The organism is Pseudomonas alkylphenolica (genome assembly GCF_004025535.1).
Lineage (GTDB): Bacteria > Pseudomonadota > Gammaproteobacteria > Pseudomonadales > Pseudomonadaceae > Aquipseudomonas > Aquipseudomonas alkylphenolica_A.
The window spans coordinates 168,239-225,909 of record NZ_QJRG01000039.1; the positions used below are offsets into that span (position 1 = coordinate 168,239).

The 57,671-nt window shown below is 61.6% G+C and carries 45 protein-coding genes and 1 pseudogene (2 of these 46 running past the window's edge); 26 read left to right on the forward strand and 20 right to left on the reverse strand.

Annotated elements, in window-relative coordinates; genetic code table 11:
• The 3 genes and pseudogenes from DM813_RS10540 to DM813_RS29000 form a co-directional block, all read left to right on the forward strand.
• A protein-coding gene (locus DM813_RS10540) for a cell division protein ZapA (RefSeq protein ID WP_128323336.1) crosses the window boundary here: on the forward strand, window positions 1–255 show its 3' portion. Its footprint begins 48 nt before the window's first position; only the last 255 of its 303 coding nucleotides appear in the window; its start codon lies beyond the left edge, outside the window; the stop codon is at window positions 253–255.
• Window positions 256–455: 200 nt separating this feature from the next.
• Window positions 456–1,484 (forward strand): annotated as a pseudogene (locus DM813_RS28995) (HAMP domain-containing protein); the annotation flags it as partial.
• A gap of 135 nt (window positions 1,485–1,619) precedes the next feature.
• Window positions 1,620–2,348, forward strand: coding sequence for a methyl-accepting chemotaxis protein (locus DM813_RS29000; RefSeq protein WP_431311949.1), 729 nt, complete (start codon window positions 1,620–1,622; stop codon window positions 2,346–2,348).
• Between the two features lie 63 nt (window positions 2,349–2,411).
• On the opposite strand, the gene DM813_RS10550 is transcribed toward DM813_RS29000, so the two are convergent.
• Complete coding sequence (locus tag DM813_RS10550; RefSeq protein WP_128323338.1) at window positions 2,412–3,452, reverse strand: low specificity L-threonine aldolase; 1,041 nt, start codon at window positions 3,450–3,452, stop codon at window positions 2,412–2,414.
• 198 nt (window positions 3,453–3,650) lie between these two features.
• Window positions 3,651–4,493, reverse strand: a complete 843-nt coding sequence (locus DM813_RS10555; RefSeq protein WP_128323339.1) for a hypothetical protein — start codon at window positions 4,491–4,493, stop codon at window positions 3,651–3,653.
• Here DM813_RS10555 and DM813_RS10560 point away from each other — a divergent pair.
• From DM813_RS10560 to DM813_RS10600, 9 genes are all read left to right on the forward strand, one after another.
• Complete coding sequence (locus DM813_RS10560; RefSeq protein ID WP_128323340.1) at window positions 4,479–5,732, forward strand: serine hydroxymethyltransferase; 1,254 nt, start codon at window positions 4,479–4,481, stop codon at window positions 5,730–5,732. The two genes, DM813_RS10555 and DM813_RS10560, sit on opposite strands and share 15 nt — an antisense overlap.
• A 20-nt stretch (window positions 5,733–5,752) precedes the next feature.
• Window positions 5,753–7,003, forward strand: a complete 1,251-nt coding sequence (locus DM813_RS10565) for a sarcosine oxidase subunit beta family protein (RefSeq protein WP_128323341.1) — start codon at window positions 5,753–5,755, stop codon at window positions 7,001–7,003.
• Window positions 7,004–7,017: 14 nt separating this feature from the next.
• Window positions 7,018–7,347 carry a sarcosine oxidase subunit delta gene (locus DM813_RS10570; protein ID WP_128323342.1) on the forward strand — a complete coding sequence of 110 codons (330 nt, stop codon included), beginning with the start codon at window positions 7,018–7,020 and terminating at the stop codon, window positions 7,345–7,347.
• Window positions 7,344–10,361, forward strand: coding sequence for a sarcosine oxidase subunit alpha (locus DM813_RS10575; protein WP_128323343.1), 3,018 nt, complete (start codon window positions 7,344–7,346; stop codon window positions 10,359–10,361). The genes DM813_RS10570 and DM813_RS10575 overlap by 4 nt, the downstream gene beginning before the upstream one ends.
• A 57-nt stretch (window positions 10,362–10,418) precedes the next feature.
• Complete coding sequence (locus tag DM813_RS10580) at window positions 10,419–11,051, forward strand: sarcosine oxidase subunit gamma (protein ID WP_128323344.1); 633 nt, start codon at window positions 10,419–10,421, stop codon at window positions 11,049–11,051.
• Window positions 11,052–11,061: 10 nt separating this feature from the next.
• Window positions 11,062–11,919 (forward strand): formyltetrahydrofolate deformylase, encoded by an 858-nt coding sequence (gene purU, locus DM813_RS10585; protein ID WP_128323345.1) that lies wholly within the window; start codon window positions 11,062–11,064, stop codon window positions 11,917–11,919.
• Between the two features lie 91 nt (window positions 11,920–12,010).
• On the forward strand, window positions 12,011–13,210 hold the full coding sequence (gene fdhA, locus DM813_RS10590; RefSeq protein ID WP_128323346.1) for a formaldehyde dehydrogenase, glutathione-independent: 1,200 nt from the start codon (window positions 12,011–12,013) through the stop codon (window positions 13,208–13,210).
• A gap of 384 nt (window positions 13,211–13,594) precedes the next feature.
• Window positions 13,595–13,906: a DUF3077 domain-containing protein gene (locus tag DM813_RS10595; RefSeq protein ID WP_128323347.1), complete on the forward strand. Its 312-nt coding sequence runs from the start codon at window positions 13,595–13,597 to the stop codon at window positions 13,904–13,906.
• 165 nt (window positions 13,907–14,071) lie between these two features.
• Window positions 14,072–14,638, forward strand: coding sequence for a DUF2780 domain-containing protein (locus DM813_RS10600; protein WP_128323348.1), 567 nt, complete (start codon window positions 14,072–14,074; stop codon window positions 14,636–14,638).
• A 41-nt stretch (window positions 14,639–14,679) separates the two neighbouring features.
• Here DM813_RS10600 and DM813_RS10605 read toward each other — a convergent pair whose 3' ends face one another.
• Entirely contained in the window at window positions 14,680–16,044 is a 1,365-nt protein-coding gene (locus DM813_RS10605) for an APC family permease (RefSeq protein WP_128323349.1), read from the reverse strand.
• 225 nt (window positions 16,045–16,269) lie between these two features.
• Window positions 16,270–17,157, reverse strand: a complete 888-nt coding sequence (locus DM813_RS10610; protein WP_128323350.1) for an acyltransferase — start codon at window positions 17,155–17,157, stop codon at window positions 16,270–16,272.
• Window positions 17,158–17,337: 180 nt separating this feature from the next.
• Here DM813_RS10610 and DM813_RS10615 point away from each other — a divergent pair, with 180 nt between their 5' ends.
• From DM813_RS10615 to creD, 4 genes are all read left to right on the forward strand, one after another.
• On the forward strand, window positions 17,338–17,838 hold the full coding sequence (locus DM813_RS10615; protein ID WP_128323351.1) for an ATP-dependent zinc protease family protein: 501 nt from the start codon (window positions 17,338–17,340) through the stop codon (window positions 17,836–17,838).
• 102 nt (window positions 17,839–17,940) lie between these two features.
• Window positions 17,941–18,624, forward strand: a complete 684-nt coding sequence (gene creB / locus DM813_RS10620) for a two-component system response regulator CreB (protein ID WP_128323352.1) — start codon at window positions 17,941–17,943, stop codon at window positions 18,622–18,624.
• Window positions 18,624–20,057, forward strand: coding sequence for a two-component system sensor histidine kinase CreC (gene creC / locus DM813_RS10625; protein ID WP_128323353.1), 1,434 nt, complete (start codon window positions 18,624–18,626; stop codon window positions 20,055–20,057). The genes creB and creC overlap by 1 nt, the downstream gene beginning before the upstream one ends.
• An 84-nt stretch (window positions 20,058–20,141) precedes the next feature.
• Window positions 20,142–21,476 (forward strand): cell envelope integrity protein CreD, encoded by a 1,335-nt coding sequence (gene creD / locus DM813_RS10630; protein WP_128323354.1) that lies wholly within the window; start codon window positions 20,142–20,144, stop codon window positions 21,474–21,476.
• Between the two features lie 161 nt (window positions 21,477–21,637).
• Here the strand turns inward: creD and msrA are convergent, their stop codons facing one another.
• From msrA to aceE, 4 genes are all read right to left on the reverse strand, one after another.
• Window positions 21,638–22,303, reverse strand: a complete 666-nt coding sequence (gene msrA / locus DM813_RS10635; RefSeq protein WP_128323355.1) for a peptide-methionine (S)-S-oxide reductase MsrA — start codon at window positions 22,301–22,303, stop codon at window positions 21,638–21,640.
• A 67-nt stretch (window positions 22,304–22,370) separates the two neighbouring features.
• The gene (locus DM813_RS10640; RefSeq protein ID WP_128323356.1) at window positions 22,371–25,064 is read right to left on the reverse strand and encodes a putative bifunctional diguanylate cyclase/phosphodiesterase; all 2,694 of its coding nucleotides are present in this window, start codon (window positions 25,062–25,064) and stop codon (window positions 22,371–22,373) included.
• Between the two features lie 318 nt (window positions 25,065–25,382).
• Window positions 25,383–26,987: a dihydrolipoyllysine-residue acetyltransferase gene (gene aceF / locus DM813_RS10645; protein WP_128323357.1), complete on the reverse strand. Its 1,605-nt coding sequence runs from the start codon at window positions 26,985–26,987 to the stop codon at window positions 25,383–25,385.
• Between the two features lie 12 nt (window positions 26,988–26,999).
• On the reverse strand, window positions 27,000–29,645 hold the full coding sequence (gene aceE / locus DM813_RS10650; RefSeq protein WP_128323358.1) for a pyruvate dehydrogenase (acetyl-transferring), homodimeric type: 2,646 nt from the start codon (window positions 29,643–29,645) through the stop codon (window positions 27,000–27,002).
• A 383-nt stretch (window positions 29,646–30,028) separates the two neighbouring features.
• On the opposite strand from aceE, the gene glnE reads away from it, so the two are divergent.
• From glnE to DM813_RS10690, 8 genes are all read left to right on the forward strand, one after another.
• The gene (glnE, locus tag DM813_RS10655) at window positions 30,029–32,965 is read left to right on the forward strand and encodes a bifunctional [glutamate--ammonia ligase]-adenylyl-L-tyrosine phosphorylase/[glutamate--ammonia-ligase] adenylyltransferase (RefSeq protein WP_128323359.1); all 2,937 of its coding nucleotides are present in this window, start codon (window positions 30,029–30,031) and stop codon (window positions 32,963–32,965) included.
• Between the two features lie 157 nt (window positions 32,966–33,122).
• A complete protein-coding gene (waaF, locus tag DM813_RS10660; RefSeq protein WP_128323360.1) occupies window positions 33,123–34,172 on the forward strand; it encodes a lipopolysaccharide heptosyltransferase II in 1,050 nt (349 codons plus the stop codon).
• The gene (gene waaC, locus DM813_RS10665) at window positions 34,173–35,231 is read left to right on the forward strand and encodes a lipopolysaccharide heptosyltransferase I (RefSeq protein ID WP_128323361.1); all 1,059 of its coding nucleotides are present in this window, start codon (window positions 34,173–34,175) and stop codon (window positions 35,229–35,231) included.
• The gene (locus DM813_RS10670) at window positions 35,231–36,355 is read left to right on the forward strand and encodes a glycosyltransferase family 4 protein (protein WP_128323362.1); all 1,125 of its coding nucleotides are present in this window, start codon (window positions 35,231–35,233) and stop codon (window positions 36,353–36,355) included. Before waaC ends, DM813_RS10670 begins: the two co-directional genes overlap by 1 nt.
• Window positions 36,352–37,158: a lipopolysaccharide core heptose(I) kinase RfaP gene (rfaP, locus tag DM813_RS10675; protein WP_128323363.1), complete on the forward strand. Its 807-nt coding sequence runs from the start codon at window positions 36,352–36,354 to the stop codon at window positions 37,156–37,158. Before DM813_RS10670 ends, rfaP begins: the two co-directional genes overlap by 4 nt.
• Entirely contained in the window at window positions 37,158–37,892 is a 735-nt protein-coding gene (locus DM813_RS10680; RefSeq protein ID WP_128323364.1) for a lipopolysaccharide kinase InaA family protein, read from the forward strand. The genes rfaP and DM813_RS10680 overlap by 1 nt, the downstream gene beginning before the upstream one ends.
• A complete protein-coding gene (locus DM813_RS10685; protein WP_128323365.1) occupies window positions 37,889–38,641 on the forward strand; it encodes a lipopolysaccharide kinase InaA family protein in 753 nt (250 codons plus the stop codon). Before DM813_RS10680 ends, DM813_RS10685 begins: the two co-directional genes overlap by 4 nt.
• Window positions 38,641–40,083 (forward strand): lipopolysaccharide kinase InaA family protein, encoded by a 1,443-nt coding sequence (locus tag DM813_RS10690; protein WP_128323366.1) that lies wholly within the window; start codon window positions 38,641–38,643, stop codon window positions 40,081–40,083. The genes DM813_RS10685 and DM813_RS10690 overlap by 1 nt, the downstream gene beginning before the upstream one ends.
• Here the strand turns inward: DM813_RS10690 and DM813_RS10695 are convergent.
• From DM813_RS10695 to DM813_RS10730, 8 genes are all read right to left on the reverse strand, one after another.
• Window positions 40,056–42,851 (reverse strand): dermonecrotic toxin domain-containing protein, encoded by a 2,796-nt coding sequence (locus tag DM813_RS10695; RefSeq protein ID WP_128323367.1) that lies wholly within the window; start codon window positions 42,849–42,851, stop codon window positions 40,056–40,058. The genes DM813_RS10690 and DM813_RS10695 overlap by 28 nt on opposite strands.
• Before the next feature lie 65 nt (window positions 42,852–42,916).
• Window positions 42,917–43,108 (reverse strand): hypothetical protein, encoded by a 192-nt coding sequence (locus tag DM813_RS10700; RefSeq protein WP_128323368.1) that lies wholly within the window; start codon window positions 43,106–43,108, stop codon window positions 42,917–42,919.
• Entirely contained in the window at window positions 43,105–44,223 is a 1,119-nt protein-coding gene (locus DM813_RS10705; RefSeq protein ID WP_128323369.1) for a PepSY-associated TM helix domain-containing protein, read from the reverse strand. The genes DM813_RS10700 and DM813_RS10705 overlap by 4 nt, the downstream gene beginning before the upstream one ends.
• Window positions 44,224–44,305: 82 nt before the next feature.
• Window positions 44,306–46,741, reverse strand: coding sequence for a TonB-dependent siderophore receptor (locus tag DM813_RS10710; protein ID WP_128323370.1), 2,436 nt, complete (start codon window positions 46,739–46,741; stop codon window positions 44,306–44,308).
• A gap of 142 nt (window positions 46,742–46,883) precedes the next feature.
• Window positions 46,884–47,849 carry a FecR domain-containing protein gene (locus tag DM813_RS10715; RefSeq protein WP_128323371.1) on the reverse strand — a complete coding sequence of 322 codons (966 nt, stop codon included), beginning with the start codon at window positions 47,847–47,849 and terminating at the stop codon, window positions 46,884–46,886.
• Window positions 47,846–48,364 (reverse strand): RNA polymerase sigma factor, encoded by a 519-nt coding sequence (locus DM813_RS10720; RefSeq protein ID WP_128323372.1) that lies wholly within the window; start codon window positions 48,362–48,364, stop codon window positions 47,846–47,848. The genes DM813_RS10715 and DM813_RS10720 overlap by 4 nt, the downstream gene beginning before the upstream one ends.
• A 94-nt stretch (window positions 48,365–48,458) precedes the next feature.
• Complete coding sequence (locus tag DM813_RS10725; protein ID WP_128323373.1) at window positions 48,459–49,163, reverse strand: 3'-5' exonuclease; 705 nt, start codon at window positions 49,161–49,163, stop codon at window positions 48,459–48,461.
• Complete coding sequence (locus DM813_RS10730) at window positions 49,160–51,097, reverse strand: DUF294 nucleotidyltransferase-like domain-containing protein (RefSeq protein ID WP_128323374.1); 1,938 nt, start codon at window positions 51,095–51,097, stop codon at window positions 49,160–49,162. The genes DM813_RS10725 and DM813_RS10730 overlap by 4 nt, the downstream gene beginning before the upstream one ends.
• Window positions 51,098–51,334: 237 nt before the next feature.
• On the opposite strand from DM813_RS10730, the gene DM813_RS10735 reads away from it, so the two are divergent.
• On the forward strand, window positions 51,335–51,778 hold the full coding sequence (locus tag DM813_RS10735) for a response regulator (RefSeq protein ID WP_128323375.1): 444 nt from the start codon (window positions 51,335–51,337) through the stop codon (window positions 51,776–51,778).
• 45 nt (window positions 51,779–51,823) lie between these two features.
• Here the strand turns inward: DM813_RS10735 and DM813_RS10740 are convergent, their stop codons facing one another.
• Window positions 51,824–54,001, reverse strand: coding sequence for a malate synthase G (locus DM813_RS10740; protein ID WP_128323376.1), 2,178 nt, complete (start codon window positions 53,999–54,001; stop codon window positions 51,824–51,826).
• Window positions 54,002–54,433: 432 nt separating this feature from the next.
• Between DM813_RS10740 and DM813_RS10745 the strand changes: the two genes are divergently transcribed.
• Window positions 54,434–54,952, forward strand: a complete 519-nt coding sequence (locus tag DM813_RS10745) for a glycine cleavage system protein R (protein ID WP_128323377.1) — start codon at window positions 54,434–54,436, stop codon at window positions 54,950–54,952.
• Between the two features lie 236 nt (window positions 54,953–55,188).
• Here DM813_RS10745 and rarD read toward each other — a convergent pair whose 3' ends face one another.
• From rarD to DM813_RS10760, 3 genes are all read right to left on the reverse strand, one after another.
• Window positions 55,189–56,076 (reverse strand): EamA family transporter RarD, encoded by an 888-nt coding sequence (gene rarD / locus DM813_RS10750; RefSeq protein WP_128323378.1) that lies wholly within the window; start codon window positions 56,074–56,076, stop codon window positions 55,189–55,191.
• Between the two features lie 63 nt (window positions 56,077–56,139).
• Window positions 56,140–57,114, reverse strand: coding sequence for a serine/threonine protein kinase (locus DM813_RS10755; protein ID WP_128323379.1), 975 nt, complete (start codon window positions 57,112–57,114; stop codon window positions 56,140–56,142).
• Between the two features lie 65 nt (window positions 57,115–57,179).
• Window positions 57,180–57,671: the end of a PhoX family protein gene (locus DM813_RS10760; RefSeq protein WP_128323380.1), read on the reverse strand. The gene runs 1,410 nt beyond the window's last position; the window shows 492 of its 1,902 coding nt (coding positions 1,411–1,902); its start codon lies off the right edge, out of view — the gene reads right to left on this strand; it ends in the stop codon at window positions 57,180–57,182.

Consider the following 57,671-nt stretch of genomic DNA (forward strand, 5'->3'; position numbering starts at 1 on the left):
GACTATTCGATCAAGGCCCCTGAGGGCCAGGAGCAAGCCCTGGCGCAGGCCGTGCAGATGCTCAACGCGTCGCTGGCCGAAACCAAGCGCAAATATCCGACCCTGATCGGTGACAAATTGCTGGTGCTGGCAGCCCTCAACCTGTGTTCCAAGCAGATCGAACTGCAACAGCAACACCAGCAGGCCCTCGACCGTTACCAAGAGCAAGTCAGCGCCACGGTCGATGCCATTTCCCGGACCATCGGCAACAGCTGACAGGTCGCGCTAAACCGTCCTCTATTGTTTTGCTCGCTCACTGCCCGGTCGGCAGTGGGCGGCATTGTCATGGGTCAAAGAAATAATTGTATCCCTTCGTGTATACAATTGGCCTGGCTATTGCAGCTCAGGCGTTTTTGCTCAGGGGAAGGGTCATGCAGTTCTGGCGGCGTAGCATTCAGTGGCAATTGATCGCAAGCATGGGCGCAGCCTTGCTGGTGAGCATTCTTATCGTGGTCGGAATCTATTCGGTGGCGGTCAATCGCCTGACCGAGCGTTACCTGGTCGACACGGCGTTGCCGGCAAGCATTGAGGCAATTCGTAACGACATCGAACGGATGTTGAGTCGCCCGCTCACGGCGGCGTCCGATATTGCCAGCAACACCTTGCTGCGTGACTGGCTGGCGGCTGGCGAAGACACTGCCCAGGCGCCGCAATTTATCGAATACCTCGAGACCGTGCGGCAGAAGAACCAGGCGTTCACTTCCGTGCTGGCGGCCACTGAAACCAACCACTACTACAACGAAAAAGGTCTGGACCGCACTCTGAGCCGCAGCAATCCGAAAGACAGCTGGTTCTACGGGTTTATCGACAGCGGCAATCCGCGCTTGCTGAACATCGACATTGACGGCAGCACCGGTGAGCTGGCCTTGTTCATTGATTACCGGGTGGAAAAAAACGGCAAGCTGGTGGGCATCGCCGGGCTGGGGCTGCGCATGACCGAGCTGTCGGCGTTGATTCACAACTTCAGCTTTGGTGAGCGTGGCCGGGTATTCCTGGTACGTGGTGATGGCCTGATTCAGGTTCACCCCGAGCAACAGTTGAGCGGCAAACGAAAACTCTCCGAGCAGATTGGCGAGGTTGCTGCGCAAGCGGTACTGAGCCATGCGGACGGCTTGCGCAGCAGCCGTTTCGAACGCGACGGCGAAGGCTTTCTGGCCTTGAGTCTGCCGCTGCGCGACATGAACTGGAGCCTGGTGGTCGAAGTGCCTGAAGCGCAGATCTATGCCCCGGTGCGTGAGACCGTGTGGCTGACCAGCTTGATTGGCGGTGCAGTGGCGCTGGTGTCGCTGTTGCTGGTGGTGCTGTTGTCGCGCGGTATTGTCCGCCCGATTCGCCGCGTTACCGATGCGTTGATGGCGATCGGCAAGGGCGGTGGCGACCTGACCCGGCGCCTGGACGAAAGCCGCGCTGACGAACTGGGCGACCTGGCGCGGGGGTTCAACCGTTTTCTCAATAGCCAACGTGAGCTGATCGGCGCCGTGCTGCATACCAGCGAGCGCTTACACAGTTCGGTCGCCCAGGTGACGCAGGTGGTGCAGAACACTGCTGAGCGCTCAGGCCGTCAGCAAGAAATGACCGAGATGGTCGCTACAGCGGTGCATGAAATGGGCCTGACGGTCCAGGACATTGCCCAGAACGCAGGTAACGCTGCCCAGGCCTCTGAAACCGCGCGCGCCGAAGCGCTTGAAGCCCGCGAGGTGGTGCGTCGTTCGATAGCCCACATCGAAGGCATGTCGGGTGAAATTGGCCAGGCAGCCAATGCCGTGGGCGAACTGGCCAGTGAGGTGGCTTCGATCGATGAAGTGCTGGCGGTAATCCGCAGTATTTCCGAGCAAACCAACCTGCTGGCGCTCAATGCCGCGATCGAGGCGGCGCGGGCCGGAGAGATGGGCCGCGGCTTTGCGGTGGTTGCCGATGAGGTACGGACCCTGGCCCGACGCACCCAGGTGTCTACAGATGAAGTGCAGCAAATGATCCTGCGCCTCAAGCAAGGCGCCGGCAGCGCCGTGGCGTCGATGCAGGCCGGGCAGGCGGCGACGGGTACCGGTGTGCAGTCCAGTCAGCAGACGGGTGCATCGCTGAGCACCATCACCGACCAGGTCGAGCACATCAGTGACATGAACCACCAGGTGGCTACGGCCACCGAGGAACAGTCGGCGGTAACCGAAGAGATCAATCGCAACGTACAGGGTATCTCCGACCTGGCCCGGCAGACGGCGGCGGAAGTGCAGGGGTGTCGTGAAGAGTGCCAGGCACTGCGGGGCTTGGCGGATGATCTGGCGCGGCAGATGGGTGGATTCCGGTTGTAATCGGAGTGAGGTTGATCGCCGGCAAGCCGGCTCCTACAGGTTGCGGTAGGAGCCGGTCTGGCGTCAGGCGCCCATGGCCTCACGAATATCCGCGGCCAGTTCGCGCACCCGCGCTTCATCGGTGTCCCACGAACACATGAACCGCGCGCCGCCGCTGCCAATGAAGGTGTAGAAGCGCCAGCCCTTGTTGCGCAACGCTTCCAGGGCCGGTTCAGACATCTGCAGAAACACTCCGTTGGCCTCGACCGGGAACATCAGCTCGACACCCGGCACATCACTCACCAGCGTGCTGAGCAGCTGTGCGCAGCGGTTGGCATGGTTGCCATACTTCAGCCACGCGTCGCCTTCGAGCAAGCCAACCCAGGGAGCGGCCAGAAAGCGCATTTTCGAGGCCAGTTGGCCGGCCTGCTTGCAGCGGTAGTCGAAGTCTTCGGCCAGTTTGCGGTTGAAGAACAGGATCGCCTCGCCGACCGCCATGCCGTTCTTGGTACCGCCAAAGCACAACACGTCGACACCGGCCTTCCAGGTCAGCTCGGCCGGCGAGCAGCCCAGGTAGGCGCAGGCATTGCTGAAGCGGGCGCCATCCATGTGCAGGTTAAGGCCCAGTTCCTTGCAGGTGGCGCTGATCGCCTTGAGCTCGTCGGGGCGGTACACGGTGCCGACTTCGGTGGCCTGGGTAATGGTCACGACCCGGGGCTTGGGGTAGTGGATGTCCTGGCGCTTCAAGGCGATTTCGCGAATCGATTCGGGGGTCAGCTTGCCGGCCACGGTGCGTGCAGTCAGCAGCTTCGAGCCGTTGGAGAAGAACTCTGGAGCGCCGCATTCGTCGGTCTCGACGTGGGCGGTCTCCGAGCAGATAACGCTGTGGTAGCTCTGGCACAAGGACGACAGCGCCAGGGAGTTGGCCGCCGTGCCGTTGAAGGCGAAGAACACTTCACAGTCGGTTTCGAACAGCTTGCGAAAGTATTCGGCGGCGCGCGCGGTCCACTGGTCATCGCCGTAGGAACGGTCGTGACCCTGGTTGGCTTTTTCCATTGCGGCCCAGGCTTCGGGGCAGATCCCGGAGTAGTTGTCGCTGGCGAATTGTTGATTGTTATCGGTCATGACGCCTTTCCTTGTTACGACTCACAAGGAGGCACTGTAAACCATTGATTTGAAGTTTGCCTATAAAGTTTTGGCACCACGAAGCTGAGACTGGGTAACTTCCCGGTCGCGGTGTTCGTCTTTCACGTTATAACGGTTTGCTTGGTGTGGGATGATGATGGGCTTGCAGTTTCACAAGCCCATCATCAAGTCTACTTGTTAGACGGGGTCAATGGTGCCATGCATACGCAGTGGGTTAAACCTAGGGCAGCCTACTGCTGAAATCCACAGATAATTAAAGCTGATCTTATACTCCTTGCCATCGATTTTTAGTTTATCGCCCTGCGGAACTCCCATAATGCTAAGTGCGGATTCGCCAAAAATATCAATGTAAGTTTGGGTGTCTCGGTTATATAAAGTGCACCTGGGCGGCAAGTCGGAAATGCCGGTGTCGTCGGTGTGATGGTCTTGCGCAGCGGAAGTCCTGGTACCGATAATTTCGATAGTATCGATTTCGCTGTTGTGATTGTTCCCATTGGTTATAAAGTTGTGCGATTCTGTTTTGACTGTGAAGCTATTATTATTCCCGAGTTCTACGCCGATCAAGGCATGGCCGATAAGTTTGGTCATTAGCGAAGCGATTCGATCGTGTACGTAGAAAGTATGTTCTTCAAATTTGAATTTCATGGTGTGTTTTCCAAGTTGTTTTTTGGTTGCGACGTTAATATCGGGCGTGGCGCTAATGTGTACAACTGATAAGGTTGTTGGTTGACATGTCATGGGTTGTTGAGCTTGGTAATCTTGTTTATTGCAATATTTAGTTAAACAGTTGCCTGTATTCATCAATCGACCTCGCTCGCGGATTGGCGCCGCGATCGCGGGTTCAAGGCCCTCCGAGGGCACGCCTCCATCATGTTTGGTGGAGCCATGTCGTAAACGCGCCACTGCAAGGCGCGCGCAGGCATCTGGCTCGCCCGCTGCAGTCATACCATCGCTGCAAAAGGGCAGATGCCCGACAAGACCGATGCCGCTGCCGGGAGAGATGCAATGTTCAGCAAGCAAGACCAGATCCAGGGTTATGACGACGCACTGCTGGCGGCGATGAATGCCGAAGAACAACGCCAGGAAGATCACATCGAACTGATCGCCTCGGAGAACTACACCAGCAAACGCGTCATGCAGGCCCAGGGCAGCGGCCTGACCAACAAGTACGCCGAAGGCTATCCCGGCAAGCGCTACTACGGCGGCTGTGAGCACGTCGACAAAGTCGAGGCGCTGGCCATCGAGCGCGCCAAGCAGCTGTTCGGTGCCGACTACGCCAACGTCCAGCCGCACTCCGGCTCTTCGGCCAACAGCGCCGTGTACCTGGCCCTGCTGCAGGCCGGCGACACCATTCTGGGCATGAGCCTGGCCCACGGCGGTCACCTGACCCACGGTGCCAAGGTGTCGTCCTCGGGCAAGCTCTACAACGCAGTGCAGTACGGCATCGACACCGCCACCGGCCTGATCGACTACGATGAGGTCGAACGCCTGGCCGTGGAGCACAAGCCGAAGATGATCGTTGCCGGCTTCTCGGCCTACTCCAAGACCCTCGACTTCCCGCGTTTTCGTGCCATCGCCGACAAGGTCGGGGCGCTGCTGTTCGTCGACATGGCCCACGTTGCCGGCCTGGTTGCCGCCGGCCTGTACCCGAACCCGCTGCCGTTCGCCGATGTCGTCACCACCACTACCCACAAGACCCTGCGCGGCCCGCGTGGCGGCTTGATCCTGGCCAAGGCCAACGAAGAGATCGAGAAAAAGCTCAACGCCGCGGTATTCCCCGGCGCCCAGGGCGGCCCGCTGATGCATGTAATCGCTGCCAAGGCGGTGTGCTTCAAGGAGGCGCTGGAGCCGGGCTTCAAAACCTACCAGCAGCAGGTCATCGACAACGCCCAGGCCATGGCCAGGGTGTTTATCGAGCGTGGCTTCGATGTGGTTTCCGGCGGCACCGACAACCACCTTTTCCTGGTCAGCCTGATTCGCCAGGGCCTGACCGGCAAAGACGCCGACGCCGCCCTGGGCCGTGCGCATATCACCGTGAACAAGAACGCCGTTCCCAACGACCCGCAGTCGCCGTTCGTTACCTCGGGGCTGCGTATCGGCACTCCGGCCGTCACTACCCGCGGTTTCAAGGTGGCTCAGTGCGTGGAACTGGCCGGCTGGATCTGCGACATCCTCGACAACCTCGGTGATGCCGACGTCGAGGCGGATGTGGCGAAGAACGTGTCGGCACTGTGTGCAGATTTTCCGGTTTACCGCTGAGTGGTTCAGGAGTGAAAACTATGCAACGTTATTCCGGCTTCGGCCTTTTCAAACACTCGCTCAGCCACCACGAAAACTGGCAGCGCATGTGGCGCACGCCGACCCCGAAAAAGGTCTACGACGTGGTCATCGTCGGCGGCGGCGGGCACGGCCTGGCGACCGCCTATTACCTGGCCAAGGAGCACGGTATCACCAACGTTGCCGTGGTCGAAAAGGGCTGGCTGGGCGGTGGCAACACCGCGCGCAACACCACCATCGTGCGCTCCAACTACCTGTGGGACGAGTCGGCGCACCTGTATGAACATGCCATGAAGCTGTGGGAAGGCCTGTCGCAAGACATCAACTACAACGTGATGTTCTCCCAGCGCGGCGTCTACAACCTGTGCCACACCCTGCAGGACATGCGCGACTCCGAGCGCCGCGTCAGCGCCAACCGCCTCAACGGCGTGGACGGCGAACTGCTCAATGCCCAGCAGGTGGCCGACGAGATTCCGTACCTGGATTGCTCGAAAAACACCCGTTACCCGATCATCGGTGCCACCGTGCAACGACGCGGCGGTGTAGCCCGCCACGATGCCGTGGCCTGGGGCTTTGCCCGCGCCGCCGACGCCCTGGGTGTGGACCTGATCCAGCAGACCGAAGTGATCGGTTTTCGCAAGGAAAACGGCGTGGTCATCGGTGTCGAGACCAACAAGGGTTTCATCGGCGCCAAGCGCGTTGGTGTGGTCACTGCCGGTAACTCCGGGCACATGGCCAAGCTCGCCGGCTTTCGCCTGCCGATCGAGTCGCACCCGCTGCAGGCACTGGTGTCCGAGCCGCTCAAGCCGATCATCGACAGCGTGATCATGTCCAACGCCGTACACGGCTACATCAGCCAGTCCGACAAGGGCGACCTGGTAATCGGTGCCGGCATCGACGGCTGGGTCGGTTACGGCCAGCGCGGTTCGTACCCGGTCATCGAGCACACCCTGCAAGCGATTGTCGAAATGTTCCCGATCCTTTCGCGGGTGCGCATGAACCGCCAATGGGGCGGCATCGTCGACACCACGCCAGACGCCTGCCCGATCATCTCCAAGACCCCGGTGAAGAACATGTTCTTCAACTGCGGCTGGGGTACCGGTGGCTTCAAGGCCACGCCGGGCTCGGGCAACGTCTTCGCCGCCAGTCTGGCCAAGGGCGAAATGCACCCGCTGGCCAAACCATTTTCCATCGACCGTTTCTACAACGGCGCCCTGATCGACGAACACGGCGCTGCCGCTGTCGCCCACTAACAGGAGAAATCCCCATGTTGCATATCTTCTGTCCCCACTGCGGCGAGCTGCGCTCCGAGGAAGAATTCCACGCTGCAGGCCAGGCGCACATTCCGCGGCCACTGGACCCCAACGCCTGTTCCGACGAGGAGTGGGGTACCTACATGTTTTTCCGCGACAACCCGCGCGGCCTGCACCACGAACTGTGGATACACGCCGCCGGTTGCCGCCAGTACTTCAACGCCACCCGTGACACGGTGACCTACGAAATTCTGGAAACCTATCCGATCGGCGCCAAGCCGCAAGTGACCGGCAAAAACACCAGCCCGCAGTTGGCAGTCAGTGGTCAGGGAGAAAAGGTATGAGCCAGGTCTATCGCCTGTCCAATGGCGGTCGTATCGATCGCAGCAAAGTCTTGAACTTCACCTTCAACGGCCAGACCTACCAGGGCTTTGCCGGTGACACCCTGGCCGCCGCCTTGCTGGCCAACGGCGTCGACATTGTCGGGCGCAGCTTCAAGTACTCGCGCCCGCGCGGCATCATCGCCGCAGGCTCCGAAGAGCCGAACGCCATTTTGCAGGTCGGCGCCACCGAAGCCACCCAGGTACCCAACGTGCGCGCAACCCAGCAGGCCCTGTATGCAGGCCTGGTGGCGACCAGCACCAACGGCTGGCCCAGCGTGAACACCGACGTCATGGGCATTCTCGGCAAGGTCGGCGGCAAGCTGATGCCGCCGGGCTTCTACTACAAGACGTTCATGTACCCGCAGTCGTTCTGGATGACCTACGAGAAGTACATCCGCAAGGCCGCAGGGCTGGGTCGTGCGCCGCTGGAACTCGACCCGGACACCTACGACTACATGAATCAGCACTGCGACGTGCTGGTGGTTGGCGCTGGCCCCGCCGGACTGGCGGCAGCACTGGCCGCTGGCCGTAGCGGTGCGCGGGTGATTCTCGCCGACGAGCAGGAAGAGTTCGGCGGCAGCCTGCTCGACAGCCGTGAAAGTCTTGACGGCAAACCAGCTGCCGACTGGGTCGCCGCCGTGGTGGCCGAGCTGCGGGGCATGCGTGAAGTCACGCTGTTGCCGCGTGCGACCGTCAACGGTTACCACGACCACAACTTCCTCACCATCCACGAGCGCCTCACCGACCACCTGGGCGACCGTGCACCGATCGGCACCGTGCGCCAGCGCATGCACCGGGTGCGCGCCAAGCGCGTGGTGCTGGCCACCGGTGCGCACGAGCGTCCGCTGGTGTACGGCAACAACGATGTGCCGGGCAACATGCTCGCCGGGGCGGTGTCTACCTACGTGCGCCGTTATGGCGTAGCGCCGGGCCGCAACCTGGTGCTGTCGACCAACAACGACCATGCCTACCGCGTGGCGCTGGACTGGCATGATGCCGGCCTGAAAGTGGTCGCCATCGCCGATGCCCGCCACAACCCTCGCGGGTCGCTGGTGGAAGAAGCGCGGGCCAAGGGCATGCGCATCCTCACCTCCAGTGCCGTGATCGAATCGCGTGGCAGCAAGCATGTCACCGCTGCCCGTGTCGCCGCCATCGACGTCAAGGCGCACAAGGTCGCAAGCCCTGGCGAATGGCTGGACTGCGACCTGGTGGCTACCTCCGGCGGCTACAGCCCGGTGGTGCACCTGGCATCGCACCTGGGCGGCAAGCCGGTCTGGCGCGAAGACATCCTCGGTTTCGTACCGGGTGATGCCCCGCAAAAACGAGTGTGTGTCGGCGGCATCAATGGCGTGTTCGCCTTGGGCGATACCCTGGCCGACGGTTTCGAAGGCGGCGCGCGTGCGGCCACCGAGGCCGGCTTCAAGGCCGTGCAGGGCACGCTGCCCAAGGTGCTTGCGCGTCAGGAAGAAGCTACCGTGGCCCTGTTCCAGGTGCCTCACGACAAGAACACCGCACGGGCGCCGAAGCAATTCGTCGACCAGCAGAACGACGTCACTGCCGCCGCCATTGAACTGGCGACGCGCGAAGGTTTTGAGTCGGTCGAGCACGTCAAACGCTACACCGCGCTGGGTTTTGGCACCGACCAGGGCAAGCTGGGCAACATCAACGGCCTGGCGATTGCAGCCCGCTCGATGGGCATCACCATCCCGGAAATGGGCACCACCATGTTCCGTCCCAACTACACGCCGATCACTTTCGGCGCCGTGGCCGGGCGGCACTGCGGGCACCTGTTCGAGCCGGTACGTTTCACTGCGCTGCATGCCTGGCACCTGAAAAACGGTGCCGAGTTCGAAGACGTCGGCCAGTGGAAGCGGCCGTGGTACTTCCCGCGCAACGGTGAAGACATTCATGCCGCCGTCGCGCGCGAATGCAAGGCAGTGCGCGACAGCGTCGGCCTGCTCGACGCCTCGACCCTGGGCAAGATCGACATCCAGGGCCCGGACGCCCGTGAGTTCCTCAACCGCATCTACACCAACGCCTGGACCAAGCTGGATGTGGGCAAAGCCCGTTACGGCCTGATGTGCAAAGAAGACGGCATGGTCTTCGATGACGGTGTGACCGCCTGCGTCGGCGAGAATCACTTCATCATGACCACCACCACCGGTGGCGCGGCGCGGGTGCTGCAGTGGCTGGAGATCTACCAGCAAACCGAATGGCCGGACCTCAAGGTGTACTTCACTTCGGTGACCGACCACTGGGCGACCCTGACCCTGTCGGGCCCCAACAGCCGCCAGCTGCTCAGCGAAGTGACCGATATCGACCTGGACAAAGACGCCTTCCCGTTCATGAGCTGGAAGGAGGGCCTGGTGGCGGGCGTGCCGGCGCGGGTGTTCCGGATCTCGTTCACCGGTGAGCTGTCGTACGAAATCAACATCCAGGCCAACTACGCCATGGGCGTGCTGGAGAAGATCGCCGAGGCGGGCAAGCAGTACAACCTGACCCCCTACGGCACCGAGACCATGCACGTACTGCGGGCCGAGAAGGGCTTCATTATCGTCGGCCAGGACACCGACGGTTCGATGACCCCGGACGACCTCAACATGGGCTGGTGCGTGGGCCGTACCAAGCCGTTCTCGTGGATCGGCTGGCGCGGGATGAACCGCGAAGATTGTGTACGTGAAAACCGCAAGCAACTGGTGGGGCTCAAGCCGGTCGACCCGAACCAGTGGCTGCCGGAAGGGGCGCAACTGGTGTTCGATCCGAAACAGGCGATCCCGATGGACATGGTCGGTCACGTGACCTCCAGCTACGCCAGCAACTCCCTGGGCTATTCCTTCGCCATGGGGGTGGTCAAAGGTGGCCTCAAGCGTCTGGGTGAACGGGTTTACTCGCCGCAGGCCGATGGCAGCGTGATCGAAGCCGAGATCTGTTCTTCGGTGTTCTTCGATCCGAAAGGCGAGCGGCAAAACGTCTAAAGCCGCTCCCACAGGGTCGGTGTTGCGCGCAACTACAGCATTCAAGGCAGGTGAGTAATGAGCACTATCAACGTCTACCAGCAACGCCCAGGCAACGACGTCAAGGCCGAGTCGCCACTGCACCATGCCGACCTGCCCAGCCTGGTCGGCAAGGGCCGCAAGAACGCCGGGGTAACCCTGCGCGAGCACAAATTCCTCGGTCACCTGACCCTGCGCGGCAGCGGTCACGACCAGGCCTTCGCCGGCGGTGTGTTCAAGGCCCTGGGCCTGGAGCTGCCCGTCGCCCTTACCGTGGTTGCCAGCGGCGAGATGTCGCTGCAATGGCTGGGCCCGGATGAGTGGCTGCTGATCGTCCCCGGTGGCCAGGAGTTTGCCGTCGAGCAGAAACTGCGCGATGCCCTCGATGGCCAGCACATCCAGATCGTCAATGTCAGCGGCGGGCAGACCCTGCTGGAACTGAGCGGCCCGAACGTGCGCGAAGTGCTGATGAAATCCACCAGCTACGATGTACATCCAAACAACTTCCCCGTCGGCAAAGCCGTGGGCACCGTGTTCGCCAAGTCGCAACTGGTGATCCGTCGCACCGGCGAGGAAACCTGGGAGCTGCTGATACGTCGCAGCTTCTCCGATTACTGGTGGTTGTGGCTGCAGGATGCAGCGGCCGAATACGGTTTGAGCATCGAGGCCTAGGGAGCGATTTATGAGCCGAGCACCGGACACCTGGATTCTTACCGCTGACTGTCCGAGCCTGCTCGGCACTGTCGATGTGGTAACGCGTTACCTGTACGAGCAGCAGTGCTATGTCACCGAACACCATTCGTTCGATGACCGCTTGTCCGGGCGTTTTTTCATTCGTGTGGAGTTTCGCCAGCCCGACGACTTCGACGAAGCCAGCTTTCGCGCCGGCCTTACCGAACGGGGCGAGGCCTTCGGCATGCTGTTCGAGCTGACCGCGCCCAAGCACCGGCCAAAAGTGGTGATCATGGTCTCCAAGGCCGATCACTGCCTCAACGACCTGCTCTATCGCCAGCGCATCGGGCAATTGAGCATGGAAGTGGTGGCAGTGATCTCCAACCACCCCGACCTTGAGCCGCTGGCCAACTGGCACCGGATTCCCTACTACCACTTTGCCCTCGATCCGCTTGATAAACCGGCGCAGGAGCGCAAGGTGCTGAAGGTGATCGAAGAGTCGGGCGCCGAACTGGTGATCCTTGCCCGCTACATGCAGGTGCTGTCGCCGGAACTGTGCCGCCGCCTTGATGGTTGGGCGATCAACATCCATCACTCCCTGCTGCCGGGCTTCAAGGGCGCCAAGCCTTATCACCAGGCGTACAACAAAGGCGTGAAGCTGGTTGGCGCCACGGCCCACTACATCAACAACGACCTCGACGAAGGGCCGATCATTGCCCAGGGCGTCGAAGCGGTGGACCACAGTCATTATCCGGAAGACCTGATCGCCAAGGGCCGCGACATCGAGTGCCTGACCCTGGCGCGGGCGGTGGGGTATCACATAGAACGGCGGGTGTTTTTGAATGCCAATCGCACGGTAGTGCTCTGACCGGCTGAAACAAGATTCCAGTAACACAGCGCCGCCTGCGGGCTGCGCACTTTGCACCGCTACATAACAACAAACTTAGCGAGGTAAAAGCATGTCTGGTAATCGTGGTGTGGTGTATCTCGGCGCAGGCAAGGTCGAGGTGCAGAAAATTGACTACCCCAAAATGCAGGATCCGCGCGGCAAGAAGATCGAACACGGGGTGATCCTCAAGGTGGTCTCCACCAACATCTGCGGCTCCGACCAACACATGGTCCGCGGCCGCACCACGGCGCAGGTCGGCCTGGTGCTGGGCCACGAGATCACCGGCGAGGTGATCGAAAAGGGCCGCGATGTCGAAAACCTGCAGATCGGCGACCTGGTTTCCGTGCCGTTCAACGTCGCCTGTGGCCGCTGCCGCTCGTGCAAAGAGATGCACACCGGCGTGTGCCTCACGGTCAACCCGGCACGCGCTGGCGGTGCCTACGGTTACGTGGACATGGGTGACTGGACCGGTGGCCAGGCCGAATACGTGCTGGTGCCGTACGCCGACTTCAACCTGCTGAAATTGCCGAACCGCGACAAGGCCATGGAGAAAATCCGCGACCTGACCTGCCTCTCCGATATTCTGCCCACTGGCTACCACGGCGCGGTGACTGCCGGCGTTGGCCCGGGCAGCTCGGTGTACATCGCCGGTGCCGGCCCTGTCGGCCTGGCGGCTGCCGCTTCAGCGCGTTTACTCGGCGCTGCGGTGGTGATCGTCGGTGACGTCAACCCGGTGCGCCTTGCCCACGCCAAGGCCCAGGGCTTCGAAATTGCCGATCTGTCCCAGGACACTCCGCTGCATGAGCAGATCGCCAACCTGCTGGGCGAGCCGGAAGTCGACTGCGCCGTCGATGCAGTGGGCTTCGAGGCCCGCGGTCATGGCCACGCTGGTGCCAAGCACGAAGCCCCGGCCACCGTGCTCAACTCGCTGATGGGCGTGGTGCGGGTAGCGGGCAAAATCGGCATTCCCGGCCTGTACGTCACCGAAGACCCGGGTGCAGTGGATGCCGCCGCCAAGATCGGTAGCCTGAGCATCCGCTTCGGCCTGGGCTGGGCCAAGTCGCACAGCTTCCACACCGGGCAAACACCGGTGATGAAGTACAACCGCCAGTTGATGCAGGCCATCATGTGGGACCGTATCAATATTGCCGAAGTGGTCGGTGTGCAGGTGATCAGCCTGGATCAGGCGCCGGAAGGGTATGGCGAGTTCGATGCGGGCGTGCCGAAGAAGTTTGTGATTGATCCGCATAAAACGTTTAGTGCGGCCTAAAAACGCCCGATAAAAGCCCCTCGTTAGAGGGGCTCTTGTTTTCTAATCAGGTGTGCAGTCGTATTTCCGGCATCAATTTGCGTATTTTCTGATGTGTATCGACTGGTCATTTTTGGTCCTAGGAAATAACCTACGCGCTCTGTCGATCCCCAATGCTTGCCCCAGGAAATCAGTCCTTCTAGTCTCCGTGAGTCGCTGAGGTCTCAGCGATCGGGTGTGGAAACCTGAGTGGTTTGTGGAATCGGCTGGCCTTTATGGCAGCTGTGCGCGGGAGGCGTATGCCTACCGGGTTGTCCACATGACCCGCTTTCCACCCCGTGTCACAGCTGCCACCCTACGTGTGGAAACGGACCGGTGTAGCTAAAACTCATGTGGAAGCTACTGATGAAAAAATTAGTCCCAGATCCACCCACTTCCCTCTACAACACCCTCAACAAACCCTTCGGCGATTGCGCTGCCGGTCACCCTCAGCTCTTCTCCGTCAATGCCGGTATTGCCCCGCATGATGCGCTAGTGCATGTCTCGCTGTACCTGCGTTGTGCCTATGACACCGGCTACAAGGCCATCGAGGGGGTTGATAAATCGACCACCGGTTTTCTCTGGTCCACCCTGCATTCGGTGGAGATGGCCAAGGGCCTGGTGGAGGCATTGCTGGAAGGGCTTGAAGACCGCGATATAAGCCAGCCGTTGCCTTGATCCGTGTGGGAGCGGGTTCACCCGCGAATAGGCCGGTGCGGCCACAATCGTATTCGCGGCGGCCCGGTAAACCTGCTCCCACAAAGCCGGTTGCAGCGGAACATTCCTTTGCCTGTGCAGTCCAAACCCTCGTTTTCCTGCCTTTACGGCCGACGAGGTCCTTTGATGAAACGTATTGCACTGGTCACCCTGATGAGCCTGGCTGCCGGCTCGGTTTTCGCCTTCAACCTCAGCGATGCGGCCAACGCCGTGTCTGCCATGCAGGGCAACAAGGACGGTGCCGCAGTACAGGCGCCCGCCGCCTCGGCCAACCTGCTCAACACCCTGGGCAGCGAATTGAAAATCACCCCGGAGCAAGCCATCGGCGGCACCGGCGCGTTGCTGGGTCTGGCCCGCAACCAGCTCAGCAGCACCGACTACGAACAGTTGAGCAAGGCCGTGCCGGGCCTTGACCTGCTCTCTGGCGAAAATGCATTGGGCGGCCTGAGCGGCCTGGGTGAATTGCTCGGCAAGAGCGGCAACTCGTCGGCCTTGAGCAATGCCTTGGGCAACAACGTCAAGAGCACCGACGACCTCAACAGTGCCTTCAGTGCGCTGGGCATGGATACCGGCATGATCGGTCAATTTGCCCCGCTGATCCTGCAGTACCTCGGCCAGCAAGGGGTTGCCGGTTCGCTGCTGCAGAATCTGGGTAGCTTGTGGGGTGCACCGGCAGCTGCACCATCGGTGTGAATAAGGGCCGCTTTGCTGCGGCCCATTACTAGCAATACAGCTCAACCCGCTTCAGAAAAATCCATCTGCCGCGCCGGGCGACGGAAGCCTGCGGTGAGCATGGCCAGGTACGCCAGCCCCAGGGCAAACCAGCACAGGCCGATCACCATGGTCAGCGCCGACAGGCTGGTCCACAGCCACAGGGTCAGGCTCAGCCCTACCAGCGGCACCAGGCCATAACGCAGCAGGCCGCCGAGGGTACGCTGGCTGGTGTCGGTGATCAGGTGGGTACGCACCACCGCCAGGTTAACTGCCGAAAAGGCCACCAGTGCGCCAAAGCTGATCAGCGAGGCCAGGGTGGCCAGGTCGATCACCAGGGCCAGCAGCGAAAACGCCGACACCAGCAAAATGGCAAAAACCGGGGTGCCGAAGCGTGGCGACAGCTTGCCGAAGGTGCGCTGTGGCAGCACCCGGTCGCGGCCCATGGTGTAGAGGATGCGCGACACCGCCGCCTGGGAGGCCAGCGCCGAGCCGAGGCTGCCGGCCACATAGGCAGCGGTGAAGAAGTTCGCCAGGAACTGCCCGCCCGCCTTGAACATTACCTCGTTGGCCGCCGCGTCGGCATTGGCGAAGGTGCTGCCCGGCAGCACCAGCTGGCTCAGATAGGCCAGCAGGGTGAACAACACGCCAGCGAACAGGGTGGTGAGGATGATCGCCCGCGGTACGTCGCGGCGGGCATCGCGGCTTTCTTCGGCCAGGGTCGAGACCGCGTCAAAGCCCAAAAACGACAGGCACAGTACTGCCGCACCGGCCATCAGCGGGCCAAAGCCCGGTGCACTGCCATCGCCCAGCAGTGGCGAAAGGAAGTCGACCGGCTGGCCGTTACCCAGGGTTTGCCACGACAGGGCGACAAACACGCCGATGAAGACGATCTGCGCGCCGACGATCAGGTTGCTGGCCTTGGCCACCGAGTGGATACCGACCACGTTGAGCACGGTTACCAGGGCGATTGAGCCGAGCACGATGCTCCATGCCGGAATGGCCGGGAAGGCGATATTGAGGAACAAGCCGATCAGCAGGTAGTTGATCATCGGCAGGAACAGGTAGTCGAGCAGCAACGACCAGCCGGCGAGAAAACCCACGTTCGGACCAAATGCGAGGTTGGTGTAGGAGTACGCGGACCCTGCGACCGGGAAGCGCTTGACCATGAAGCTGTAGGAAGCGGCGGTGAAGAGCATGGCCAGCAGCGTGACCATGTAGGCGCCGGCGGTGCGGCCACCGGTCAGTTCAGTGACGATGCCGTAGGTGGTGAAAATGGTCAGCGGCACCATGTATACCAGGCCGAAGAACACCAGGGCAGGCAGGCCAAGGACCCGGCGAAGTTGAGGAGGCGCTGCCTCGGCAGTGGAGCAAGGTTGAGTGGCCATTGTTCGATCCAGGCTTTTTTGTAGTTGTCTGTTGATCGATTTTTATCCACTTGGGTGGGGAAGACAAAAAAATAATACTAATGCTGATTATTAGCCTGGCTTCTAATTAAGGGGATGTGTGGATTTGCCGGCCTCTTCGCGGGCAAGCCCGCTCCCACAGAGGTTATCGCTGAACCTGTGGGAGCGGGCTTGCCCGCGATAGGGCCCGATCAAACAACAAAAATCTCAGCGCATTTCGCTGCGCAGTTGCGCGATACGCTGGTCCTTCTCGACCCACAACTGGTTCACCCAGTCCTGCACGGTCTGGCGGAATGCCGGGTCGTTTTCGTAATCCCCCGACCACAATGCCGGGTCCAGCTCGCGCACCTGAATGTCGATAATCACCCGACTGATGCTGCCATTGAGCAGGTCCCAGAAGCCGGGTGCCTTGTCGCCGGGGTAAACGATGGTCACGTCCAGCAACGCATCCAGTTGCTCACCCAGCGCCGCCAGCACAAAGGCCACGCCACCGGCCTTTGGCTTTAGCAGGTGACGATAGGGCGATTGCTGCTCCTGGCGCTTGGCCTCGGTAAAGCGGGTGCCTTCGAGGTAGTTGACCACGGTGACCGGCTGGCGCTTGAACAGCTCACAGGCGGCCTTGGTGATTTCCAGGTCCTTGCCCTTGAGGTGCGGGTGCTTGTCCAGAAAGGCTTTGCTGTAGCGCTTCATGAACGGGTAATCCAGCCCCCACCAGGCCAGTCCGAGCAGCGGCACCCAGATCAGCTCTTTCTTCAGGAAGAACTTGAAGAACGGCGTGCGCCGGTTGAGGCTTTCGATCAGCGCAGGGATGTCGACCCAGGTCTGGTGGTTGCTGACGCACAGGTACGAGGTGTCGGTGCGCAGGCGTTCTACACCGCGAATGTCCCACTGGGTGGGGATGCACAGGGCAAAGATCAGTTTGTCGATCTCGGACCAGGTTTCAGCGATCCACATCACCGCCCACGAGGCGTAATCCCGGCCGCGGCCAGGCAGCACCAGCTTGATAAGGGCGAATACCAGCAAGGGGCCGATCAGCACCAGGGTGTTGAGCAGCAGCAAGGCAGTTGTGAGAATGCCGATCAGCAGGCGACGCATAAACGAACTCTGTTGTGTGACTTAAACAGTGGGCCATGATAAGCAGGCAGAAGTACTACGCCAAATGTCCAATGCCCGGTGGGTGAGACAAATGTTTCACATTGTGTTGGATACCCTGTGAAAACGAACCTATGCCATCTGTGCAGTCTAAGCACTGTCCCCTATCAAGGAAGTCGACTCGTGAAACAACTGCTTGCCCTGTTGGCGGCGCTGGCGCTGCCGGTGATGGCCGCCGAGCCTACGTTGTATGGCCGCTATGAATACATCGCCCTGCCGGAAATCGGCGAAACCCTCAAAGCCAAGATGGACACCGGTGCCCTGACCGCCTCGTTGTCGGCCAAGGATATCGAGCGCTTCACCCGTGATGGTGAGGACTGGGTGCGATTCCGTCTGGCCACCGACGGTGCCGGCGACAAGGTCTATGAGCACAAGCTGGCGCGGATCAGCAAGATCAAGGCGCGCTCCGATGAAGAGGAAGAGGGTGAAACCGCCGAGGCGGCGCGGCGGCCGGTGGTCGAGCTGGAACTATGCCTGGGCGACGTGAAGCGCACGGTGGAGGTCAACCTGACCGACCGCAGCAGCTTCAATTACCCGCTGCTGATTGGTGCCAAAGCCTTGCGAGAGTTCAAGGCGGCGGTCAACCCGGCACGCCGGTTCACTGCCGGTAAGCCGGATTGCTGATGGCTTAGCGGCAAGCGGCAAGCTGCAAGCCAAGGCAGATCAGTGTAAGTTCACGCGATCCGCTTTTACTTGAAGCTTGCAGCTTGAGGCTTGCCGCTAAAGATGCCCCACATACTCATTGTCGAAGACGAAGCCGCCATCGCCGACACCCTGATTTTTGCCTTGCAGGGTGATGGCCACAGCACGCATTGGGTAACGCTGGGCAGTGCCGCGCTGGAGCAGCAACGACTGCACCCCGCCGACCTGATCATTCTGGACATCGGCCTGCCGGATATAAGCGGCTTTGAAACCTGCCGCCAACTGCGTCGCTTCAGTGAGGTGCCGGTGATGTTCCTCAGTGCCCGCGACGGGGAAATCGACCGGGTGGTGGGCCTGGAAATCGGCGCCGACGATTATGTGGTCAAACCCTTCAGCCCGCGCGAAGTCGCCGCCCGGGTGCGGGCGATCCTCAAACGCATAGCGCCGCGCAGCGAGCCTGAAGGCCGTGCGCAGGGGCCGTTTGAGGTCGATACTGTGCGTATGCAGATCCTCTATCACCGTCAGCCACTGAGCCTGACCCGCCACGAGTTCCGGCTGTTGCAGTGCCTGCTGGAACAACCCGAGCGGGTGTTCAGCCGCGAGCAATTGCTCGATGCCGTCGGCGTGCCGGCAGATGCCGGCTATGAGCGCAACATCGACAGCCACATCAAAAGCCTGCGGGCCAAGTTGCGCCAGGTGGCGGTGGACGCCGAGCCGATCCAGACCCACCGCGGCGTGGGTTACAGCTACAGCCCGAGCCACCGCTGATGCGCCTGGGCATCCGGATTTTTCTGGTGTACTTCCTGTTTGTCGGGCTGACCGGCTATTTCGTTCTCAACACCGTGCGCGAGCAAATCCGCCCCGGCGTGCGCCAGTCTGCCGAAGAAACCCTGGTGGACACTGCCAACCTGCTGGCCGAAATCCTCCATGACGACGTCAAAGGTGGCACCCTGGGCCAGGGCCGCATGCCCGATTTGCTGCGTGCCTATGGCAAGCGACAGCCGCGGGCTGATATCTGGGGTTTGCCGAAAAACCAGGTTAACCACCGCATCTATGTCACCGACGCCAAGGGCATCGTCCTGCTCGACTCCAGCGGCGAAGCGGTGGGCCAGGACTACTCGCGCTGGAACGATGTGTACCTGACCTTGCGCGGCGAATATGGTGCGCGTTCGACCCGCTCGAACCCAGACGATCCGGAGTCGTCGGTGATGCACGTGGCGGCGCCGATTCTCGATGAAGGCAACATTATCGGCGTGGTGACGGTCGCCAAGCCGAACTCGTCGTTGCAGCCGTATATCGATCGCGCCGAACAACGCTTGCTGTACCTGGGGCTGGGCCTGATCGGGCTGGGTTTGCTGGTGGGGGCGGCCTTGTCTTGGTGGCTGGCGCGCTCGCTGCGGCGCCTGACCCGTTACGCCCAGGCGGTCAGCGAAGGCGAGCGGATGGCGCTGCCCCATTATCGCGGCGGTGAACTGGGGCAGTTGGCGGCGGCGGTGGAGCGCATGCGCACCCAGCTGGACGGCAAGGACTACGTTGAGCGTTATGTTCACACCTTGACCCACGAGCTCAAGAGCCCGCTTGCCGCCATTCGCGGCGCTTCGGAGCTGCTGCAGGGACCGATGCCGGATGAGCAGCGCGAGCGCTTCGCCGGCAATATCGAGCGTGAAAGTGCACGCATGCAGCAACTGATCGAGCGCTTGCTCAACCTGGCCCAGGTCGAGCAGATGCAAACCCTGGAGCAACAGCACCAGGTGGCGCTGGCGGCGCTGGTCGATGAATTGCTGGTCGCCCAGAGCGCACGGATCGAAAGCAATGGCTTGCAGGTGCGCCAACGTGTGCCCACCGGCATCCAGCTGTTGTGCGAGCCGTTCCTGATGCGCCAGGCAATTGGCAACCTGCTGGACAATGCTTTGGACTTCACTGGCCCAGGCGGGCTGCTGGTGTTTGAGCTGGAGCGACGCGGCGAGCGGGTTGCATTGAGCCTGTACAACCAGGGCGAAGCGATTCCCGACTATGCGCTGGGCCGGGTCAGCGAGCGCTTTTATTCGCTGCCGCGACCGGGCAGCGGGCGCAAAAGCACAGGCCTTGGTTTGAATTTCGTCGAAGAGGTCATGCAACTGCATGGTGGTGCGTTAGAGGTGGCCAACGTCGAGGACGGTGTGCGCGTGCGCCTGTGGCTGGCGGCCAACCGCCTGAGCTGATTCTCCACACAAACTCCACAATCGCTGCACGCAGGCTCCTTATCGGCTGCGCAGACTCTGCGCATCGAAACCGGAGCCGCATACATGAACCGAACCCTCAGCTTCAAACTGGGCGCGATAGCCTTCCTGATTGTCTTGCTGCTGATCCCGTTGCTGATGATCGGCAACCTGATCAGCGAGCGTCAGGCATTGCGCGACAGCGTGGTGCAGGACATTGCCCAGAGCTCAAGCTTCAGCCAGCAGATCAGCGGGCCGCTGCTGGTCGTGCCGTACCGCAAAACAGTGAAGAGCTGGCTTACCCAGGACGGCCATACCTTTCAGGAAGCCAAAGAGAACAGTGGCTTTCTGTATTTTCTGCCGGAGACCTTCGAGCTCGAGGGTGCTGCCCAGACCGAGCTGCGCTCACGGGGTATCTACGAAGCGCGGCTGTTTCATGCCGACAACCGCATCAGCGGCCAGTTCAAGGTGCCGGCCAACTGGGGGGTTACCGATGATCTAGAGGGATACCGCTTTGACACGCCGTTTATCGCAGTGGGGGTCAGTGACATCCGTGGCATCGAAAAGGGCCTGAGCCTGACGCTCAATGGCCAGACCCTGGATTTTCAGGCGGGCACTGGTTTGAGCTGGTTGGGCGGCGGGGTGCATGTGCCGCTGGAGCACCTCGACGGTCAGGCGCAAACACGCCTGGACTATGCCTTCGACCTGGCCTTGCAGGGCACCGGTCAGCTGCATGTGGTGCCGGTAGGGCGTACCAGTACGGTGAGCCTCAAGGCCAACTGGCCACACCCGAGCTTTGTCGGCAGCTACCTGCCCGCTGAGCGGGAGGTCAACGCCCAGGGCTTCAGTGCGCGCTGGCAGGCATCCTTTTTCTCGACCAACCTGGAAGACGCATTGAGCCTGTGTGCGAGCCAGGGCAGCTGTGACGAGCTGCGCGGCCGCACTTTTGGCGTGAGCTTTGTCGATCCGGTGGATCAATACCTCAAGAGCGACCGGGCGATCAAATATGCCCTGCTGTTCATTGCATTGACCTTTGCCGGCTTTTTCCTCTTCGAGGTGCTCAGGAGCCTCAGCGTGCACCCGATCCAGTACGCGCTGGTCGGTGCGGCGCTGGCGTTGTTCTACCTGCTGTTGCTGTCGTTGTCCGAGCACCTGGGCTTTGGTGTGGCGTATGGGGTGTCGGCTACGGCTTGCGTGCTGTTGATCGGTTTCTACCTCAGCCATGTGCTGCGCAGCGCATGGCGGGCGATGGGCTTTGCCTGCGGTTTGGCGATGCTCTACGCGATGCTCTACGGCCTGCTCAGCGCCGAAGACTATGCCTTGCTGATGGGGGCACTGTTGCTGTTCGGGCTGTTGGGTGTGTTCATGGTCCTGACCCGGCGCCTGGACTGGTACAGCGTTGGCCAGGGGAAACTGCAATGAGCGGGTTGCGGGAGGAAAGGTGCCAGGGGCGGGTTTTGGCAGAGGGTATCGCTGACATCTGGACGACAGAAATCAGCTCCCACAGGGCTGATGTAACTCGAACCTGTGGGAGCCGGCGACAGCCTGCGATTGAGCGCGAAGCGCTCACCTGGGGTTTATCCTCAGTTGCCTTGCAGGCTAGGCGGTAGGCAAACACCGGTGCCGCCAATACCGCAGTAGCCTTCCGGGTTTTTGGCCAGGTATTGCTGGTGGTAGGCCTCGGCGAAGTAGACAGTCGGGGCCTGGTCGATCTCGGTGGTGATCTCGCCGAAGCCGGCCTTGGTCAGTTCGGCCTGGTAGGCCTGCTTGCTGGCCAGGGCCAGTTCCAGTTGCTCGGGGCTGGTGCAGTAGATCACCGAGCGGTACTGGGTACCGATGTCGTTGCCTTGGCGCATGCCCTGGGTCGGGTTGTGCAGTTCCCAGAACATGGCCAGCAGTTCCTGGTAGCTGACCTTGTCTTTGTCGAACACCACCAGCACGACTTCGGTGTGGCCGGTCAGGCCCGAGCAGACTTCTTCGTAGGTCGGGTTCGGGGTGAAGCCGCCGGCATAGCCGACCACGGTGCTGACCACGCCTTCACGCTGCCAGAAACGGCGCTCGGCACCCCAGAAGCAACCCAGCCCAAAGATCGCAAAGTCGACGTTCTCGAAGAACGGGCCAAGCAGCGGGGTGTCTTTGAAGACGAAGTGCTTTTCCGGCAGGGCCATCGGGGTTTCACGGCCAGGCAGCGCCTGTTCCGCGGTAGGCAGGACGTTTTTGTTCACGAGAATCTCCGAGCGCAGGACCATGACCCACTCCTCTAAAGGCAGGGTGTGTAGGGATAGAGTCGTAGTGTGCCCGAGTGTTACGCCGCTGTCAGTCGCTCGGGCCGCGCGGATAGCGCTTGAGCTTGTTCACCAGTTCCGCGCCCGGAATCGGCCGGTCGAACAGGTAGCCCTGGCCAACGTCACAGCGGTGGCGACGCAGGAAGGCCAGTTGTTCGGCGGTTTCGATACCCTCGGCAACCACTTTGAGCTTGAGGTTGTGGGCCATGGCCACCACGGCGGAGGTGATTTCCATGTCGTCCTGGTTGTCGGGAATTTCATGGATGAAGCTGCGGTCGATCTTGATGATGTCGATCGGGAACTTCTTCAGGTAACTGAGCGAAGAGTAACCGGTACCGAAGTCGTCCATGGCCAGGGTCAGGCCCAGCTGCTTGAGCTGGTCGAGCTGGCGGTGGGTGTCTTCGGTGGCTTCAAGCAGCAGGCCTTCGGTCAGTTCCAGTTCCAGCAGGTGCGCTGGCAGCGCCTCCTCCTGGAGGATGTTGGCGATGGAGGCGACCAGGTCCGGATCGGAAAACTGCTTGGGCGAAAGGTTGATTGCCACCTGCAGGTTGCCCAGCCCTTCGGTGCGCAGTTTCTGGCTCATGCGGCAGGCCTGGCGGGCAATCCACTTGCCGATCGGGATGATCAGGCCTGTTTCTTCGGCCACGCTGATGAACTGGTCCGGGCGGATCATGCCCTTGTCCGGGTGGTTCCAGCGCAGCAGGGCCTCCAGGCCCAACAGGCGGCCGCTTCGCAGGCACAGCTTGGGCTGATAGAACACGTCCAGCTCGTTCTGGGTCAGGGCCCGGCGCAGGTTGTTCTCGACGAACAGCTTGTAGCTGGCTTCGGCATTCAGGGCTTCAGTGAACACTTGCGCCTGGTGCTTGCCGTTGGCCTTGGCCTTGTGCAGGGCCAGGCCTGCGTTTTTCATCAGGGTCTGCGGGTCGCGGCCGTGCAGGGGGGCACAGGCCAGGCCCACGGAGCCGGTGACGTTGATCAACTGGTTGTCGACGAACATCGGTTTGTCGAGTGTGCGCAGCAGCTGCTGGGCAATCTGCTGGCCGCTCTTGAGGTCGGTGTTCTCCAGCAACACGGCAAATTCGTTACTGGCAAAGCGCGCCAGGCTGCCGTCGGCACTGAGGCTGTTGCGCAGCCGCCGGGCGAGGCTGATCAGCAGCTTGTCACCGGTCTGGTGACCGAGGCTGTCGTTGATCCGCTTGAAGTTGTCGATGTCTACCAGCAGCAGGCAGATAGGGCTGTCGCTGTCGCGGGCAAAGCGTTCGTCGAGGTTGCGGATGAACGCCGGGCGGTTGCCCAGGCTGGTCAGGTTGTCGGTGTAGGCCAGGCGTTCGATGCGCTGCTGGGCCAGCTTGCTCTGGGTGATGTCCTCGTAGATGCCGATGTAGTGGGTCAGCTCGCGGTTATCACCGTAGACCTTGGAAATCGACAACTGCCCCCAGTAGGGCTCGAGGTTCTTGCGTCGGCTTTTGAACTCGCCTTGCCAGCTGTTGCTCAGGGCCAGGCTTGAGGTGGCGTCGAACAACAGCTCGCTGAGGTTTTCCAGCGCCGGTAGTTCCGAGAGCCGGTTGCCGTGCACCTCGTCGGTGCTGTACTGGGTAATGGCGGTAAAGCTTGGGTTGACGTATTCCACCACGCCGTCACGGTTAACCAGCAAAAAGGCGTTGGCGCTTTGCTCTACGGCACGCTGGAACAGGTGCAGGGCACTGGTGGCAGTGCGCCGGTTGTGGTTGTTGATGACCTGGGCGAACTGATCGGCCAGCTCACCGGCAAAGGCGATTTCGTCTGACTGCCAGGCCCGCGCCGAACCGGTGTGTTCCAGGCAGAGCACGCCGACCACCTGGCCATCGATGCGAATACTGGCATCGAGCATGGCGTTGATGTCACGCGGGCGCAGGCTTTCGGCCATTTCCCGGGTACGTGGATCATGGCTGGCGTTGTGTGCGTCGATCGCCCGGCTGGTATGCAAGGCCTCGAGGTAGTCGGGAAAACGACTGGCATCGATGGGCTCGGGCAGGCAGTACTCCTGGGCTTCGCGGTAGTACGCGGAGATCGGCTCCAGGCGCTGGCCTTCCAGGTACCAGATGCTGGCACAGTCGATTTTGTAGATCTCGCAGGCGCTGCGGGTGATCAGCTCGGCGGCTTCGAGCAGTGAATTGCTCGCGCTGTAGCGATGGCGCGCCAGGTGCAGGATCAGCTCCTGCTGGGCGCGTACCCGCTCCAGGTGTTCGAGCTGTTCCTGTTGGGCTTGCTGGTTGAGCTGCAAGGCAATCTGCAGGCGGTTGTTGCGGGTCTCAAGGTCGACTGCGCTGAGGTTCGGGGCATCGTCCGACAGGCTGTCGACCACCATCAGGTAGCCGCGCAGCAGCTGGCGATTGTGCTGTTTGTAGGCCTCACCCAGCTCCAGCAGGTGCAGCGGGCCCTGTGCGGTGTGCAGGGTATAACGCACCCGGTAGTTCGGGCGATCAGCCAGTTGCTGCTGGATGTCATCGTGCAGTTTGTAGCGCGCCTCGGGCTCCATCAGGCTGGCATAGGGCGAGCCGACCAGGGCACAGAGGTCGACCGCCGCCATGCCGAACTGGCGTTCGCAGGCAGGGTCGAGGTACAGCAGGGCCCAGCTGGCCTCATTCAGCCGTTCGAAACGCAGCATGCCGAGCCGCGAGGGCACGGGTAACTGCGTCACGACCTCGGCCGCCATACGGCTGGCGGCATCGGAATGGCTTTTCATTGAGAGCTCGCTTCAATAAGGCGGTTGGCGCGGGCTGGGCAAAGTGCTGCTACGCGGTTTGGCAAGGTTGCATCATGCATCGATGGCTGACAAGCGATACAGCGGCGTTCTAATGACTGTATATCGGCGTAGCGAATGATTTCTTGACCCGAAAACAGCGTAGCTCCCTTGGGAACCGGCTTTGTCGGCTCACAAGCGCAGCAAATCGCATAAATCGCAGGCAAAAAAAGCCCCGCCAAAGTGACGGGGTTGAGGTACGAGCGTGGCAGCTCGAAAAGGGAGCCTGTCTCCTCCGGCAGGAGGAGACAGGAAACAGCATTACAGCAGCATGGTGCGGATATCGGTCAGCAGGTCGCCCAGGCGCTTGGTGAAGCGCGCAGCGGCTGCACCGTTGATCACGCGGTGATCGTAAGACAGCGACAGCGGCAGCATCAGCTTCGGCTGGAAGGCTTTGCCATCCCAGACTGGCTGGATGGTGGCCTTGGAAACACCGAGGATCGCCACTTCCGGCGCGTTGACGATCGGCGTGAAGCCGGTGCCGCCAATGTGACCGAGGCTGGAGATGGTGAAGCAGGCGCCTTGCATGTCGTCAGCCGACAGCTTTTTGGTCCGGGCTTTTTCAGCCAGGGCCGCCGCTTCGCCAGCCAGTTGCAGCAGGCTCTTCTGGTCGACGTTCTTGATCACAGGGACCAACAGGCCATCCGGGGTGTCGACGGCGAAACCGACGTTGACGTATTTCTTGCGGATGATCGCTTTGCCGCTAGGGGCCAGCGAGCTGTTGAAGTCCGGCAGTTCCTTGAGCAGGTGGGCGCAGGCCTTGAGCAGCAGCGGCAGTACGGTCAGCTTGACGCCAGCCTTCTCTGCAACGGCTTTCTGGGCAACGCGGAAAGCTTCCAGCTCGGTGATGTCGGCGCTGTCGAACTGGGTAACGTGCGGCACGTTCAGCCAGCTGCGATGCAGGTTGGTAGCACCCATCTGCATCAGGCGGGTCATCGGCACTTCTTCGGTTTCGCCGAAGCGGCTGAAGTCGACTTCCGGGATCGGCGGGATGCCTGCACCACCGGTAGCACCGGCGGCCGGGGCTTCCTTGGCCTTCTGCATCATGGCCTTGACGTAAACCTGTACGTCTTCCTTGAGGACGCGACCGTGCGGGCCAGTGGCCGCAACGGCGCTCAGCTCGACGCCGAACTCACGGGCCAGCTGACGCACGGCAGGGCCGGCGTGAACCTTGGCACCGCTGACAGCAGCAGGGGCAGCAGCCGGCGCGGCAGCAGGCGCTGCTTCAGCCTTGGCCGGAGCCGGTGCGGCAGCAGCCGGTGCAGGTGCAGCAGCAGGTGCGGCGCCAGCCACTTTCAGCTTGAGGATCAGGTCGCCGGTACCGACTTCGTCGTCCAGCTTGGCAATCACGGCTTCGACCACGCCAGCGGCTGGAGACGGAATCTCCATCGAGGCTTTGTCCGATTCCAGGGTGATCAGCGACTGGTCGGCTTCGACGGTGTCGCCGACCTTGACCAGTACTTCGATGATCTTGGCCTTGCCCGAAGAGCCGATGTCCGGAACGTGGATGTCCTGAACGGTGGCTGCAGCAGGCGCGGCGGCCGGAGCAGGTGCAGCTTCTGCAGCCGGGGCGGCAGCGGGTGCAGCCGCAGCCGGGGCCGCAGCGGCCGGAGCCTCAGGCGCCGCAGCGGCGCCCTCGACTTCCAGTTCCATCAGCTCGTCGCCTTCTTTCAGGCGGTCGCCGAGCTTGACCTTCAGCGACTTGATCACGCCGGCCTTTGGTGCCGGGATCTCCATGGAGGCCTTGTCGGACTCCAGGGTCAGCAGGCTTTGGTCAGCCTCGATGCGGTCGCCGACTTTGACGAACAGCTCAATTATTTCACCTTCACCGCTGCCGATGTCAGGTACGCGAATGAGTTCGCTCACTTAAAATACTCCTCAGCAGTCCAGTGGGTTGCGCTTGTCCGGGTCGATGCCGAACTTGGTGATGGCATCGGCCACAACCTTCGGTTCGATCTCGCCACGGTCAGCCAAGGCTTCCAGTGCAGCCAGCACGACGAAGTGACGGTCGACTTCGAAGAAGTGACGCAGCTTCTTGCGGCTGTCGCTGCGACCGTAGCCATCGGTACCCAGGACTTTGAATTCTTTGCTCGGCACCCACTGACGGATCTGCTCGGCGAACAGTTTCATGTAGTCGGTAGAGGCAATGACCGGACCCTTGCGACCGTTCAGGCACTGCTCGACGTAGGTCTGCTGTGGCTTCTGGCCAGGCTTGAGGCGGTTGCTGCGCTCTACGGCCAGGCCGTCGCGACGCAGTTCGTTGAAGCTGGTGACGCTCCAGACGTCGGCGCCGACGTTGAACTCTTCACGCAGGATCTTCGCCGCTTCACGCACTTCACGCAGGATGGTGCCGGAGCCCATCAGCTGGACGTGATGCGCCGCTTCGCGGGTATCTTCCTCGAGCAGGTACATGCCCTTGATGATGCCTTCCTCGACACCGGCCGGCATGGCTGGCTGCTGGTAGGACTCGTTCATCACAGTGATGTAGTAGAAGACGTCCTGTTGCTCTTCGGTCATCTTCTTCATGCCGTCCTGGATGATCACCGCCAGCTCGTAGCCGTAGGTTGGATCATAGGTGCGGCAGTTCGGGATGGTGCCAGCCATCATGTGGCTGTGACCGTCTTCGTGCTGCAGGCCTTCACCGTTGAGGGTGGTACGGCCGGCGGTACCGCCGATCAGGAAACCACGGGTGCGGCTGTCGCCAGCGGCCCAGGCCAGGTCACCGATACGCTGGAAGCCGAACATCGAGTAGAAGATGTAGAACGGCAGCATCGGCTGGTTGTGGCAGCTGTACGAAGTACCGGCAGCGATGAACGACGACATGGCGCCGGCTTCGTTGATGCCTTCTTCGAGGATCTGGCCTTTCTTGTCTTCGCGGTAGAACATCACCTGGTCTTTATCGACTGGCTCGTAGAGCTGGCCGACGGACGAGTAGATGCCCAGCTGGCGGAACATGCCTTCCATACCGAAGGTACGGGCTTCGTCCGGGATGATCGGGACGATGCGCTGGCCGATTTCCTTGTCCTTGACCAGTTGCGCGAGGATCCGCACGAAGGCCATGGTGGTGGAGATTTCACGGTCGCCCGAACCGTCCAGGATCGCCTTCAGGGTTTCCAGTGGCGGGGTCGGTACGCTGAAGCTCTTGGCGCGGCGTTGTGGCACGAAACCACCGAGGGCGGCACGACGCTCAGCCAGGTAACGGGCTTCGGCACTGCCTTCTTCCGGTTTGAAGAACGGCAGGTTTTCCAGCTCGTCGTCCTTGACCGGAATGTCGAAGCGGTCGCGGAACTGACGCAGGCTGTCGACGTCGACCTTCTTGGTGTTGTGCGCGGTGTTCTTGGCTTCGCCAGCACCGGTGCCGTAACCCTTGATGGTCTTGGCCAGGATAACGGTCGGCTGCTCTTTGTGGTTGACCGCCTGGTGGTAGGCTGCATAGACCTTGTACGGGTCGTGGCCACCACGGTTCAGCTTCCAGATCTCGTCGTCGGACAGGTCTTCGACCATGGCCTTGAGTTCCGGGGTGTTGAAGAAGTGCTCACGGACGAACGCGCCGTCCTTGGCCTTGTAGTTCTGGTACTCGCCGTCGATGACTTCGTCCATGCGGCGCTGCAGGGCACCGTTGGTGTCCTTGGCCAGCAGTGGGTCCCAGAAACGGCCCCAAACCACTTTGTTGACGTTCCAGCCACCGCCACGGAACACGCCTTCGAGTTCCTGGATGATCTTGCCGTTGCCGCGAACCGGGCCGTCGAGGCGCTGCAGGTTGCAGTTGATGACGAAGATCAGGTTGTCCAGCTTCTCGCGGCCGGCCAGGGCGATCGCGCCCAGGGATTCCGGCTCGTCGCACTCGCCGTCGCCCATGAAGCACCAGACTTTCTGCTTGCCGGCCGGGATGAAACCACGGGCTTCCAGGTACTTCATGAAGCGAGCCTGGTAGATCGCCTGGATCGGGCCCAGACCCATGGATACGGTCGGGAACTGCCAGAAGTCAGGCATCAGCCAAGGGTGCGGGTAGGACGACAGGCCCTTGCCATCGACTTCCTGGCGGAAGTTGTTCATCTGGTCTTCGCTGATGCGGCCTTCCATGAAGGCGCGGGCGTAGACGCCAGGCGAGGCGTGGCCCTGGAAGAACACCAGGTCGCCGCCGTGTTCTTCGGTCGGGGCCTGGAAGAAGTAGTTGAAGCCGATGTCGTACAGGGTGGCGCTGGAGGCGAAGCTCGAAATGTGGCCGCCCAGATCCGAATCTTTCAGGTTGGTGCGCATCACCATGGCCAGCGCGTTCCAACGGACCAACGAGCGAATGCGGCGTTCCATGAACAGGTCGCCAGGCATGCGTGCTTCGTGGGTAACAGGGATGGTGTTGCGGTATGGCGTGGTGATGGCGTACGGCAGCTGGGAGCCACTACGGGTGGCCAGCTCGCCCATACGGGTCATCAGATAGTGAGCGCGGTCTTCGCCTTCTTTGTCGAGAACCGACTCCAGGGCGTCCAGCCATTCCTGGGTTTCGACGGGATCGAGGTCTTGCATGGCTTGCTCCAGGGCGGAAAGGCTTCCAGAATCGGTTGCCTGAGTTTGCGACTGGCCTTTTGGGCAGACGACATGAAATTCTTGGATTACCGGAGAGTGTACCGGCGTTGTGTAGTTTTACTACAAATGAATCACCATTTCATGCTTTTGACGTGAAGAAGCAGTAGTAAAACTACAGAAAAATGGCTCGTGGCCTCTGTTCGGGTTGTGGGATAAATCGATACCGGTGGTTAAAAACAAGTTGCGAAAAGGTTTGCAGCGATGGTTTCTGCCAGAAAATCAGATTTTTCAGCTATTTCTAACTTTTGTATGACAGTCCAACCGTGGTCAGGGTTTCCTCGCCCGTGCGCTGCCAATCTTTTCTCGCCGATCAAGGATAGTCCATGAGCCTGCCTTTGCTGGCCGTAGTGCCCGCCACCCTTGTGCCGTTTGTCAGTCGCAGTGAGCAATCGTTGCGTGACGCCGTTGCCCAGACACCTTCTTTATCCCTCGATAGCTGGACGGTGGAACGTTGGGCGCAGTTTGCCCGGGTCACCGCAGCCAGCGATTTTGTCTTCGAACAGGCAATACGCGATCCGGCCATGCTCCTTGATCTGGTCGCCAGCGGCGAACTCGACCGCAGTTTCGCGCCGGGCGAGTTGTGTGCACATATTGCCGTCGCCACGCAGGCTGCGCAGAGCGAAGACGAGCTGGCGCGCAACCTGCGTCGCCAGCGTAGCCGCCAGCAGGTGCGGATAATCTGGCGTGACCTGAACCGTCAGGCTGATCTGGTGCAGACCTGTCGTGACCTGTCGGACCTGGCAGACGCGTGTATCGATCAGGCGTACCAATGGCTGTACCCGCGTCATTGCCAGCAGTTCGGTACCCCCATCGGCCATCGCAGCGGTCTGCCTCAGCAGATGGTGGTGCTGGGCATGGGCAAGCTTGGCGCGGTCGAGTTGAACCTGTCGTCGGACATCGACCTGATCTTTGCCTTCCCTGAAGGCGGCGAGACAGAAGGGGTCAAGCGCTCACTGGATAACCAGGAGTTCTTCACCCGTCTTGGCCAGCGACTGATCAAGGCCCTGGACCCGATCACCGTCGATGGCTTCGTGTTCCGTGTCGATATGCGCTTGCGCCCATACGGTTCCGCCGGCGCCCTGGCCCTGAGCTTCAACGCGTTGGAACAGTACTACCAAGACCAGGGCCGCGACTGGGAACGCTACGCGATGATCAAGGCACGAGTGGTGGCCGGCGACCAGGTGGCCGGGGCGCAGCTGCTGGATATGCTGCGACCTTTCGTTTATCGGCGTTATCTGGACTTCTCCGCCATCGAAGCGCTGCGCACCATGAAGCAGCTGATCCAGCAGGAAGTACGGCGCAAGGGCATGGCCGACAACATCAAGCTGGGTGCCGGTGGCATTCGCGAAGTCGAGTTTATTGCCCAGGCGTTTCAGCTGATCCATGGCGGGCGCGACCTGAGCCTGCAACAGCGACCTTTGCTTAAAGTCCTGTCGACCCTTGAAGGGCAGGGCTATCTGCCGCCTGCAGTGGTTGCCGAGCTGCGCGAAGGCTATGAATTTCTGCGTTACACCGAGCACGCGATCCAGGCGATTGCCGACCGTCAGACCCAGATGTTGCCGGATGATGAGCTGGACCGTGTGCGTATTGCCTTCATGCTCGGTTTTAGTAACTGGGCGAGCTTCCGTGACCAGCTGATGTATTGGCGCGGGCGCATCGACTGGCACTTCCGTCAGGTCATCGCCGATCCGGATGAGGATGAAAACGAAGAGGGCGAGGTCATTGTCGGCGGTGAATGGCTGCCGCTTTGGGAAGAAGTCCAGAATGAAGAGGCCGCGTGCCGTCAGTTGCAGGAAGCCGGTTTCGCCGATCCGGGCAAGGCGCTCAAACAACTCGCCGGGCTGCGTGCCAGTCCGCAGCTGCGGGCCATGCAACGCTTGGGGCGTGAGCGCCTGGACGCTTTCATTCCACGCTTGTTGGCACAAGCGGTGGAACATGCCGACCCGGACCTGGTACTGGAGCGCGTGTTGCCACTGGTAGAAGCGGTAGCCCGGCGCTCGGCCTATCTGGTGCTGCTGACCGAGAACCCCGGGGCGCTGCGTCGCTTGCTGACTTTGTGCGCCGCCAGCCCGTGGATCGCCGAACAGATCACCCGCTTCCCGCTGCTGCTCGATGAGCTGCTGAACGAAGGCCGCTTGTACAGCCCGCCGTTGGCGCCGGAACTTGCGGCCGAGCTGAATGAGCGGCTTACGCGGATTCCCGAGGACGATCTGGAGCAGCAGATGGAAGCGCTGCGTCACTTCAAACTGGCTCATAACCTGCGTGTGGCAGCGTCGGAAATCGCCGGGAATCTACCACTGATGAAGGTAAGCGATTACCTCACCTGGCTGGCCGAAGCCATCCTCAATCAGGTACTGGCCCTGGCCTGGCGCCAGACCGTGGCGCGCCATGGTCAGCCCAAACGCAGTGATGGCACTTTGTGCGATCCGGGTTTCATTATCGTGGGCTATGGCAAGGTTGGTGGCATCGAGCTAGGCCATGGCTCGGACCTGGACCTGGTGTTTGTCCATGATGGCGACCCTCAGGCCGAAACCGATGGCGCCAAACCCATCGACGGCGCCCAGTTCTTCACCCGGCTGGGGCAGCGGATCATTCACATGCTGACCACCCAGACCAACTCCGGTCAGCTCTATGATGTGGACATGCGCTTGCGGCCTTCCGGGGCGTCGGGGCTGCTGGTCAGCTCGCTGGGTGCCTTCGAGCGCTATCAGCTGAATGAAGCCTGGACCTGGGAGCATCAGGCACTGGTGCGGGCGCGGGTACTGGTCGGCTGCCCGCACGTGGGAACGGCCTTCGAGGCCGTACGGGCCAAGGTACTGGGCAAGGCACGCGACCTGTCCAAGCTGCAGGCCGAGGTCAGCGAAATGCGCGCCAAGATGCGCGACAACCTGGGTACCCGCATCAGTGCTGCGGGCACCGGCCCCAATGCCTTCGCACCGGGGGTGCCCTTCGATATCAAGCAGGATGCCGGTGGTATCGTCGATATCGAATTTATGGTGCAATACGCCGCTTTGGCCTGGTCTCACGACCACCCGGCACTGCTGCGCTGGACCGATAACATCCGCATTCTCGAAGAGCTTGAGCAGGCCGGGCTGATGCCCGCCAGCGATGCGGTGCTGCTGCGTGAGGTGTACAAGGCCTTTCGTTCGGCCGCACACCGCCAGGCCCTGCAGAAGCAGGCGGGAGTGATCGATGCCTCGCAGTTCGTGCAGGAGCGCGGCGAAGTACGACGTATCTGGGCTGAACTGGGCCTGACATAAGCGGTTAAACCAGGCGAATCAGGCGGCAGGAAGCCTGCCACGACCACACTACAGCCCGAGTGGCGTACACTGGTCGACATATAGCCTGAATATAAAGAAGGGAGGCCAGGCTGTTCGCGGACAGGCTGTAGCCTCCCTGATCGTTTCTGGATAAAGCATGAGAATTTTGATCATTGGCCCAAGCTGGGTGGGCGACATGGTAATGGCGCAAACCCTGTTCCATTGCCTGAAGCAGCAACATCCGGCGTGTGTGATCGATGTGCTGGCACCCGAGTGGAGCCGGCCGATCCTCGAACGCATGCCCGAAGTGCGCCAGGCCTTGAGCTTTCCGCTCGGCCACGGCGCGCTGGAACTGGCAACCCGTCGACGCATCGGCAAGTCCCTGGCAGGTCAATACGACCAGGCGATCCTGCTGCCCAACTCCCTGAAGTCGGCGTTGGTGCCGTTTTTTGCCGGCATTCCCAAGCGCACCGGCTGGCGTGGCGAGCTGCGCTTCGGCCTGCTCAATGACGTGCGCAAGCTGGACAAAGCGCGTTACCCGCTGATGATCGAGCGCTTCATGGCGCTGGCTTATCCGGCCGGTACCGAGCTGCCCAAGCCGTACCCGCGCCCGAGCCTGGAGATTGAAGCAGCTAGCCGCGATGCCGCTCTGGCCAAGTTCGGTTTGACGCTGGACCGCCCGGTGCTGGCGCTGTGCCCAGGTGCCGAATTTGGCGAAGCCAAGCGCTGGCCCTCGGAGCATTACGCCAAAGTCGCCGAAGCCAAGATCCGTGAGGGCTGGCAGGTGTGGCTGTTTGGCTCGAAGAACGACCACGCGGTGGGCGAGTCGATCCGTGACCGGCTGATCCCCGGCCTGCGTGAAGAGTCTTATAACCTCAGCGGCGAAACCTCGTTGGCCGAGGCCATTGACTTGCTGTCCTGCAGCGACGCGGTGGTGTCCAACGACTCGGGCCTGATGCATGTGGCTGCAGCGTTGAACCGCCCGCTGGTGGCCGTTTACGGCTCGACCTCGCCGGGCTTTACCCCGCCGTTGGCCGAACAGGTCGAGATCGTCCGCCTGGGCCTTGAGTGCAGCCCGTGCTTTGATCGCACCTGCCGCTTCGGCCATTACAACTGCTTGCGTCAACTTGAGCCAGAGGCCGTGGTGGCTGCATTGCAGCGCCTCAATGGACCAAGCCTTGTCGATGTCCTGGCTGAGGTCGATTAAGTGCGGGTACTGCTGATCAAGACGTCTTCTCTGGGCGATGTGATTCATGCGCTGCCGGCGCTCACCGATGCTGCCCGGGCGATTCCGGGTATCCGCTTCGATTGGGTGGTCGAGGAAGGCTTTGCCGAGATCCCGAGCTGGCACCCGGCGGTCGACAAGGTAATCCCGGTGGCCATCCGGCGCTGGCGCAAGAACCTCTGGCAGACCTACAAGAACGGTGAATGGCGCCAGTTCAAACAGCGCCTGCGCGAAACCCAATACGATTTGGTGATCGATGCCCAGGGGCTGGTCAAGTCGGCCTGGCTGACCCGTTACGTGAAGGCGCCGGTGGCCGGGCTCGACCGTTATTCGGCCCGTGAAGGGTTGGCCAGCCGCTTCTATGACCGGCGCTTTTCGGTGCAGCGTGGGCAGCATGCCGTGGAGCGCGTGCGCCAGCTGTTCGCCCTGGCCTTGGGCTACGACCTGCCGGCAGGCCTTGGCGACTACGGTCTGGACCTGGATCGTTTGCAACTGCCACCGGCAGCCCCGTTTGTGGTGTTCCTGCATGGCACCACCTGGGCCACCAAGCACTGGCCAGAGGCGTACTGGCGGCAGTTGGCCGAACGCCTTGGCCAGCAAGGTCTGCAGGTACGCTTGCCGTGGGGTAACCCGACGGAGCAGGCGCGTGCCGAACGCATCGCCAAGGGCTTGAATAATTGCCAGGTGCTGCCCAAATTGAATCTGGTCGGCGTCGCCCGCGTGCTGGCTGCCGCCAAGGCCTGTGTGGCGGTAGATACCGGCCTCGGGCACCTGGCCGCGGCGCTGGATGTGCCGACCCTGTCGTTGTTCGGCCCGACCAACCCTGGCCTGACCGGTGCCTATGGCAAGTCCCAGGTGCACCTGGCCAGCGACTTTTCCTGCGCACCGTGCCTGCAGAAAAAATGCACTTACAAACCGAGCGCTGATGACCAGCGCCGGTTCGATCTCAAACGCGAGTGGCCATTGTGCTTCACTCGCCTGAATCCCGAGCGTGTGGCGAGCCAATTGCGCGCGTTGCTGCTGGCTGAGGATGTTCGTTGATGCAACTGGCTTTTGTGCTGTACAAATATTTCCCCTTCGGTGGCCTGCAGCGCGATTTCATGCGCATTGCCCTCGAGTGCCAGCGTCGTGGTCACAAGATCCGCGTCTACACGCTGATCTGGGAAGGCGACGTGCCTGAAGGCTTTGAAGTGCTGGTGGCGCCGGTCAAGGCGTTGTTCAACCATCGGCGCAACGAGAAACTCAGCGCCTGGATGGAAGCAGACCTGGCCAAGCGGCCGGTAGACCGCCTGATCGGTTTCAACAAGATGCCGGGGCTGGATGTCTACTACGCCGCAGACGGCTGCTTTGAAGACAAGGCGCAGAACCTGCGCAATTCGCTTTACCGGCGCTGGGGCCGCTACCGGCATTTTGCCGAGTACGAGCGGGCGGTGTTTGCCAGGGACGCCAAGACCGAGATCCTGATGATCTCGGAAGTCCAGCAGCCGCTGTTCATCAAGCATTACGACACGCCGCTGGAGCGTTTCCACCTGCTGCCACCGGGCATTTCCCAGGACCGCCGCGCGCCGGCCAATGCCGCCGAGATTCGCGCCGAGTTCCGCCGCGAGTTCGACCTCAAGGATGACCAGCTGCTGATGGTGCAGATCGGCTCCGGGTTCAAGACCAAAGGCGTCGACCGCAGCCTCAAGGCCCTGGCGGCCTTGCCGTCGGCACTGCGCAAGCGCACGCGGTTGATGGTCATCGGCCAGGATGATCCCAAGGTGTTCCAGCTGCAAAGCGCGACCCTGGGCCTGACCGATCAGGTGCAGTTCCTCAAGGGGCGCAGCGATATCCCGCGTTTCCTGCTGGGCGCTGACCTGCTGATTCACCCGGCGTACAACGAAAACACCGGCACGGTGCTGCTTGAAGCGCTGGTCGCCGGCTTGCCGGTGCTGGTGTCCGCCGTGTGCGGCTACGCCCACTACATCGCCGAAGCCGACAGCGGCCTGGTGCTCGATGAGCCGTTCGAACAGGAGCAGCTCAACCAGTACCTGCAACGCATGCTCGAAGACGATGCCGCCCGCAGCAGCTGGGGGCAGAACGGGTTGGCCTTTGCCGACAGCGCCGACCTCTACAGCATGCCCGAGCATGCCGCCGACGTGATCCTGGCACCGGAGCGTAAATGAAACTGATATTGGCCGAGCCGTTCAAACGCCTGTGGGCCGGGCGTGATGCCTTCGACGCCGTGGAGGGCCTGCAAGGGCAGGTATACCGCGAGCTGGAAGGCCGTCGCACCTTGCGTACCGAAGTCGAAGGGCGTGGCTACTTCGTCAAGATTCACCACGGCATTGGCTGGGGCGAGATTTTCAAGAACCTGTTCACCGCCAAGTTGCCGGTGCTGGGGGCAGGCCAGGAGTGGCAGGCCATCGAGCGCCTGCACCAGGTCGGCGTGCCGACCATGACCGCCGTCGCCTACGGCGAGCGCGGCAGCAACCCGGCCGCGCAACACTCGTTCATTGTTACCGAAGAGCTCGCGCCGACCGTCAGCCTGGAAGACTTCAGCATTGACTGGGTCAAGCAACCGCCGGCACCGCGCCTCAAGCGCGCGTTGATTGCCGAGGTGGCACGCATGACTGGCATCATGCACCGGGCGGGCGTCAATCACCGTGACTGCTACATCTGCCATTTCCTGTTGCACACCGATCGCGAGGTGACGGCGGATGACTTCAAACTGTCGGTCATCGATCTGCACCGTGCCCAGACCCGTGCGAGTATCTCCCGTCGCTGGCGCAACAAGGACCTGGCCGCGCTGTATTTTTCGGCGCTGGACATCGGCCTGACCCGCCGCGACAAATTGCGTTTTCTGCGTGGTTACTTCCAGCAGCCGCTGCGCCAGATCCTTGCCGAAGAGGCTACGTTGCTACGCTGGCTGGAAGGCAAGGCGCAAAAACTCTATGAGCGTAAACAACGATACGGGGACGCGCTCTGATGGCGGGTTGGACACTGGAGCCTGGTTACCAGGCGCTGGCGGCGGATTTTGGCAGTATCGATGCGGTCTTCGCGCTCAAGGGCGAGCGATTGACCCGCGATCCGCTAAGCGAAGTGATTCGCGTAACGCGTGACGGGGTCAACTACTACGTCAAACGCTACGTCGGTGCAGGCAAAGGCTTGCGCCGCTACCTGGGGCGCCCGCGGATCAAGGCCGAGTGGCAGAACCTCAAGCAGTTTGCCAAATGGGGCATCCCCACCGCTGAAGTGGTGGCCTGGGGCCTTGAACGCAACGGCCTGGCGTTTGGCCGCGGGGCGATGATCACCCGCGAACTGCCGTGTACCGAAGACCTCTCGGCGCTTGCCGATCGCAAGGACGCCCGCCTGGCCGATCGCGGCTGGGTCGATCACATCAGCCGTCAACTGGCCCGCCACACCCGGGTGATGCACGATCACCACTTCACCCATAACGATTTGAAGTGGCGCAATTTGCTGGTCGATGATCAGGCTACGGTGTTCTTCATCGATTGCCCGACAGGTGATTTCTGGTGGGGTTTCATGTTGCGCTACCGGATCACCAAGGACCTGGCCTGTCTGGACAAAGTCGCCAAGTATCATCTGTCGGCGACCCAGCGCTTGCGCTTCTACCTGCAATACCGTGGACGCGAGCGTCTTAATGCATCGGACAAACGCCGCATTCGGCATGTGGTGACGTTTTTCGAGGGACGCGAATGACTGATTTTCTCGCCAGTGCCGAACAGGCACTGCTTGAGCGCCACGGGCTCAACGGTTTCGAACAGCTCTGGGATGTCCAGCTCGATGCGGTGGATGAACCCAACACCGGGCGTGGCGGCTGGAGCTGTGTCTACCGCCTGGAGCTGGAGGGCAAGGGCTACTACCTCAAGCGCCAGCGCGACTACCTGACCCGGACCTTGCGCCGGCCGTTCGGTGAGCCGACCTTTGCCCATGAGTTTCGCAATATCCGTCGTTACCAGAAGCTGGCGATCCCGGCGCTGCAGGCGGTCTATTACGGCGAACGTACGATCAACGGCGAACGCCGGGCCATCCTCATCACCCGCGCCCTGGATGAGTGGAGCGACCTGGACCGTTTACTTGGCCAGTGGCCGACACTCGATATCGGCCAGCGCCAGGGCATCCTGCGCGCCTGTGGCACGCTCGCACGTACGGTGCATGCGGCCGGCCAGGTGCATGGCTGCTTCTACCCCAAGCACATCTTTTTGCGCGAGCGCAGTGATGGCTGGCTGGCGCAACTGATCGACCTGGAAAAGACCCGGCCGCTGCTGCTGGGCGCGCGCGATCGTCTCAAGGACCTTGAGCCGCTCTTGCGTCGTGCACCGAACTGGAGCGAAGCTGAAGTGCGTCTGCTGCTGGCCAGCTACCTGGACCAGGCGGCTGACAGCTCGCTGGTCGATACCTGGCTGCAGCGCCTGACGCGCCGCCGCCGTGAAAAAGAGGCACGTTGATGCGATTGTCCGAACTCAAGGATGCCGGGCGTCATCCGGATCTGCCCCTGAACATCAGCCTGGCGGACGCCGCAGGTAGTGCCGAGTTGCAACTGCTCAGCCTGCTGCGGGTGTTGCCCGGGCAGCGCTATGTTGGTGCGGGGATCTGGCGTGGCAAGCCGGTGCTGGCCAAGCTTCTGGTGGGTGGCAGTGCGGCGCGGCATTTTCAACGTGAACTCGACGGTGCGCGCCTGCTGGCGTCGCAAGGGCTGACCACGCCGCTGTTGCTTGCCGATGGCCTGCGTGAAGGTGAGGGTGGCTGGCTGTTGTTCGAGTTTCTTGAAAACGCCCAGAGCCTTGCCGACGCCTGGGCCGAGGTTGAAGCCCTGCCGCCACTGGCCGATGAGCAGCAGCTCGTGCTGGGCGAAGCATTGGCCGCCGTGGCGCACATGCATGCCAAAGGCCTGTGGCAGGAAGACCTGCACCTGGACAACCTGTTGCGCCACGCAGGTCAGCTGTACCTGATCGACGGGGCGGGTATCAAGGCTGAAACCCTGGGCAAGCCATTGTCTCGCCCGCTGGTGCTGCAGAACCTCGGCGTACTTTTCGCGCAACTGCCCAAGCGCCTGGAGCCGTTCATTGAAGAGCTGCTGGTGCACTACTTGCTGGCCAACGGCGAGCATGCCCTGCCACTTGAAGCGTTGCAGAAGCAGATCGATAAGGTGCGCAACTGGCGCCTGAAGGACTACCTGGACAAGGCCGGGCGTGAGTGCACGCTGTTCAGTGTCGAGCGCAGCCTCTCGGGCTTGCGTTCTATTCGCCGGCCTGAGCTGGCGGCCATGCTGCCGGTGCTGGAGCAGGCCGACACGCTGATCGACCAGGGCCACCTGTACAAGACCGGTGGTGCTGCCAGTGTTGCTCGCATCGAGGTCGACGGGCGACCGCTGGTGCTCAAACGTTACAACATCAAGAACACCGCTCACTGGTTCAAGCGCTTCTGGCGCCCGAGCCGGGCCTGGCATTCATGGATTGAAGGGCATCGCCTGGAGTTCCTCGGTATCGCCACGCCGCGGCCGCTGGCAGTGCTGGAGCAGCGGGTCATGGGGCTGCGCAGCCGCGCTTACCTGGTGACCGAGTATGCGAATGGTCCCGACCTGATCGAGAGCTTTGCGCCGTACATCGACAGTGGCGAGGTGCCCGAGGCGCAACTTCAGGCTTTGCAGGCGCTGTTGCAGCAACTGATCAATGCACGCATCAGCCACGGTGACATGAAGGGCCACAACCTGTTCTGGCAGGACGGCCAGTGGTCGCTGATCGATCTCGATGCCATGTGCCAGCATGCCACCCAGCTCAGCTTTGCCCCGGCCTTTGCACGTGACCGCGCGCGGCTGTTGCGTAACTGGCCAAGCAGCAGCGCTTTACACCAGCACCTGGATCAGCTGTTGCCGCGGCTTTCGGAGTAAGCGGCGGGTAATGCCAGCCAGTCGCTACTGCGACCGGGCTGGCGCACCCTGATTCGCCATTGCCCCTCATCCCGGCGCAACACCGCCCAGGCCACCACCGGGGCGCGCTGGGCGAGCGGGATGATCAGGTGGTAGTGCTGCGCAAGCAGATGCCGGCGCAGGGGCAGTTGCTGACTGCTGGCCTGCAGGTACAAGAGGCCGTCATCCTCGTACACGCCATGACCGCCATCGACGGGTTGCCCCTTACGCCGATCCGGCAGGCGGCAGTCCTCCAGTAACGCCTCCAGGTCAGGCAGGCCTTCCTGCCAGATCACCGGTGAATCGATCCGCCACTCGCCGCTCTCGCCTCGTGTGAGGGGAAGTTGCAGGTAGGCATCCGGTTGCCCGGGATCGATCGCGCGCCAGCGTTGTCCGTCGAAGCTGACCTTGTAAAAGCGGCCATGGTTGTCCTGTACGAAGTACTGGGAAAGCCCTTCGAATGCCGATGCCTTCTCGTAGACCCCTTCGCCATAGATGCCGTCGATGCGGTAGCGCAGCGTGCTGCGCTCAGGGTTGATCTGGTAGCGAGCCGGCACCGGCAGCGGCGGACGCTTGGGCATCCCGCGCAGCGCCCGACGCATGAAGCCGGAGCCCACGTAGCTGGTCGCCGCATCGTTGGCGTGACTCAGCGCGTTGTAGGCGTGCCTGAGGATTCCCTCCCTGTCTTCGTGGCTGAAGGCCTCGGCCCCCTCCCAGACTTCAATGACTGCGCGGCCGATAGAAAGCGCCACCATGGTGCGATTGGGCAGCACCAGGCTGACCAGATCAACGATCAGCCAAGCGGTGTCGATGACCGATTGCGCGTTGACCTCGGCAGTGGTTCGCGTGCTCGCGTTGACCCGCGCGAGTACGCTACGAACCTCCGCCATGTAGCACGCGAAGAACAGCTCGCCGGCGATGGCCGGTTTGCCGAGGTAAGGGCCCAGTCGGCCTTTGGTCAGTAATTGTTCAACCACAGCAGGATTGAGTTGGGGCAGGCGTTGGCTGATGTACTGACGCAGCTGCGGGCTTTGGCGCACAGCGCGCAGTAGTTCGCGTACGCTGGCGAATTCGCGCCAGGAGCGGCGGTCGGGTGCGTCGGGGGTGTAGAGGATAAAGGACGGGACGCTTTGCTCCTGGGCATTGATCAACAGTACGCCCCGCAGGGTATGGCCTTTGATCAGCAACTGCCGCACCTGAATCGTGTGGCCTTCGACGGAGGGGCGGTAGTCGTTGTCGGGGTAGTCGAGCACAGTGGTTACCCAGCGGTAGCCGCGCTCCAGTCGATCCTTGGCGAAATGACCGGCATAGCGGGCTTTGACCGCGTCGGCGCGCATCCGTGCACGATTGATCCGGGCATACCCCTGCAGGCGCCATTTGCCAGCGCGCGAATCGATCAACTGGGTGTAGAGAAACTGCGCGTAGCTACCGCCAACGTTCAGGTCACGGATCAGATTCTTGACGTAACTCGGTGAGAGCGTGGCAGGGATCTCCAAACCTTGAGCATGAGAAATTCTCGCCGTCAGCCAGTAGTCAAAGTCGAACCAGGGCAGGTTGTGCAGGGCCAAAACGTCCAGCGGGTAGCTGTGGGTGACTTTGTGCACCAGCTCGTCGCCCGTGCGGACCATGCCTTGCCAGGTGACATAGCTCGATGGGTTCAATGGGTTGAGGTGGGAACCGGTCTGCAGCCCCTGGGTGACGTTGACCCTGATCTGCTCAGGGGCTAGCGCGAGGTTCAGGTCGTGCCGAATCCGTGTTTGCAGTCGCTCACGGGTCCATGCCAGCAAGCTGTGCTGCTGCTGAAACTGGCCAAGGGTGAGAATGCCCGGAGCGGAGGATGCTTCTGTCGCCAGCACCAGTTCCTGCATGGTCTGCATGATGTGGCTCAGCGCCTGGGTGTTGCTGTTGCGCAGCCAGGTTGGCAGGTGCCTCTCCAGTAACAACGAATAGCGGGTTTTCAGCACAGCCTGGGTGCCAATAGCGTCGTTCAGGCACATGGCCTTTTTGAGCCGGTCGCCGAAGTTGTCCTGCTGACCCTCAAGCCAGGTGATGTTCAAGCGCTGTCGCTGGGTGTCGAGGAGGCGCTCGATCTGTGCTTCGAGCAAGTCATCGGTGAACCAGTCATAGCGCAGCCGCTCGGCATGACGCGCGCGCTCGGCGTCCTCTTCGTTGCAAAAGAGATGTAGCAGGGGCTGGCTTTGCAGCGGGTCGTCGAGGCGCTCGCACAGCTCGGCATGCAGTTCGGCAAGCGAGGCGTAGGCTTCGATACCGTGGGAAAGACTGCACAGCAATGCCCCGCCGCTGGCGTCTTGGGAGGTGAGCAACTTACCTTCCGGGACGTCCGCAGTGATGACCAGTGCGCCATGCAGAAAGCTGCGCCAGTTTGGATGGCTGCCCTCCAGCAGCGGCCGGAATACCTGTGGTCGTTGCTGCTGTGGCAGATGTCGGCGTTGCCAGGCATGTGGCAGCGTCAGGCAGGTACGTACCTGCCCGGCCTGGTCGGCATCGAGGGTCTGGTCGGCAACCCGCAAGTCGAGTTCGGCGAGCAGCAGGTCGCGGCGCAGCGTCAGCAACTGCTGCTTGCGGGTGTGCCCGTCAGGGCCAGGGTCTGCCCAGAAAGCTGCCAATGCCCTTTGAAGACGCTGTAGCGCAGCATGGCTGGCGTCCACGGGCTGTGCCGGGGAGGGAAGGTCGATGAGCAGGGCAGATACCTGCTGATCAAGGCGTTCGATGCGTTCAAGCGGGGTCATGGCCAGCACCTGGAAAAGGGGCTGGCCATGCTAGAAATGCGCGCAGCAGCGCGGTCGTTACATAGTTATGGCACGTTGGCCTTGGGTTTCAGCAGCCCGCGCAGTCCAAGCACGACGGGGATTCCCAACCCGACCCAGGACAGCACATCCCAGCCACCATCGCCCAGCAGCGCGGCAAACAGTCCGGCGGCACCCAGCAGGCCGATCAGCAGCGGCCAGGCAAACACCGTACGGGTGGATTGCGAGCGGTGGCTCATGCTGTTGCCTCCTGTACGCGTGGGCGTCGTTGTTTGCTCCACCACAGGTACAGGCCGCTGCCCAGGACGATGATGGTGAGCACGTCGAGCACCGCCCAGAGGATCTGCATCGGCCGGCCACCGTAGTCACCGAAGTGCAGGGGCTGCGACAACATCATCGCGTCCATGTACCAGGGCCGGTCGCCGACCGCAGTCACCGCCAGTGTACTGGCGTCGATCAGCACCGGCGTCAGCAGGTGTGCGGTCAGGTGGCTGCCGCCTTTCATGAACACTGCATAGTGGTGTTCACTGGAAAAGCGTGTGCCGGGGAACGCGATGAAATCCGGCACCATGCCCGGCGCTGCCTCACCGGCAATATCCAGTACACGGCTGACGGGGGCCAGTTCGGTCAGCGGCGGCGCATCGCGGTAAGGGGCGACCAACGCGCTCAGGCTGTCGTTGCGCCAGGCGGCGATGACCAGGTCCGACAGCGCGCTAATCACGCCGGTCACGCCCACGACCAGCGCCCAGGTCAGGGTAACGATGCCGATGAGGTTGTGCAGATCAAGCCAGCGCACACGCCGGGATTTTTCATGACGCACGGTGGCAAATTTCAATCGGCGCATGAAAGGCGCATAGAGCACCACGCCGGAGATGATTGCCACCACGAACAGCACACCCATGAACGCCAGCAGCAGCTTGCCGGGCAGGCCGGCAAACATGTCCACATGCAGGCGCAGCATGGTCATCATGAAGCCTCCGTTGGCTGATGGCGTTTCCACGGCTTCACCGGTACGCGCGTCGAGCATGAAGGTGTGCGACGAGTTCGGCTCGGTGCCCGCCGTGGCCGCCATGATGGTCAGCACGCCGTTGCTGTCGTCCTCATCCCAACCGAAATACTGCATCACCTCGCCCGGGCGGTGCGCCTGGGCTTTGAGCACCAGTTGCTGCAGATCGAGCTTCGGCGTGTCGGCCGGCATGACCTTGAACTCCGGCGCATCGCCGAGCAGGTGGTCGATTTCATGATGGAAAATCAGCGGCAGCCCGGTAACTGCCAGCATCAGCAGGAACAGGGTGCAGATCAGGCTGGTCCAGGTATGGATGAAGGACCAGCGGCGTATGGTTGTGCTTTTCATTACATTTTGTTTCTCGGCTTTCAGAAAAACCAAAGCCGTCCACAGGGGACGGCTTGGTCACTGAGCATGGGACGTCAGTGTCTTACCACTTGTAGGTGGCACTGGCGACGACGCTGCGCAGGTCGCCGTAGTAGCAGTAGAAACTGTCGCAGGTAGAGATGTAGTCCTTGTTGAACAGGTTGGTGGCGTTGACGGCTACCGAGGCACCCTTGAGGCTGTTGTCCAGGCGGCCGAGGTCATAGTGCACGGCTGCATCGAACACGGTGTAGGCATCGGCCTTGCCCAGCCAGGTGTTGCCCTGGTCGCCATAGGTGTTGCCGGTGTAGCGTGCGCCGGCACCGATGCCGAAGCCGTCGAGCACGCCGTCGTGCCAGGTGTAGTCACCCCACAACGAGGCTTGCTGGTTTGGCATCAGTTGCAGGCGATTGCCTTTGAAATCGCCGTCCTGTACTTCGGATTTGGCCAGGGTGTAGGCGGCAATGACTTTCAGGTTTTCGGTGACGTCGGAGACGGCTTCAAGCTCCAGTCCATGGACTTTCACTTCGCCGGTCTGGCTGGTGACAGGAATGCTGTTGATGGTGTTGGTCACCGAGACGTTCTTCTGGGTCAGGTTATACACGGCTGCAGTCAGCAGGGTGTTGGAGCCCGGTGGCTGGTACTTGATACCCAGTTCCCACTGCTCACCCTCGGTCGGTTTGAACGACTCCGTTGGCGACACCGCAGCATTGCTGGCCGGCTGGAACGACTCGGCATAGGACAGGTACGGCACGAAGCCCGAATCGAACACATAGCTGATCGCGGCGTTGCCGCTGAATTTCTTGTCGCGCTCGGTGTTGGTTGCATCGTTCTTGTTGAAGAACTTGGTGCCGGTGTGCACCCAGTCCTCACGCCCGCCCAGGGTCAGGCGCCAGTTGTCGAGGGCCATCTGGTCCTGGACGTACAGGCCGGTCTGGCGGGTTTTCTGGTTGTAGTCGTAGAAGGCGTCGGAGCGTGGTGGGCGGACGATCGGCAGGCCATATACCGGATTGTTGACGTTGGTGGGCGGTACGTTGAAGCCAAAGATCGCCAGGTAGTTTGTGTTGGTGCGCTGGTGATCCAGGCCGATCAGCAGGGTATGGCTGATGTCACCGGTGGCGAAGTCGGCCTGAAAGTTGTTGTCGACAGCGAACTGGCTGATGTCTTCGTCAACGTTGGTGGAGAGGCGATTGGCATTGCCCTGATCGTCGACCGGGCCACCGGGCTCAAAGTAGCTGGAGACGGTAATCGTCTGGAATTCCAGGTCCGATTTGGTATAGCGCAGGTTCTGGCGGAACTGCCAGACATCGTTGATGCGATGCTCAAAGGCGTAGCCCAGTGCGTAGTAGGTGCGATCGTAGAACTCGTAGTCCGGGTCGCCGAGGTTCTTGTGGTGGGAGATGTCACCGAACGGCATGTCGATCTTGGTACCCTGGATCGGCCGGAACTGGCTGGTGACCCCGGTATCGTCGCGGGTGAATTGCGACAGGAAGGTCAGGCTGGTGTCTTCGTCGATGTTCCAGGTCAGGCTTGGGGCAATGTTGTAGCGCTTGTCGTCGATGTGATCGATCTGGGTGCCACCGTCACGCAGCACGCCGCTCAGGCTGTAAAGGAACTGGCCTTCCTCGTCGATCTTTCCGGTGCTGGCAAAGTTGATCTGGCGATGGTTGTCGCTGCCGTACTGAACCTGTACTTCATGGCTGCTTTCGGCTTGAGGACGACGGCTGACCATGTCGAGCAGGCCACCCGGTGGTGTCTGTCCGTAAATGGAGGAAGCAGGGCCGCGCAACAGGGCGAGGCGGTCCAGGTTCCAGGTTTCGGCTTTCGGGTTGGCGTACACGCCGCGGGGCAGTGGCAGGCCATCGAGAAACTGGGTCGGCTCGAAGCCACGCACGCGCATCCAGTCATAGCGCGTATCGCTGCCAAAGCTGGCAGAAACGATGCCAGGCATGTAGCGCACGGCATCATCCAGGCTATGCACGCCGCGATCGTCCATTTGTTCACGGGTTGCGACGGAAATCGAACGTGGCGCCTCGACGATTGCGGTGTCGGTCTTGGTACCTGCTGCAGTGCGTTTGGCCAGGTAGCCCTCTACCGGGCCCCAGGCGCTCTCCTGGTTAACGGAGGCATTGATATCGGTTACCGGCAGGGCCATCGCGCCTTCAGGTACGGCGACGACGGTGTAGGTTCCCGAACCACTTTGCTGAAGTTGCAGGCCGGTACCACGCAATGCGGCCTGCAGGGCGCCGATGCCGCTGTATTGACCGTTGACTGGCGATGAAGTGCGGCCGCTGGCCAGGCTTGGGTCCAGGCTCAGGGCAATGCCGGACTGGCTGGCGATCTGCGTCAGGGTGCTCGACAGCGGCGCTGCAGGCAGGCTGTAGGAGCGCTGCTCGTCCGACTGTTCGGCGGCGACCAGCACGCTGCTTGCCAACGGAGTGGTCAGGGCGATGGCCATGGCCAGCAGGCTGGGGCGCAAAATGGTTTTGATGGCGCGGGACATGCAGCAACTCCTCGACGAATAAGGGCTAATTAGCTTCCATGCCGAGCGAGAGCGGAAAAGTGATAGGGGTCTTATTGAAAATAATTTAGATTTTTATTGCGGCAAGGACGGCGGGCGCCGTCCGTCGCAAATGTCACTGTGATTACTGCGTTTTGGAGCGGGGTACTACGGTCACCCACCAAGGGGTGTGCTGTTCGATTTGCACTGGCAGGGTCGGCAGTAACGAGGCCAGCGCCAGGTCGGTATTGGTCAGCGGGAAGCTGCCGGTAATGCGCAGATCGGCCACTTCTTGATCAACGCCCAGATGGCCACTGCGGTAACGGCCCAATTCTTCGATCAAGTCACTCAAGCGTACGTTATCGACCACCAGCATGCCGCGGATCCAGGCATCGGCACCGATGTTCACGTCAGCGATCTGGCCTAGTTTGTCGTGGCTCATGAGCACTTGCTGACCCTCGTGGAGGATCTGCTCGTTACCGCTGTCCTGAGGCCTTGCTGCCACGGCCGATTGCAGTACGCTCAGGCGCGTGCCCTGGTCTTCGAGTTTGACCAGGAAGCGCGTGCCCAGTGCGCGCAGGCGCCCGTCTTCGGTGGCGACAATGAACGGACGATCATCCTTGTGCCCGGTCTCGATGGAAATCTCGCCCTCGTGCAGGACAATCAGGCGCTCTTTCTCGTTGAAGCGGATATCCACCGCCGAATGGGTGTTGAGACTGATCAGGGTGCCGTCGGTCAGGCGCAGGCTGCGTTGCTCGCCAGTGGCCGTGCGCTGGTCGGCGAGCCAATAGCCCAGTGACTGATGGGCACTGAGCCAGCCGAGCATGCCGACCACCAGTACCAGGCTCGCCAGGCCACTGCCGACTTTGCGTACGCGTTGACGCAGACCTGCACGTGATTGCAGCAACGCCTGGCGGGCGGGACCGGCTGCGGCGCTGAAGCGTTGGTCGAGCATGCCCAGTTGCATCCAGGCCCGCGCGTGCTCTTCACTGGCGGCATGCCAGCGGGCGAATTCGGCGCGTTCGTCGGCGCTGCCATTGCCGGAGTCCAGGCACAGTTGCCAGGCAATGGCTGCGTCGAGGACGCGCGCACTGACCGGTTGGCTGTTCATGTCGGCTCGCCATACAGGGCGATGTAGCACTGGCGCATGCCCTGCGCCAGGTACTGACGCACACGCGACACGGAAACGCCCAGGCGCTCGGCGATTTCGCCGTGGTTCAGGCCGTCCAGGCGGTTGTAGAGGAAGGCCGCGCGGGCTTTGCTCGACAGTTTGCCCAGTAGGCGGTCGATGGCCTTGAGGTCTTCGAGGATCAGGTGTTGTTCTTCCGGTGAGGGTTGTTCGGCTTCGGGGATCAGCATCAGTTCGGCCAGGTAGGCTTGCTCCAGGGCTGCGCGGCGAAAGTGATCGAACAACAATCCTCTGGCGATCGCCAGCAGAAACGCTCGGGGTTCGCGCGGCGCAGGCAACTGGTCGCGGCCAAGCAGGCGTACGAAGGTGTCCTGGCTCAGGTCTTCGGCGCGCTCGGCGCAGGCGATATTACGCCGTAGCCAGCCGAGTAGCCAACTGCGATGGTCGCGGTAGAGCGTACCGACCAGCTCACTGTGTGGGCTTTGTGCGGACGACAAGGCGTTCCCCGAAAAGATGCGTTAACTAACGAGAATTATTCGCGATTGTTACAGAGTCTTCGCGGAAAACGCAATTGACACTCATCGGGTGACACTAGAAACCGTGATTTTGCAGGCCTTTGCGCCGCCAGCGCTGTATCTGCCGGTCGAGCAAAGCCGGGCTGTCGAGTTGCTGGCGCCGGGCCTGGCTGAAGAGGATCAGGGCCAGTTCGGCGGTGACCATGGCATCGGCACTGGCATTGTGCCGCGCGATGGCCTCAAGGCCGAAGCAGGCCGTCCAGTCGTCGAGCCCGGCTTCACGCAGGGTGAGTTGCGGGTTCAGCAGGGGGGCAAGTTCAGCCAGGTCGAGAAACGGGTGCTGCAGGCGATAGCCCAGGTGGTCTTTCAGGGCGCGGGCGAGCATGCGTTGGTCGAACGGCGCATGGAACCCCAGTACCGGGCTGTCGCCAATGAACGTCATCAGCTCCAGAAGCGCCTCGGCCGGGTCACAACCGGCGGCGATGGCGCTGGGCCCCAGGCCATGGATCAGCACGCTGGAGGTCAGTTTGTGATCGCGTTGATACAAAGTGCGCTCGAACTGCTGGCTGAAGTCGATGGCGCCATCCTCGATCACCACCGCGCCGATCGACAGCACCTGGTCGCGGTGGGTGTTCAGGCCACTGGTTTCCAGGTCCAGCACCACCCAGCGCTGGCTGCGCAAGCTGTCTTCACTCAGAGGCGCCGGCGCGGCCAGTTGTGCCACGCGCTGACGAATGGATTCCTCGACCTGCCGCGGTCGAAACCAGGCGAACAGGCTCACAGCTGATACCTCAGGGCCAGGCTGCTTTGCAGGCGCTGGGCCTGGCGCAACGACTCACGGAGGATCCGCCGGTCAAGGTGATTGAGGCTGTCCGGGTCGACTCGGTTGGAGTAGGGCAGGTTCTGGCGACTCTGCAGCTGGTGTTGCTGCATGCGAGTTTGCTGGATGAAGTGGTAGGCCTCTTCGTAGGCAGCGCCATCGAGCGGCTCGATGACCTCGCGCTTCACCAGCTCGCGCAGGCGCTCCAGGGTGTTGATGGCGCTGATGCCGTTGGCCAGGGCCAGCAGGCGGGCACCGTCGACGAAGGGCGTCAGGCCCTGGACCTTGAGGTCGAGGGTGCCGGCTTTGTCGTCGCCCTTGCGGGTCAGTACAAACTCGCGAAAGCGTCCGACCGGTGGCCGCTGGCGCAAGGCGTTGTCGGCCATCATGCGCTGGAACAGGCGGTTGTCGGCTACCTGCTCAAGGATGCTCTGGCGCAGTTGCTCGCAGGCATGCTCCTCACCCCAGACCACACGCAGGTCGAAATAGATACTGGAGGCCAGCAGGTTTTCCGGGGTGGCTTCGCGAATAAAGGCGGCGAAGCGTCGGGCCCATTCGGCGCGGGACAAACACAGCTCGGGGTTGCCGGCCATGATGTTGCCTTTGCACAGGGTAAAGCCGCACTGGGCCAGGCCCTGGTTGATGTGCTGGGCCAGCGGTAGCAGGCGGCCGCGAATCTCGGCGGCGTGGGCGGCATCCCGGGCTTCAAACAGAATGCCGTTGTCCTGGTCGGTGTGCAGGGTCTGCTCGCGGCGGCCTTCGCTACCAAAGCACAGCCAGCTGAACGGCACACCCGGATCGCCCTTGTCCTGGATGGCCAGTTCGATCACCCGGCAAACCGTGTGATCGTTCAGCAAGGTGATGATCTGGGTGATCTGGGTCGAGGAGGCGCCGTGGGCCAGCATGCGCTCGACCAACTGGCCGATTTCGCCGCGCAGCGACACCAGGGTTTCAATGCGGCTGGCATGGCGGATGGTCCGGGCCAGGTGGACCAGGTCCACGCGCTGCAACGAGAACAGGTCACGCTCGGAGACGACGCCGCACAAGCGCTTGTCTTCGACCAGGCAGACGTGGGCAATGTGCCGTTCGGTCATGGCAATGGCTGCGTCGAATGCGCTGGCCTGTGGGCTGAGGTAGAACGGCTCGGCGGTCATGTGCGCGGCAATCGGCTGGGCAAAGTCGGCACTGGCGTTGGCTACTACCTGGCGCAGGTCGCGCAAGGTGAAGATGCCGATTGGAAAGCGTTGTTCGTCAACGATGACGATGCTGCCGACCTGTTCCTCGTGCATCAGGGCTACGGCTTCGCGCAGGGGCGTCTCGCGGTTGCAGACAACCGGGTGACGCATGGCCAGTTCACCCAGGTGGGTGTTGAGCGAGTATTGCGTGCCGAGGGTTTCCACCGCACGGCGCTGGACCTGCTGGTTGACCTGTTCAAGCAGGCTGCTGACGCCACGCAGGGCGAAATCGCGAAACACGTCGGACAGGGCGAACAGGCGAATGAACGCGGCTTTGTTCAGTTGCAGGCAGAAGGTGTCTTCGGCCGCCAGATGTTCTGTACGAGTGGCGCGCTCGCCGAGCAAGGCTGCCAGGGGAAAGCATTCACCGGTGGTGATTTCGAACGTGGTTTCGGTACCGGGCCGCGTGACGTGCTGGCGCTCGCCGATCACCCGGCCCTGCTTGACGATATAGAAATGCTCGACGGGACCGTCGCCGGGTTTGATGATGCTGTCGTTTGCCGAGTAGAAGCGCAGTTGACATTGTTCCACCAGAAACGCCAGGTGGGCATTTTCCATCTGGTTGAACGGTGGAAAGCGTTGCAGAAACTGCAGGGTCCCTTGGATATTCTGCAGCACTGCAGTTTTTCCGGCCTGGGCGAAGGCGTCCGTTTTACTCATGAACCTTACCGCGTCTTTGTATGTCGGCGCAGGGGCGCCAACCTTGTTGTTTTCGACCCTCATGGTCGGTCGCCTGCAGCCCAGTGCCCATTGGACGTAAGTCTAACCAGTGCGACGTCTACGTAAGTCCATGTGTCAGGTGTCAAATAGCCGACGAAAGGCAGGTTGCAAGTCAGGCAAATGCAGTCTGAACTTGATTCAAAGGACATTTTTAGGGTCATAGACGATGAGACAGCCATGCCTGACCATGACGACATACTGAGTGATGCCGAGCGTGAAGCGCTGGCTACGGTGAGCGTTCCTGCGGCTGCAATACAGAAGGTGTTGATCGTCGATGACAATCGGGTGGCGCGTGAATCGCTAACCAGTTATCTGAAAACCAAGGGCATCGAGTGCGTCACGGCAGCAAATGCCGAACAGGCGTTGAAGTGCCTCAAAGCCGAACGGGATGTCGGACTGTTGATTACCGACTTGCGCATGGGGCCATTCGATGGCCTGGAGCTGATACGGCAGATTCGCGAGTCGGAGCGAGCGGCTTTGCCGATCATCATCGTTTCAGGTGATGCCGATGTACCGGACGCCATCGCAGCGATGCACCTGAGTGTTGTCGACTTTCTGCTCAAACCCATCGATCTGGACAAGCTGGTAGCGCTGGTGCGCAAGGAGTTGGGCATTACATAAACCCAATCGCGACACCGCTTGGGCATCGCGACTGGGTAAGGAGCATTACAGGCCGTTCTTGGCCTTGAACTCACGACGACGACGATGCAGCACCGGCTCGGTGTAGCCGTTTGGCTGCTTGGCGCCTTCTACCACCAGTTCGACGGCTGCCTGGAAGGCAATGTTGCTGTCGAAATCGGGTGCAAGCGGGCGGTACAACGGGTCGTTGGCGTTCTGCTTGTCCACCACCGGCGCCATGCGCTTGAGGCTTTCCAGCACTTGCGCTTCAGTGACGATGCCATGGCGCAGCCAGTTGGCCAGCAGCTGGGCGGAAATACGCAGGGTGGCGCGGTCTTCCATCAGGCCGACATCGTTGATGTCCGGCACTTTCGAGCAACCTACGCCCTGGTCGATCCAGCGCACAACGTAGCCGAGGATGCCCTGGGCGTTGTTGTCCAGCTCGTTGCGTTTTTCTTCGTCCGACCAGTTGGTGTCGGTCGCCAGCGGGATGGTCAGGATGTCGTCCACCGAAGCCGGTGCACGCTTGGCCAATTCTGCCTGACGGGCGAACACGTCAACCTTGTGGTAGTGCAGCGCATGCAGCGCAGCGGCGGTCGGCGACGGTACCCAGGCGGTGTTGGCGCCTGCCAGCGGGTGAGCGATTTTCTGCTCGAGCATGTCGGCCATCAGGTCCGGCATGGCCCACATGCCTTTACCGATCTGGGCGCGGCCTTGCAGACCGGTGGCCAGGCCGATATCGACGTTGGAGTTTTCGTACGCGCCGATCCACTTCTGGGTCTTCATGGCGCCCTTGCGCACAACGGCGCCGGCTTCCATGGAGGTGTGGATCTCGTCACCGGTACGGTCGAGGAAGCCGGTGTTGATGAACACCACCCGCTCTTTGGCGGCTTCGATACAGGCCTTGAGGTTGACCGTGGTACGGCGCTCCTCGTCCATGATGCCGACCTTCAGCGTGTTGCGCTTCATGCCCAGCACGTCTTCGATGCGACCGAACAGCTCGTTGGTGAACGCTGCTTCTTCAGGGCCGTGCATTTTCGGTTTGACGATGTACACGGAACCGGTGCGGCTGTTCTTGCGGCTGGTGTTGCCGTTGATGTTGTGGATCGCCGCGAGGTTGGTGACCAGGCCGTCGAGGATGCCCTCGGGCACTTCGTTGCCGTCCTTGTCGAGGATGGCGTCGATGGTCATCAGGTGACCGACGTTACGCACGAACAACAGGGAGCGGCCGTGCAGGGTGACGGTGCCGCCGTTCGGTGCGCTGTATTCACGGTCCGGGTTCATGGTCCGGGTGAAGGTCTGGCCGCCTTTGCTGACGCTTTCCGACAGGTCGCCCTTCATCAGGCCGAGCCAGTTGCGGTAGATCACGACCTTGTCATCGGCATCGACAGCGGCAACCGAGTCTTCGCAGTCCATGATGGTGGTCAGGGCGGCTTCCATCAGCACGTCCTTCACGCCAGCGGCGTCGGTCTGGCCGACCGGGGTGCTGGCATCGATCTGGATTTCGAAGTGCAGGCCGTTGTGCTTGAGCAAAATGGCGGTCGGTGCCGAGGCTTCACCGTGGAAACCGATCAGTTGGGCGTCGTCACGCAGGCCGGTGTTGCTGCCGCCTTTGAGGGCGACAACCAGCTTGCCGCCTTCGATGCGGTAGGCGGTGGAATCAACATGCGAGCCGGCTGCCAGTGGCGCGGACTCGTCAAGGAAGGCACGGGCGAAGGCAATGACCTTGTCGCCGCGAACCTTGTTGTAGCCTTTGCCTTTTTCCGCGCCACCGGCTTCGCTGATGGCGTCAGTGCCGTACAGGGCATCGTACAGCGAGCCCCAGCGGGCGTTGGAAGCGTTCAGGGCAAAGCGCGCATTCATCACTGGTACAACCAGTTGCGGGCCGGCCATGCGGGCGATTTCGTCGTCGACGTTTTGCGTCGAGGCCTGGAAGTCTGCAGCTTCTGGCAGCAGGTAACCGATTTCCTGAAGGAAGGCTTTGTAAGCCGCGGCATCGTGAGCCTGGCCTTTGCGTGCTTGGTGCCAGGCATCGATCTGTGCCTGTAGCGCATCACGTTTGGCCAGCAGTGCTTTGTTCTTTGGAGCGAGGTCGTTGATGATCTTCTCTGCCCCCACCCAGAACTGCTCGGCGTTGACGCCGGTTCCGGGAATGGCTTCGTTGTTCACGAAGTCGAACAGGACTTTGGCGACCTGAAGGCCACCGACTTGAACGTGTTCAGTCATTGCTTGCCTCACTCTGCTCAGCTATTGCTCTTCTATTTAAGCCTGACGCGCTTCTCTAAACACGGCACCAGATCATGCCCTAAGGACGGCTGGGTGCAGCCAGCCAGACAGGCTGGCGAGCGTTTGCGTATTTTCACAGGCGCCTTGGCAGACATCGATTCGACGTTTTGTAGTCCGCGCTGCGGCATACTACATGATGCGCTGCGGTTGTGAAAATCAGACTAAATACGTCGTTCTGCGACCATTGGGCCACAGAGGGTCACGCTGGGAGACAGTATGTTCTCAAAAAAGTGGCAGATTGTTCCAGATAAATCTTGAAACAGTACACGATTTGTCTTCAGGCGCTGCTGCGGCAGGTTGCCGCGCCTTGCCTATACTTTCTGCGCGCCCTTTGATTTCAGGGGCCGAACCTTAAAAGCAGAGGGTTAGCGTGTGGATCATCTCGTACTGACAGTAATCGCTCCCGACAAAGCCGGTCAGGTCGAACGTATTGCTGAATGCATTGCCGAGCACAACGGTAACTGGTTGGAGAGCCGGATGTCGCGTATGGCCGGGCAGTTTGCCGGGATCCTCAAGGTAGCGGTGCCGGCAGAGTCCTACGAAGAGTTGGTCGGGGCACTGAAAGCCCTGGAAAAACATGAGATTCGCGTGCTGATTGCGCAAAGCGGCATCGAGCCGTCCTGCACCTGGAAGCCGATTGCCATGGAGCTGGTGGGCAATGATCGTCCGGGTATCGTGCGTGATATCACGCGCTTGTTGGCGGATCAGGGCGTCAATGTCGAACGCCTGACCACCGAGGTACGCCCTGCGCCCATGAGCAGCGAGCCGCTGTTTCACGCCGATGCGTTACTGGCGATGCCTTTGACGCTGTCTCTCGATGTACTTCAGACCAAGCTTGAAGCCCTGGCCGATGACCTGATGGTGGATCTCAAGCTGCGCCCCGAGGATTGATTCAGTGCGCAGTGATCACGTGGGGTTATCCCGGTTTCACGGGGATGGCCCTGTGGATAACCTGGGGGGATCGTTCGCCAGCCCAGTCACGGCGGGCGTTTGCGTCATTTGAGCAAAAAACCACCAATAATCAGTGGCTTGTGCACAAAGCACGGGGATGAGGGTGTGGATAACCTTGGGAGATGTTGCTACAGGCCATGATTTACGTGGCCTGTAGCAGTTTGTGCGTTTTTTGATCAGCTGCGCCGGCGCAAGCTCAGCCAGGCATCGACGCTGTAAAGCGCCAGGCCCGCCCAGATAAACATGAACGCAACCAGTGTGCTGCTCGACAGGTGCTCGCCAAATAGCAGCACTGCCTGCAGCAGCACCAGGGTCGGCGCCAGGTACTGCAGAAAGCCCAAGGTGGTGTAGGGCAGGTGCCTTGCGGCAGCGTTGAAGCACACCAGCGGCACCAGCGTTACCGGTCCTGCGGCAATCAGCCAGAGTGCCTCGCTGCTGGTATAGAATCCCGGTTGGGCACTGGCCGCCAGCGGGTTGAGCAGCAGCCAGCCGATGGCCAACGGCACCAGCATCCAGGTTTCCACTACAAGCCCCGGCAAGGCGGCGACGGGCGCCTGTTTGCGGATCAGGCCGTAGAAGCCGAAGCTCAGCGCCAATACCAGTGACACCCAGGGCAGGGTCCCCACTTGCCAGACCTGTTGCAGTACGCCGACCGTGGCAAGGCCTACCGCCAGCCATTGCAGTCGCCGCAGGCGCTCGCCCAGCAACAGCATGCCGAGCAAAACGTTGATCAACGGGTTGATGTAGTAGCCGAGGCTAGCCTCGAGCATGCGGCCGTTGTTCACCGACCAGACGTAGGTCAGCCAGTTACCGGCGATCAGTGAGCCACTGAGCGCCAGCACCGCCAGTCGCTTCGGGTTCTCGCGCAACTCGCGCCACCAGCCGGGGTGTTTCCACACCAGCAGCAGAAACGAGCCGAACAAGGCCGACCACAACACCCGGTGGACGATGATTTCGACGGAAGGAACGCTTTGCAGCGCTTTGAAGTAGAGCGGGAATAAACCCCAGATGATGTAGGCGCTCAGGCCCAATATGTACCCGCGGCGCGGGTTGGCGGCGTGCATGCAGATTCCTTGCTTAGGCAGCTATCTAAAAGCACCGCTATTGTAGACAGACTCGCGCCCGCTTCAGAACAATTTCAGCGGTTCTTCATCCAGCGCTGCCATCTGTTCGCGCAAGGCGAGGATCTGGTCGCCCCAATAGCGCTCCTGGCCAAACCAGGGGAAGCTGCGTGGAAAGGCCGGATCGTCCCAGCGGCGTGCCAGCCAGGCGCTGTAGTGCAACAGGCGCAGGGCGCGTAGGGGCTCGATCAGGGCCAGTTCACGCGGATCGAAATCGTGGAACTCGTTGTAGCCGTCCATCAGTTCGGCCAGCTGGCCCAGGCGTTCATGACGGTCGCCGGCAAGCATCATCCACAGGTCCTGGACCGCCGGGCCCATGCGGCAGTCGTCGAGGTCGACGATGTGGAAGATTTCATCGCGGCACATCATGTTGCCGGGGTGGCAGTCGCCATGCAGGCGGATGGTTTTGTGCCGGGTGTCGGCGTAAATGGCTTCTACCCGCTTGAGCAGATCACGGGCCACTGATTCAAACGCCGGCAGCAGGCTTTTCGGTACGAAATTGCCTTCAAGCAGCGTGGCCAGCGAAGCATGGCCGAAGTTATCCACTGCCAAGGCTTCCCGGTGTTCGAAAGGGCGGGTAGCGCCGACCGCATGCAGGCGGCCGAGCAACTGGCCAAGGCGATAAAGCTGGTCCAGGTTGCCCGGCTCCGGAGCGCGACCACCGCGACGGGGGAACAGCGTGAAGCGAAAGCCGCTGTGTTCGAACAGGGTTTCGCCATTGTGGATAAGTGGCGCCACCACGGGCACTTCGCAGTCGGCCAGTTCGGCGGTGAAGCTGTGTTCTTCAAGAATTGCCGCATCAGTCCAGCGGTCGGGGCGATAGAACTTGGCAATCAGCGGTTCAGCCCCTTCGATGCCTACCTGATAGACACGGTTCTCGTAGCTGTTGAGTGCGAGCACGCGGGCATCGCTGAGAAAGCCGATGCTCTCCACAGCGTCGAGGACCAGGTCGGGGGTGAGGGTTTCGAAGGGGTGCGACATGTCAGCTCCAGCTGTGCGGTTCCCTGCATGGTACCGCACATCGTCACACACCTGTGGGCGCGAGCTCAGGTGCCAACGATCCCGCCATCTTCCCGACTGATCGCCATTACCGAAGAGCGTGGCTTGCCGTTGGGCAGGTGCTCCGGGAAGGTCGAGCCGCCGGTTTCCCCGGGGTGCTGGATTCCTACGAACAAGGTGCGGTGGTCCGGTGCGAAGGCAATGCCGGTCACTTCGCAGGCCACCGGCCCGACCATAAAGCGACGGATCTCGCCACTGGCCGGGTCGGCACAGAGCATCTGGTTGTTGCCCATACCGGCGAAATCGCCGGCATTGCTGTAGTCGCCGTCAGTGAGGATCCACAAGCGGCCGTCGGCATCGAAGCCCAATCCGTCCGGGCTGTTGAACATGTTCTGTGCGGTGACGTTGCTGGAGCCACCCTTGGCATCGCCCGGGTGCGCCGCCGGGTTGCCGGCAACCACGAACAAATCCCAGTCGAAGCTCATGGCGCCGTGGTCATCAGCGCTCTCGCGCCAGCGCAGAATCTGCCCGTAGAGGTT

What these genes read in the sequence shown, in the direction of transcription:
- DM813_RS29000 (WP_431311949.1), top strand. Translation starts at nt 1,620, where the DNA reads ATGGTCGCTACAGCGGTGCATGAAATGGGCCTGACGGTCCAGGACATT.
- DM813_RS10550 (WP_128323338.1), bottom strand. Translation starts at nt 3,452, where the DNA reads ATGACCGATAACAATCAACAATTCGCCAGCGACAACTACTCCGGGATC.
- DM813_RS10560 (WP_128323340.1), top strand. Translation starts at nt 4,479, where the DNA reads ATGTTCAGCAAGCAAGACCAGATCCAGGGTTATGACGACGCACTGCTG.
- DM813_RS10565 (WP_128323341.1), top strand. Translation starts at nt 5,753, where the DNA reads ATGCAACGTTATTCCGGCTTCGGCCTTTTCAAACACTCGCTCAGCCAC.
- DM813_RS10570 (WP_128323342.1), top strand. Translation starts at nt 7,018, where the DNA reads ATGTTGCATATCTTCTGTCCCCACTGCGGCGAGCTGCGCTCCGAGGAA.
- DM813_RS10575 (WP_128323343.1), top strand. Translation starts at nt 7,344, where the DNA reads ATGAGCCAGGTCTATCGCCTGTCCAATGGCGGTCGTATCGATCGCAGC.
- DM813_RS10580 (WP_128323344.1), top strand. Translation starts at nt 10,419, where the DNA reads ATGAGCACTATCAACGTCTACCAGCAACGCCCAGGCAACGACGTCAAG.
- purU (WP_128323345.1), top strand. Translation starts at nt 11,062, where the DNA reads ATGAGCCGAGCACCGGACACCTGGATTCTTACCGCTGACTGTCCGAGC.
- fdhA (WP_128323346.1), top strand. Translation starts at nt 12,011, where the DNA reads ATGTCTGGTAATCGTGGTGTGGTGTATCTCGGCGCAGGCAAGGTCGAG.
- DM813_RS10595 (WP_128323347.1), top strand. Translation starts at nt 13,595, where the DNA reads ATGAAAAAATTAGTCCCAGATCCACCCACTTCCCTCTACAACACCCTC.
- DM813_RS10600 (WP_128323348.1), top strand. Translation starts at nt 14,072, where the DNA reads ATGAAACGTATTGCACTGGTCACCCTGATGAGCCTGGCTGCCGGCTCG.
- DM813_RS10605 (WP_128323349.1), bottom strand. Translation starts at nt 16,044, where the DNA reads ATGGCCACTCAACCTTGCTCCACTGCCGAGGCAGCGCCTCCTCAACTT.
- DM813_RS10610 (WP_128323350.1), bottom strand. Translation starts at nt 17,157, where the DNA reads ATGCGTCGCCTGCTGATCGGCATTCTCACAACTGCCTTGCTGCTGCTC.
- creB (WP_128323352.1), top strand. Translation starts at nt 17,941, where the DNA reads ATGCCCCACATACTCATTGTCGAAGACGAAGCCGCCATCGCCGACACC.
- creC (WP_128323353.1), top strand. Translation starts at nt 18,624, where the DNA reads ATGCGCCTGGGCATCCGGATTTTTCTGGTGTACTTCCTGTTTGTCGGG.
- creD (WP_128323354.1), top strand. Translation starts at nt 20,142, where the DNA reads ATGAACCGAACCCTCAGCTTCAAACTGGGCGCGATAGCCTTCCTGATT.
- msrA (WP_128323355.1), bottom strand. Translation starts at nt 22,303, where the DNA reads ATGGTCCTGCGCTCGGAGATTCTCGTGAACAAAAACGTCCTGCCTACC.
- DM813_RS10640 (WP_128323356.1), bottom strand. Translation starts at nt 25,064, where the DNA reads ATGAAAAGCCATTCCGATGCCGCCAGCCGTATGGCGGCCGAGGTCGTG.
- aceE (WP_128323358.1), bottom strand. Translation starts at nt 29,645, where the DNA reads ATGCAAGACCTCGATCCCGTCGAAACCCAGGAATGGCTGGACGCCCTG.
- glnE (WP_128323359.1), top strand. Translation starts at nt 30,029, where the DNA reads ATGAGCCTGCCTTTGCTGGCCGTAGTGCCCGCCACCCTTGTGCCGTTT.
- waaF (WP_128323360.1), top strand. Translation starts at nt 33,123, where the DNA reads ATGAGAATTTTGATCATTGGCCCAAGCTGGGTGGGCGACATGGTAATG.
- DM813_RS10670 (WP_128323362.1), top strand. Translation starts at nt 35,231, where the DNA reads ATGCAACTGGCTTTTGTGCTGTACAAATATTTCCCCTTCGGTGGCCTG.
- rfaP (WP_128323363.1), top strand. Translation starts at nt 36,352, where the DNA reads ATGAAACTGATATTGGCCGAGCCGTTCAAACGCCTGTGGGCCGGGCGT.
- DM813_RS10680 (WP_128323364.1), top strand. Translation starts at nt 37,158, where the DNA reads ATGGCGGGTTGGACACTGGAGCCTGGTTACCAGGCGCTGGCGGCGGAT.
- DM813_RS10685 (WP_128323365.1), top strand. Translation starts at nt 37,889, where the DNA reads ATGACTGATTTTCTCGCCAGTGCCGAACAGGCACTGCTTGAGCGCCAC.
- DM813_RS10690 (WP_128323366.1), top strand. Translation starts at nt 38,641, where the DNA reads ATGCGATTGTCCGAACTCAAGGATGCCGGGCGTCATCCGGATCTGCCC.
- DM813_RS10695 (WP_128323367.1), bottom strand. Translation starts at nt 42,851, where the DNA reads ATGACCCCGCTTGAACGCATCGAACGCCTTGATCAGCAGGTATCTGCC.
- DM813_RS10700 (WP_128323368.1), bottom strand. Translation starts at nt 43,108, where the DNA reads ATGAGCCACCGCTCGCAATCCACCCGTACGGTGTTTGCCTGGCCGCTG.
- DM813_RS10705 (WP_128323369.1), bottom strand. Translation starts at nt 44,223, where the DNA reads ATGAAAAGCACAACCATACGCCGCTGGTCCTTCATCCATACCTGGACC.
- DM813_RS10710 (WP_128323370.1), bottom strand. Translation starts at nt 46,741, where the DNA reads ATGTCCCGCGCCATCAAAACCATTTTGCGCCCCAGCCTGCTGGCCATG.
- DM813_RS10715 (WP_128323371.1), bottom strand. Translation starts at nt 47,849, where the DNA reads ATGAACAGCCAACCGGTCAGTGCGCGCGTCCTCGACGCAGCCATTGCC.
- DM813_RS10730 (WP_128323374.1), bottom strand. Translation starts at nt 51,097, where the DNA reads ATGAGTAAAACGGACGCCTTCGCCCAGGCCGGAAAAACTGCAGTGCTG.
- DM813_RS10735 (WP_128323375.1), top strand. Translation starts at nt 51,335, where the DNA reads ATGCCTGACCATGACGACATACTGAGTGATGCCGAGCGTGAAGCGCTG.
- DM813_RS10740 (WP_128323376.1), bottom strand. Translation starts at nt 54,001, where the DNA reads ATGACTGAACACGTTCAAGTCGGTGGCCTTCAGGTCGCCAAAGTCCTG.
- rarD (WP_128323378.1), bottom strand. Translation starts at nt 56,076, where the DNA reads ATGCACGCCGCCAACCCGCGCCGCGGGTACATATTGGGCCTGAGCGCC.
- DM813_RS10755 (WP_128323379.1), bottom strand. Translation starts at nt 57,114, where the DNA reads ATGTCGCACCCCTTCGAAACCCTCACCCCCGACCTGGTCCTCGACGCT.